Here is a 57,671-nt window from a genome sequence, read left to right on the forward strand (position 1 = left end):
AGGCAGAACTGGATCGCTGCATTCGACAAGACCGGCGGGCGCCCGGGGCGGCCCTCATGTGCCGCGTGCCAGGCCATCTCCTTGTCCAGCCAGATCAACAAAGACCCGCGCTTCCTGAGCGCAGCGTCGTAAGCGGGCCAGTTCGTCGTGCGGTAGCGGGCGGGATCGGGCTTGCTCATGCTGCCCGCCTAACCGCATGGACTCGCAATGTGAATCCCTCTCAATAAGAGTTCTGCAACAACGCCCCTTGGCAGCAGTCTTCATAGCATGGCGGGTCCGGGAACGGATCTTTATGAAATGCTGAAACACCTCCTCCTCACCAATCAATGGCGAAGATCTGCGAGCCGAGGGTTCGACACGCAGATCGACAGGTGAGTTCAGCGGCGGGCCATCAGCAAGCCCAGAAGCACGCCGATGCCCGCTGCAATTCCCAAAGCCTGAGCCGGGTAGCCGCGCACAAGGTCTCTGGTTTCCTGGCAACCCAGCTCGGCATAAAAAGCTGCATCCTGCGCTTGCTGTTCGCCGACCTTGTAGAGCCGGTGCGGGCTCGGACATGCTGTCCAGCTATGACACCGGACTTGCGATGTGAATCCCCTGCAGTCTTTGCGCAACAACGCCTCGTCGCTGCCGTGAACCGTGCCTTCTGTAGAGTGCGGTGGCATCTTGGCTCAGGCGGTTGGGCCTGTGCGTAGCAGAGACGCCAGTTCGGGCAGGTTCGCCCCCCCTGCGCCTGCCTCGACCGCCTGCGCCAGGGTCAGGGCGATGCCGTCGGCCACCGCATGGGCGGCACCGGACGCGGCGGACATCTGGCGGTGATAGTCCAGATCCTTGGCGGCATTGGCGATGGAAAAGGCCATCGCCGCGCGGTCGCCCTCGGCCAGAAAGGGCGTGATGCGGTCCAGCGCGACCCCTGCCCCGCCGCCGGCCTGCAAGACATCGATCAGCGTCCGGGGCGCGATGCCCGCATCCTGGGCCTGGGCCGCGGCCTCGGCTAGCAGGGTCAGAAAGCCGACCGAGACGAAATTGTGCAGCAGCTTCAGCCGGTGACCCGATCCCAGGGGGCCGACATGGCGAACGCTTTCGGCAAAGCAACCCAGAAGATCGCGCAAGTCGGCCAGATCCGCCGCGTCCCCGCCGACCAGCAGGTTCAGCCGCCCCTCATGCGCCTCGCGTGCGGTGCGGGTCATCGGGGCGTCCAGATAGCGCCCGCCCGCCGCCGCGACCAATGCCCCCATGCGGCAGGTGGAATCCGGCAGCGCGGTCGAGCAGTCGACGATCACCGCCCCCGGCCGCAGCCCGGCGATGACCCCGTCCGGGGCGGTCAGGACCGCCTCGACCTGAGGCGAGCCGGTGACGCAGAGGATCACCGTATCCGACGCGGCCGCCACTGCCTGTCCGGTCGCGGCGGGGCGCCCGCCAAGGGACAGGATCTCGGTCGCCGGCCGGTTGCCGGGATGGTCCAGGAAGGTCAGCGCATGACCCCGCAGCAGCAGGTTGCGCGCGATACCGTGGCCCATATGGCCCAGCCCGATCAGTCCGACGAACGCCATGCCGTTTCCCCCTCAGTCCGTGTTGATCCAGATGGCCTTGCTGTCCAGATACTCGTCCAGATGCTCGATCCCGCCCTCGCGCCCGTGGCCCGAGGCCTTGACGCCGCCGAAGGGCACCGCCGGGTCGATGGCGTGGTACATGTTCACCCAGACCGTGCCCGCGCGCAGCCGGTGCGCCAGCTTGTGCGCGGTGCCCAGATGCGAGGTGAAGACCCCCGCCGCCAGCCCATAGGGGGTGGCATTGGCGCGCGTGACGACCTCGTCCAGATCATCGAAGGCCAGCGCGGAAAGGACCGGGCCAAAGATCTCGTCGCGGGCGAGGGTCATGTCGTCGGCCACATCGGCAAAGACGGTGGGCTGAAAGAACTGCCCGCCCTCAAGGCCCGGCCCCTTAGCCCGTGCGCCGCCGGTCAGCAGCCGGGCGCCTTCGGCCTGGCCGCGGTCCAGAAAGCCCTGCACCCGTTCGGCCTGGCGGGCCGAGATCAGCGGCCCGATCTCGGTTTCGGGATCAACGCCGGGGCCAAGGCGCAGGGCGCGCGCGTGGTCCGCAAGGCGGTGCAGCACCTCGTCCTGGATCTGGCGGTCGACGAACAGGCGCGATCCGGCGATGCAGATCTGGCCGGAATTGGCAAAGACCGCCATGGCTGCGATGGGGATCGCGCGGTCCAGATCGGCGTCGCGGCAGATGATGACGGGCGACTTGCCGCCCAGCTCCAGCGACACGCGCCGCAGATTGCCCGCCGCTGCCTGCGCGATGGCCCGCCCCGTCGCGGTCGATCCGGTGAAGGCGATGCGGTCCACGCCCGGATGGGCGGCCAGCGGGGCGCCGGCCTCAGGGCCCGTGCCGGTCACGACGTTCAGCACCCCCGGCGGCAGGCCGCAATCCTGCATGATGCGGGCCAGCATCAGCACCGTCAGAGACGCTTCTTCAGAGGGTTTCAGCACCACGGTGCAGCCGGTTGCCAAGGCCGGCGCGATCTTCCAGACGGACCCGGCGATGGGCGCGTTCCAGGGGATTATCGCGCCGATCACGCCCAGGGGTTCGCGCACGGTGAAGGACCGGATCTCGCCGGGGAACGAGTTCGGAATCGTCAGCCCGTGGATCGCGACCGCCTGCCCGGCATAAAAGCGCAGCATTCCTAGCACGCGGCGGCTGTTCGCCAGACTGCGCTGGATCGGCATGCCCATGTCCAGCGTGTCGGACAGGCACAGATCCTGCCATTCGGCCTCGACCCGTTCGGCGATGCGCAACAGGAGGGCCTGACGTTCAAAGGGGGTGAAGCGCGCCCATGGCCCCTCGAAGGCGCGGCGGGCGGCGGCGACGGCGTCCCTGATGTCGGCCTCGGCCCCGCGCGGGACCGTCGCCAGAAGGCGCCCGGTCGCGGGATCGCGCGCCTCGATCACCGTGCCGGACTGCGCATCGCGCCAGTCCCCGTCGATCAGCATCCGGCGGTGCCCGCCATCGTAAAGCGCGGCGGCGCGTTCGGCCCAGTTTGTCATGCCGCCACCCCAGCCAGCCGGGGCCAGGGCTGCGGGGCGGGGGCGATCACCTCCCATGCCCGCGCGGCGCGCAGAACGCCCAGATCGTCGAAGCGGCGGCCCGCGATCTGCAACCCGATGGGCACGCCCTGCGCGTCATACCCGCAGGGCACAGAAATCGCCGGCTGTTCGCCCAGATTGAAGGGCATGGTAAAGCCGATATGCGCCATCGTCCGCGCCATGTCGTTGTCGCAAGGACAGGCCCAATCGGCCGGAAAGGACGTGCTGGGCGAGACCGGCGACAGGATCAGGTCGAACCGTTCGGACATGGCAGTGGTCCTGCGGCGGATCTCGATGGTCGCGGCATAGTCGCGATAGACCGCCTCGCCCGTGCGGCCAAGGCCCGCCTCGGCCCATTCCAGAATCTTGGGCAGGATGCGGCCGCGCCGCGCCTCGGGCAGATCCGAGGTTTCGACCCCGGCGCGGGTGCGCCAGAAATCATCGACATGCTTCAGCATATCGGGCGTCAGCCACGGCGCGATCGGCTCGACGATGGCGCCCGCCTCCTCGAACAGGGCGGCCGCGCGCGTGACAGTGGCGCGCACCTGCGGATCGACCGGCATGCCGCAACCCGCATCCAGCAGCAGGCCAATGCGCAGACCGTCCAGCGTGCCATCCAGATCCTGCCAGTCCAGCGCCGCGGGGGGCAGGTTCATGTGATCGCGCGCGTCCGGTCCCGACAGCACCGCCATCGCCAGCGCCGCATCCGCGACCGTGCGCGTCATCGGGCCCGCCGCCCGGCCCATGAAGGGCGGATCAATGGGCACCCGGCCAAGACTGGGCTTCAGGCCCACCAGCCCGCACCACGCCGCCGGCAGCCGGATCGAGCCGCCGATATCCGTGCCCAGATGGATCGGCCCGTAGCCCGCCGCCCCCGCAGCCCCCGCCCCCGCGCTGGAGCCACCGGGGTTCATCGCAAGGTTCCACGGGTTGCGCGTCAGCCGATGAAAGCTGGACAGGCCCGAGGACAGCATCCCCAGATCGGGCATGGTCGTGCGGCCGGTGAAGACGGCCCCCCCCTCGCGCAGGCGGGCGGCAGGGGGCGCGTCATGGGCCTGCGGCGCGAGGTCCGAGGCGGCGGTGCCAAGGGGCATGGGCACGCCGCGCGTCGCGATGTTTTCCTTGATGGTCACCGGCACGCCGTCCAGCACGGCGCCATTGACCGCCAGTGGCGTGCCCGCGCGCCAGCGTGCCTCGGACGCGCGGGCAGCTGCCATCGTCTCGTCGGGGTCCAGATGCCAGATGGCGTTGATCTGCCCGTCACAGGCCGCGATCCGGTCCAGGACGTCGCGCGCCACCTCGACCGGGGACAGATCGCCCTTGCGGAAGGCGGCCACCATCTGAACCGCGCTCAGCTCATTCGTTCCGGTCATCGGCGTTCCCCTGTTGCAGGCCGTATCGCTGTGCGATATGGATGTATTGATTACGATAGATCGCGCCCTCGCGCCCCGTCAAGCGGTCCCGCATGAACGACATCACCCGTCCCGTCCTGCCCCCCGTCCCGATCGCGCCGCCCCCGGACGATCCCCTGTTCGTCGATGCCATCGCGCGCGGGTTTCAGGTTCTGTCGGCCTTTCACGGCGCCTCGGGGCCGTTGTCCCTGGGCGAGATCGCGGCCCGCAGCGGGCTGGGCAAAAGCGCGGTGCAGCGGATCGTCCACACGCTGCGCCATCAGGGATACCTGCGCCGTGACCCGCGCGATCGCGGCTATCTGCCGGGGCTGCGGCTGCTGGATCACGCGCTGGACTATCAGCGGCTGGACCCGCAGATCGCCCGCGTTCTGCCGGTGCTGATGGAGCTGCGGCGCGAGACGGGCGAGCGGGTCGATTTCAGCCTGCGCGACGATCTGCGGCTGGTCTATGCGCTGCGCTTCCAGTCCAAGCGGGGGTTCTATTCGGCCTCGCTGATCGGGACCAGCGTGCCGCTTTACTGCACGGCGGGGGGGCTTGCGGTCCTCAGCCGCCTGCCCCGCCCCGAGGCCGAGGCGCTGCTGGCCCGGTCCTCGCTGGTGCCCTATTCGCAGCGCACGCTGACCGATCCACAGGCGATCATGGCCCGCGTGGATCAGGCCCGCACCGACGGCTTTGCCATCGCGCAAGAAGAGATCGTCGCCGGAGAGATCGCCCTTGGCGTTCCGGTGCTGGACGAGGGCGGGCAGCCCATCGGCGCCATCCATGTCGCCGGATCGCTCAGCGAATGGGACGCAGGCAGCTTTGCGCGCAGCTTCGCACCCTTGGCCATGACCGCCGCCGGGGGCCTTGGCGGCGGCTGAGCCCATCAGCGGATCTGCGTCAGCAGGCCCGCGGCCAGCCGGGCGCGTTCGGTCAGGCTGGCCACCTCGATATGTTCGTCCAGCGTGTGCAGGCCGCGCCCCCGGACGCCGATGGAATCCAGCGTCGGCACGCCCATCGCCCCGGTGAAGTTCCCGTCCGAGCCGCCCCCGGCGCTGCCTGCGGGCAGATCGAAGCCGATCTGCGCGGCAAGCCCCCGCGCCACGTCCAGCAGCGCCATCGTGCCCGGCTGCGGCTCCCATACGGGGCGGGTGACACCGCGCGTGATGGTGAAATCAACGCCGTTCTCTTCGCCCTGCAGGGCCGTCAGCGCGGCGACGCCCCGGTCCAGGTCCGATTGGGTCTTGGCCATGGACAAGACCTCGGCCCGGCATTCGGAGGGGACGCAGTTCACCCATTGCCCGGCATGAACCACGCCCACCGAAAAAGTGCAGTCCTCGGTCGTCATCGCCTCGATTTCAAGGATGCGCCGCGCCATGGCGGCGATTGCGGATCGCCCGTCCTTGAGTGCCCACCCGGCATGGCTGGGCCTCCCTTCGGTTAAAAGGTTGAAGCGCGCGATGGCATAGCGTCCGATCACCGCGCCCCCGTCGGGGGATGCGGGTTCAGGCAGCAGAACGGCGTGCTGGCCGCGGGCGGCGTCCTCGATCAGGCTGCGGGTGGCCGGGGTGCCGACCTCCTCGTCGGGGGTAAATAGGAACGTCACCGGCAAAGGCGTGGTCAGACCCGCGCGTGCGATCTGGCGCATCGCCTCCAGGAAGACATAATTGCCGCCCTTCATGTCCATGATGCCCGGCCCCCAAGCCTTGCCGTCCTGAACCCGGAAGGGCAGCTTCTCCAGCGTGCCGATCGGATGAACCGTGTCCAGGTGCCCCGACACCAGGATGCCGGGCTGGCCCTGATCCGCATGCGGAAACGTCGCGCGGATCGAGGTGCCAAAGCCCTTGGTCCCCGGCACCGTTTCCACCGTCGCACCGATGGCCGACAGGTCCCGCGCGGCCAGGTCCATCATCCGGCTGACGGCGGCGGCGTCCCAGGTCGGGCTTTCGCATTCGATCCAGGGGCGCAGGCCCGCCAGCATCGCGTCATCGTCAAAGGGCAGGTCAACCGCGCTCATGCGGCCACCGGCAGGCGGCGTTCGATCAGGCGGGCATAGATGGACGCGCCGACCGGCAGGATCGCCTCGTCCAGCACGAAGCCCGGATTGTGCAGCGGCACAGTGCCCGCATGGCCCACGTTGCCATAGGCGCCGGGAACCTGCTGCAGCATGTCGGCGAAATCCTCGGACCCGGTGAAAGGGTGGGAATCGTCGCGCACGTTTTCGGTCCCCAGCACGTCGGCTGCGGCCTGGGTCCACGCGTCCGACAGGTCGGCGTCGTTCACCAGCACGTCAAAGATTTCGCGGAACGCGCAGGTGATCTGCAGATCGAACGCCTGCGCGGCGCCGTCGCAGATGGCGCGCATGCGGGCCTGCATCAGGTCACGGACCTCGGGCTTGAAAAAGCGGATCGTGCCGGCCAGCGTCGCGGTTTCGGGCACGACGTTATAGGCGCTGCCCGCGTGGATCTGGGTCACCGACAGCACGGCCTGATCCAGCGGCGCGACGTTGCGGCCCAGGATTGTCTGGAACTGCCCGACCAGCCCGGTTGCCGCGACCAGCGCGTCGCGCGACTGTTGCGGCATCGCGGCGTGGCTGCCCTTGCCGGTCACGGTGATGTCGAAAAAGGACGCCCCCGCCATCGCCGGTCCCTTGCACAGCGTGGCCTTGCCCGACTGGCCGGTGGGCTGGTTGTGCATGCCGTAGACCTCGTCCACCGGAAACCGCTGGAACAGGCCGTCGGCGATCATGGCGCGTGCGCCGCCCAGACCCTCCTCGGCGGGCTGGAAGATCAGGACCGCGGTGCCGTCGAAATTGCGCGTCCGGGCCAGGTACTGCGCAGCCCCCAGCAGCATGGTCGTGTGCCCGTCATGGCCACAGGCATGCATCTTGCCGGCTTGGGTCGAGGCATGGGCCAGGCCGGTCAATTCCTGAATCGGCAGCGCGTCCATGTCGGCGCGCAGGCCGATGCGGCGGTTGCCCTGACCGCGGCCATGCACGATGCCCACGACGCCGGTCTTGCCCACGCCCTCGTGGACCTCGTCCACGCCCCATTCGCGCAGCTTTGCCGCGACGACGGCGCTGGTGCGGACCTCCTCCATGCCGATCTCGGGGTGGGCGTGCAGGTCGCGGAAGATGGCCGTCAGGTCCGGGACGGCGGCGTCGATCTCAGGCAGGTTCGGCATGTCTCACCTCTGGCATTGCGCGGAAGTTCTGAAAGTCCCAGGACCGGCCGGGGGCGGCCTCGATCAGGGCGCGGGTATAGGGGTGGGCGGGGGCGGCCAGCACCTGGCCTGCGGGCCCGTGTTCGACGACCGCGCCGCGCTGCATCACGATCACCTCGTCGCAGATCTGGGCGGCGACGCGCAGGTCGTGGGTGATGAAGACGATGGCGATGCCCAGATCGCGCTGCAACTGGTCCAGCAGGTCCAGCACCTGCGCCTGCACCGACACGTCCAGCGCGGACACGGCCTCGTCGGCAACCAGCACGTCGGGGCGCATCATCACCGCCCGGGCGATCGCGATCCGCTGCCGCTGACCGCCCGAGAACTGGTGCGGATAGCGGGCCAGCGCATCGGCGGGCAGGCCCACGACGCCCATCAGGCGCGCGGCCTCGGCCATCGCGTCCGCACGGGTGGTGCCATAGTTCAGCGGCCCCTCGATCAGGCTTTCGCCGATGGTCCAGCGGGGGTTCAGCGACCGCATCGGATCCTGGAACACCACCTGCAGCTTGCGCCGGTGCGGGCGCAGGGCGCTGCGCGACAGGGTCGCGATGTCGGCATCGTCCAGAAGGATGCGCCCCGAGGTCGGGTCGATCAGCCGCATAATGCAGCGCGCGACGGTCGATTTGCCCGACCCGCTTTCGCCCACGATGCCCAGGGTGCGGCCGCGGGACAGCGAAAACGTCACGTCCTTGGCCGCATGGGCCTGCGGCAGCTTCCGCAGGATGCCCCCGCCGCCATAGATCTTGTTCAGCCGTTCTACCCGCAGGACCGCATCGTCCCCGGCGGGGCGGGCGTCGCGCGGCGACAGGCTGGGCACGGCCTGCAGCAGCTTGCGGGTATAGTCGGCCCGGGGCTCGCGCAGCAGCGTCTCGACCGCGCCATGTTCGACGATCTCTCCGTGCTTCATGACATAGACGGTGTCGGCGATTTCCGCGACGACGCCCATGTCATGGGTGATGAACAGCACCGCCGTGCCGTGGTCGCGCTGCAATTCGTCGATCAGCGCCAGGATCTGCTTTTGCGTGGTCACATCCAGCGCGGTCGTGGGTTCGTCCGCGATCAGCAGGACCGGTTCCAGCACCAGCGCCATCGCGATCATGATGCGCTGGCGCTGGCCGCCCGATAGCTGGTGGGGATAGGATTTGAAGATGCGTTCCACGTCGGGCAGATGCACCTGTTCCATGATCGCGACCGCGCGCCTGCGGCGTTCCGCGGTGCCCATGTCGGTGTGCAGCTCCATCACCTCCATGATCTGGTCGCCGACGCGCAGCACCGGGTTCAGCGCGGTCATGGGTTCCTGAAAGATCATGGCCACGCGGGCGGCGCGCAGTTCGCGCATCTGGGCCTGCGTCAGCGGCAGCAGATCGCGGCCCTGCAGCTGGATCGTGCCACCCGCCACCTGTAGGGCCTGGGGCAGCAGCCCCATGATCGCAAGCGAGGTGACCGATTTCCCCGACCCGGATTCGCCCACCAAGCAGACGGTTTCGCCCGCGCGAATGGTCACGTCGATCGACTTCAGCACGCCGGGGTTGCCCGGCGTGTCCGGAAGGGTCACGGTCAGGTCGCAGGCCTGCAGGACCACGTCGGCGGTGTCGAAATTGCGTGTCTTGAACAGCATGGCCTTACCCCGCCCGTTTCTTCAGCCGCGGGTCCAGCATGTCGCGCGCCGCGTCGCCCAGAAGGTTGATCGACAGGATGCACAGCGACAGCGCGATGCCCGGATACAGGATCAGTTCCGGCTTGATGCGGAAGAACAGCCGACCCTCGGCCATGATGTTGCCCCAGGTGGGGGTCTCGGTGCTGACGCCCGCACCCAGAAAGGACAGGATCGCCTCGGTCAGGATGGCGCTGGCGAGGATATAGGTGCCCTGCACGATCAGCGGCGCGGTCGTGTTGGGGACCAGATGCCGCACCAGGATCTTGCGCATCGGCGTCCCAAGCGCGATCGCGGCCTCGACATAGGGTTCCTCGCGCGCGGACAGGACCACGGCGCGGACCAGACGGACGACGCGGGGAATCTCGGGGATGGTGATCGCGGCGATGACCGACCCGACCGACGGTCCGTTCAGCGCCACCAGCGCGATCGCCAGCAGAATCGACGGGATCGCCATCAGCGCGTCCATCATCCGCATGATGATCGCGTCCGCAGTGCGGAAGAATCCCGCGATCATGCCGATGATCAGCCCCAGCAGGACCGACACAACGGCTGTGGCGATGCCGATGATCAGCGACAGCTGTCCCCCGATCAGCACCCGGCTGAAGATGTCGCGGCCGAAATTGTCGGTGCCCAGGGGGTGACCCTCGATCGGGCCCTGCAGACGTGCCATGGGGTTCATGGTCAGCGGATCGTGCGGCGCGATCCAGCCCGCCAGCAGCGTCAGGACGACGATGATCGCCAGCACCAGCGCCGCGATCTTGCTGCCCAGGCCGAACTGCGGCAGGCGCAGCGCGCGCAGGACCGGCTGCATCGCCGAGGTCGGTTGCGGTACCTGTGCCATCAGTAACGGATCCTTGGATCAAAGAAGCTGTAGCTGAGGTCGATCAGCAGGTTCACCAGCACGTAGAGAAAACTGGTCAGCAGGATCATCGCCTGGATCACCGGATAGTCGCGCGCCAAGATCGCATCGACTGTCAGGCGGCCCACGCCGGGAATGTTGAAGACGGTTTCCGTCACCACCACGCCCCCGATCAGCAAGGCAAAGCCCGTGCCGATCACGGTCAGGATCGGCACGGCCGCGTTCTTCAGCGCGTGGCGGAACAGAACGGTGCGTTCGGGCGCCCCCTTGGCGCGGGCGGTGCGGATGTAGTCCTCGCCCAGAACCTCAAGCATGTTGGCGCGGGTCATGCGGGCGATCAGCGCGATATAGATCGTGGACAGCGTCAGCGCGGGCAGGAAGGCGTTCGACAGGAACCCGCCCAGGCCCGCCGACAGCGGCGTATAACCTTGGACGGGAAACCAGCCCAGCTGCAGCGAAAAGACCAGGATGAACAGATAGCCGATCACGAAGACGGGGACCGAGAAGCCCAGCACCGAGAATGTCATCACCGCGTAATCGGCGGCGCTGCGGTGCTTCCATGCGGCCAGCACACCCATCGGCACGGCCAAGGCCACCGACATGATGATCGTCAGCAGCGCGATGGACAGCGTTGGGGCAATGCGATCCGCGACCATCGTGGCCACCGGCGTATTGGAGATCAGTGACACGCCCAGATCACCGCGCAGCAACTGCCCGACCCAGGTCAGGAACTGGATGTGGATCGGGTCGTTCAGGCCCATCGCCTCGCGGATGCGTTCCAGTTGGGCGGGCGTGGCCATGTCGCCCGCGATGATCGCAGCCGGATCGCCCGGTGTCAGGCGCAGCAGCAGAAAGACGAAGACGGCGACCAGCAGCATCACCGGAATGACGGCAAGGCAGCGCCGCAGGATATACCCCAGCATCAGGTTCCTCCGGTCAGGGCGGGAGCGGGGGCGGGCGCGCCGCCCCCCTTGCGGTGTCAGGGACGGATCACTCGGATTTCTGAACGCCCCAGAAGACCGGGACGGGCGAATTGATCATGTCGGTGATCGTGGTGCGGCGCGCCTGCGGCAGGGTGTACTGCCCCAGGGGGATCAGCAGCCCGTTCTCAAGCGCGTGGGCCTGGATTTCCTCGGCGACCGCCACCTGGGCGTCGGCGTCAGGGGCGTCGATGAACTCCTCCTTCAGCGCCTCGATCGTCTCGTCCGTAGGCCAGCCGAACCAGGCATCATCGCCCCGCCCGTTCAGCATCGGGTTCGAAATGGGGTTCGAGATCTCAGGCACCATCCAGTTGGTGATGAAGATGTTCCAGCCACCCTCGGCCGGGGCCGCCTGGCTGGCGCGGCGCGTGACCAGCGTCTGCCAGTCCATCGGCTGCAGTTCGACTTGGAACCCCGCCTCGCGCAGCATCTGCGAGATGACGACGGGCTGGGTGGCCAGCGCGACCATGTCGGTCGGCGCCATCAGCACGACCGGCGTTCCGTCATAGCCCGCCTCTTCGAGCAGGGCGCGCGCCTCGTCCGCGCCGCCGCCCCCTGTCAGGGTCTCGGTGCCGGTCGCGTTTTCCAGCGGCGTGCCGCAGCCCAGAATGGCGCCGCAGACCGAATAGTATTCCGGGTTGCCCACCATCGCGGCCAGCACGGGTTCCTGGGTGATCGCCTTGATCGCGGCCTGACGGACCTGGACGTTGTCAAAGGGCGGGTGCAGGAAGTTCATCCGCGTCATCGTCTGCATGCCGGTCGGTTCACGTGTCTCGACGACGATGTTCGGATCGCCTTCCAGCAGCGGGATCAAGTCGACCTGCATCGCCTCGATGTAGTCGATTTCGCCACCAGACAGCGCGTTCACGGCGGTCTGGACGTCGGGCATGTTGACCCATTCGACCCGGTCAACGTTCACGACCTTGCCCCCCGCCATCCAGTCGGCCGGCTCGTCGCGGGGCACGTAATCGTCGAATTTCTCATAGACGACCTTCAACCCCGGCTGGAACTCGGCCTCGACGAAACGAAACGGTCCCGATCCGACATATTCTGTGATCGCCGTGTCCGACGGCGTCTCGGCCACCCGGGCGGGCATGATGAAGGGCGGCAGGGCCGACTGCTTGGACAGCACATCCAGCATCGGAACGAAGGCTTCGGTCAGGGTCCAGGTGATGGTGCGATCATCTGTCGCCTCAAGGCTTTCGGTGCGGTCCATGATGACCTGCCCACCCGCATCGCGTTCCCCCCACCGGTTCAGCGAGGCCACCGCATCGGTCGCCGTCACCGGCGCGCCGTCGTGAAAGACCAGCCCCTCGCGCAAGGTGAAGACATAGGTCAGCCCGTCATCCGAGATCGTCCAGTCCGCCATTTGCGGCTGTGGCTGGAATTCCGAATCCTGCGCGATCAGCACGTCATAGATCATGTAGGCGTGGTTGCGGCTGATATGGGCGGTGGTGATGATCGGGTCCAGCACGCGCAGGCCCGAATGCATCACCGCGGTGATGGTCGTTTCGGCGAAGGCCGCACCCGTCAGCATGGTCGAGGCAAGAAGCGTTGCAGTCACTCGGTTGAACATGATGTCCTCTCTGTTGAAGATCCGCGCTGGTCGATCTTGGCGTCAGTCTGGCGCGTGGGGTGTAAAGGGCGGGCCACCCGGCTCCAGCCTCAGGCCGGGGGACAGGTGACGAAAGGGCAGGACTGCGGGGCTGACCGGCATCGGGCCGGGTGCCGCGCAGGTCAGGATCTCGGCCGCGACGGGTTCGAAATCGGCGCGGAAGTGGTTCGAGCTTTTGACGACCAGGATCTTCTGATCCTCGGGGACGATCCCCAGGAACCGGAACATCTGCCGGTCGGCCATTTGGGCCTTTTCGCTGGCGACCGCGATCCGCACGCCGCCGATGCGCAGCGCGGCCGATGGGCCAAGCGACAACCGCGCGCCGCCGTAATAGGGGCCGGTCGCGTGGCACTGCCCGTCCGAAAGGGCCTCGACCGTGAAGTTGCCGCGAAAGGGGGCATCGCCCGGAATGCCGGACCTGCCGCCCAGATCCAGCGTGATCCGCGCGCCTGCCCCCGCCGCATGGGCGGCGGCGGCGGCATCCGGATCGACCATCAACCCGATGGCGGCGTTCTGGGCGTCGGCTTCGACTAGGGCGCGCAGCATGCCGGTCGTGTCCGAATTGCCGCCCGCGCCGGGATTGTCCTGCGTGTCCACCAGGATCACAGGGCCCTGCGCCTGCGCCATCGCCGCGCGGACCCCTTCACTTGGCGTGAAGCACTGGCCGCGAAAGCCATCCTCGGCTTCGCCAAGGGCCGCGGCGATGCGGCCCGCCACCGCGTCGGCCTGCGCCTGGCTTTCCGCATAGGTGATGACCGAGGGGCGGCAGTCCGCGAAATCCGCCGCTGGAAAGCCCATGAATAGCGAGGCGCAGACCCCTTCGGCCTCGGCCGCGTCAATCATCGCGTAAAGATCGCGCGCCGGGCGGGTCGAGGTCGCCTGCCAGGCGATGGGGATCAGGAAACCCGCCTGCCGGAACGCCTTGAAGGCCGCGCCGCCCGCCATCAGCCGCCCCAGCTGGATGCCGGCACGGCGCCCCGTCTCGGCCATGTCGACATGGGGATAGGTGCGAAAGCCCACCATGACGTCGGCCTGGCGCACCATCTGTTCGCTGATATTGCCATGCAGGTCCAAGGCCGCAACCACGGGGACGTCCGGCCCCACCGCCGCGCGCACCCGCTCCAGCAACACGCCTTCGCCGTCGGGGGCGCCTTCGGCCACCATCGCGCCATGCAGGTCCAGAAACACCCCGTCCAGCGGGCCAAGATCGCGCAGCCCCGCCACCAGCTCGTCCGAGATGGCCCGATAGCACTTCGCCGTCACCGGAGCCGAGGGCACTGCCCCCGCCCAGATCACCGGCAGCAGCTGCCAGCCGGCATCCTGCGCATGCGCGATCAGCCCGGCCACCGGCAGGTTCACCCCGGCGGCGCTGCGGATGATCTGGTCCCCCCGGCACAGCGGCAGGTAGCCACCGCCCTGATGGAAGGCCGCCATGTCCGCCGGGCTGGGCGCGAACGAATTGCTTTCGTGGACGAACCCGGCGACAGCGACCCGTGGGCTTGGAGAGGTTTGCGGCATTTGTATTGCTGTCCGATACGGCTGCATTGTATGTTGAGATTAGAAGCTTGGATTTCGACCTGTCAACGCCGGAGATGACGTGACGCAGAAAGCGCCGCCCCCCGACGCCGGGAATGCGCCCGATGGGATGTTCAACCAGTCGCTTGCCCGCGGGATAAGCGTTCTGGAATCCTTTCGCGGCGCGGGGGGGCCGCTGACCCTGGCGCAGATCGCGGCACGCACCGGACTGACCCGCAGCGCCGCGCAGCGTCTGGTCCATACCTTGCGCAAGCTGGGCTATTTGACGCTGACCCAGGATGGGCACGGTTTTCTGCTGCATCTGCCGGTGCTGGATCTGACGCATGACTACCTGCGGCTGAACCCGCTTCTGCGCCGCGCCAGTCCGTTTCTGCTGGAACTGCGCCAGCAGGTGCGCGAACGGGTGGATCTGTCGCTGTTCGACGGGGCGCGGATGGTCTATGCCAGCCGCCTGCAAAGCAAGCGCGAGGCGTTCTTTGCCACGTTGGTGGGCAACACTGTTCCCTCGACCAGCACATCGGGCGGATGGGCGGCCCTGGCCCTGCTGCCCGACGCCGAAATCGACGCCATCCTGACCGCAACCACGCTACCCGCCCTAACCCCGCGCACACTGACCGATCCAGATGCGATACGGGCAGAGATCTCCAAGACCCGCCGTGATGGGCACGCCTTGGCGGTGGAACAGGTGCTGATGGGCGAGGTCGCTATCGGCATGGCCATTCCGGACGCGGCGGGCCGCCCGGCCGGCGCGATCCATGTGGCTGGATCGCTTGCCGAATGGGCGCCCGAGGCCTTTCGCCGTCATGTCGTCCCGTCTCTGGCCGAAGCCGTTCGCAATATCGGCTGCGCCTAGCAATCGTGTCAATACGGCGGTCTAAGGCCTTCATGTCTCGCATGTTCGACGATGGGTTGAACGGGTCGGCGCCTTTCATGGTCTTGTACGCCTCAGGTTAGCGCAATAGCCGACAATAAGCGGCTTTGGTGATTATGATCGCCTCTTGTCACGTAGAGTAGAACTAGGTGTTGTCGCTGATGATCTTGAAGCTTCAGTGCGCAGACCGTTTCTTACGCAAAAACAATTTATCGTCTCTGCTACTGAAGGCGCGCCGTGACAGGCGCCTTCGACAAGGGTTTGAGGAGCTAGATGTCTAGTCCCGGTCAGCAACCGAAGCTGGACCGACTTCGTTTTTGCAATTCGTGCGTTGTGCGCAGCATTTTGTTGCAAGATCAACAAGCTCATTTCGATAGGACGTCGTCAGAAAACCGCTCGTTTTCCTGACAGACAGTGCCAGCTGATGCATGCTCTTGTACGGGTACCGCCCGGTGATGATGAACGAGGTTTAAGAGCCTGTCCTGTTCGTGGCAGCCAACCCTCTGGGCAGCCTAGTACTGGCGATAGCGTCTGGCATCTTTGACGAACTGCAGACGGTAATCTGGACTGCGTGCTGACACGAGGCAGTCCAGATCACACCGTCGAGGGCGCTTAAATTACACCATGCTCGCGGACACTACTGGCAGTTCGCCATTGGACAAGACTGCCCGATAGTCGCTATGCGGACCGAATTTGGCGGGACAGGACGATTAGACCATGCGACGGACCCCACATTGGCCTGTCAGCCCTCCTCTGGGTGTCGTCCAGATCTTTACCTGGGGCAGCAGATATTATCTGATGGCAATCTTGGCCGGACCAATTGTTGAAGACACAGGTTGGCCTCTGCCGTGGGTGATTGGCACCATCTCGTTGGCGTTGACTGTTGCAGGTCTGGCCGCACCCCATGTTGGCATTTGGATCGTTGGTCAGGAGCGGTATCCCGCACTGATCGGTCGTCTGGCACGCCCGTCGCTCCTTGCGCAGGCAGCAGCGCCAATCCTCGGCGGCATCCTGGTCGCAGGGTGGGGGTCGTCTGCGACGCTCTGGGTCATCGCTGTTCTGGCCGCGGTGAACGTCGCATTCGCTGTATTCATCTTCATCCAGTCTCGGCACCGGATCTGACAAAGTCACTTTGAAGCCAGAAGATCGTCGCCGGATTGCCATGCAGATGTCACCGCGCTGTCATTCGGGGCCGTTAGGGACGGGGCCACCGACATGACCCTGTTTCGCGAGGACCCGATGACCCGCACTGTACTGACCGCCGCCGCCCTCAGCCTTCTCGCCCTGCAGGCCGCACATGCTGAATTTGCGCTCGACTCGCGCTATAGCGATGCCGATGGCGATATGCTTGCCGACATTCCAACTGATGCGGCCGAGCTTTCCGATCCGGCCACGTTGGTCTTTGCCTATACCCCCGTCGAGGACCCGGCCGTTTATGCCGAGGTCTGGCAGGAATTCCTGGACCACATGGCCGAGGTGACCGGCAAGAATGTCCAGTTCTTCCCCGTCGACAGCAACGCCGCCCAGATCGAGGCGATGCGCGCGGGTCGTCTGCATGTCGCGGGCTTCAATACCGGATCCAACCCGCTGGCCGTGGCCTGCGCCGGGTTCCGCCCTTTAGCGATGATGGCCGCCGATGACGGCAGCTTTGGATACGAGATGGAGATCATCACCCATCCCGAAAGCGGCATCGACGATGTCGAGGGCATCCGTGGCGGGCAGATGGCGTTCACAGCCGAGACCTCCAACTCTGGCTACAAGGCACCCTCAGCCCTGCTGCAGGCGGAATACAATATGGTCGCGGGCACCGATTTCACGCCAGTCTTTTCCGGCAAGCACGACAATTCGATCCTCGGCGTGGCCAATCGCGACTATCCCGCCGCTGCCATCGCAAATTCCGTCAAGACCCGGATGATCGAACGCGAGGTGGTGACCGAGGATCAGTTCAAGGTCCTCTATACCTCGGAAACCTTCCCGACGACCGGCTATGGCGTCGCCCATAACCTGACGTCAGAGCTGCAGGACAAGATCCGTCAGGCGTTCTTCGATTTCGACTGGACCGGCACCGCGCTGGAGGCTGAGTTCAGCAATTCCGGGGAATCGCAATTCATCGAGATCAACTTTGCCGACGCCTGGTCGGTCGTGCGCCAGATCGATGAGACAATGGGCGTTGAATATTCCTGCAGCTAATCCGAACAGCAGCAGATAGGCCAGGGGATGCCGCCACATCCCCTGGCCCCACCATTTGAGGGACGAGGCGCGATGCTGGACCTGCAAGGGCTGATCAAAACCTACAAGACGGGCGACCGGGCAGTAAACAACGTCAGCCTGTCAGTGCCCAAGGGACAGATCGTGGGCCTGATCGGGCCGTCGGGGGCGGGAAAATCCTCGCTGATCCGCTGCATCAACCGACTGGTGGAGCCAACGGCGGGGCGTATCACCCTTGGCGGAACCGAGTTGACGGGACTAGCCCCGCGCGCGCTCCGCCGCCAGCGCCGCCGAATTGGGATGATCTTTCAGGAATACGCCCTGGTCGAACGCCTGACGGTGATGGAGAATGTGCTGTCCGGTCGCTTGGGCTATGTCAGCTTCTGGCAAAGTTTCACCCGGCGCTTTCCACCCGCTGACATTGCGCGGGCCTATGCCCTGCTGGATCGGGTCGGCCTATCGGATCACGCGGACAAGCGCGCGGATGCCCTGTCGGGCGGCCAGCGGCAGCGGGTGGGCATCGCCCGCGCACTGGCCCAGGACCCCGAACTGCTGCTTGTCGACGAACCCACTGCCAGCCTGGATCCAAAGACGAGCCGCCAGATCATGCGGCTGCTGACCGAGATTTGTGCCGAGCGCGATCTGCCCGCCATCGTCAACATCCACGATGTGGCCCTGGCACGCCAGTTCCTGCCGCGGATTGTGGGTCTGCGTGCGGGACAGGTCGTTTTTGACGGCTCGCCCGCCGATCTGACCGATGCCGCACTGACCCGCATCTATGGAGACGAGGATTGGGACGCGATGCGCCGCGCCGAGGCCGACGATCAGGCCGAGGCGCGAGAGGCACTGGCCACCCAAGACGCGATGGCCATGGCATGAGATACGCCACCACCTGGAAGCGGCCGCCGCAGATCATCAAGAACCGCCGACTTGCCGTGGCCCTGCAGGTGGGCTTCGCCATCTGGTTCATCGCGGCGCTGGCCACGCTGGATCTGGACTGGGTGCGGATGACCGAGGGGTGGTCGCGCGCGGTCCGCTTTGCCCAGGGTTTCCTGTCGCCCGATTTCACCAGCCGCTGGCGCGACATCTCTCGTGGACTGGAGGAAAGCCTGACAATGACGCTGACGTCGACGGTGGTGGGGGTGGCAATCTCGATCCCCATCGGCATCGGGGCGGCGCGCAACATCGCCCCACGTGCGGTCCATGCGGTCTGCCGGTCGATCATCGCCGTCAGCCGCGCGGTGCAGGAGATCATCATCGCGATCTTTTTCGTGGCCATGTTCGGCTTCGGGCCGTTCGCCGGGTTCCTGACGCTGACCTTTGCCACGATCGGCTTCATCGCCAAGCTGCTAGCTGACGACATCGAGGACTTGGACGAGGCTCAGGTCGAGGCTGTGCGCGCCACCGGCGCCGGTTGGATGCAGGTCATCAATTATGCCGTCCAGCCACAGGTGATGCCGCGCCTGATCGGCCTGTCCGTCTATCGCCTGGACATCAATTTTCGCGAAAGCTCGGTCATTGGGATCGTGGGGGCGGGCGGCATCGGGGCGACCCTGAACACTGCCATTGATCGTTACGAATATGACAGTGCTGGCGCGATCCTGCTGATCATCATCGTCATTGTGATGATCGCTGAATACGGGTCGTCCTATCTGAGAAAGTTCCTGCAATGACCGATGTCACCGATCACCTGAAGGGCGACCGGATCTGGACGTGGCGCACGCCCAGGCATCGACTGCTATTGTGGGCAGGCTGGCTGGGGTTGGTTGCCTTGTTCGTCTGGTGCTGGGGGGTGATGACCAAGGGCACGATCTGGGCCTTTGTGTGCGATGCACCAGCGCAGGCGGCCGATATCGGCGGGCGCATGATCCCGCCGTCCTTCGGCTATCTGCCCGAACTGATGGGGCCGCTGTGGGACACGCTGAACATGGCCACGCTTGGCACTATGCTGGGCGTCGTAATGGCGGTGCCGGTGGCGTTTCTGGCGGCGCGCAACACCTCGCCCTCACCGCGCCTGCTGCGACCGGTGGCGATGTTCGTGATCGTCGCTTCACGGTCGATCAACGCGCTGATCTGGGCGCTGCTGCTGGTGGCGATCCTGGGACCGGGGCTGCTGGCCGGGATCATCGCAATCGCGCTGCGGTCGATCGGCTTTATCGGCAAGTTGCTGTACGAAGCAATTGAGGAAACTGACCCCCGCCAGATCGAGGCCGTGACGGCCACCGGCGCCGGGCCCGCGCAGGTGCTGACCTACGGGATCGTACCGCAGGTGCTGCCGGCCTTCTGGGGGATTACGGTGTTCCGGTGGGACATCAACATCCGCGAAAGCGCCATCTTGGGGCTGGTCGGGGCGGGCGGGCTGGGGCTAAAGCTGCAGGCTTCACTGAACACGCTGGCCTGGCCGCAGGTCACGATGATCCTGATCGTGATCCTGGGGACGGTCGTCGTGTCAGAATGGATTTCCGGAACAGTGCGGCGCGCGTTGATCTAAGTCGTCTTCGCTAGGCTATTAACGCTGTGTGTCATGCAGTACTGCGGGCCTTGTTGCGCAAAGCTTTGCAAGGTATTCACATAGCAAGTCCAGTGTCGTAGCTAGATAACATGTCCAAGCCCGCGCCCACACGCTAGTGCACCTTGAACTGGTCATCCTACAACGCGTGCCCTGCTCCCCAACCTTGGACCGCCGGATGCTGGAGTTTTCCGGCTTGGTCATGGCGACGGGCTGGTTGCGCCGCCAGGATAATGCAGGGCGATCGGTACGTTATATCCGATCGCGCTGTGGGGTCGGTTCTCGTTGTAGTGTCTACGCCAATCCTCCATTTTTTCCTGCGCGTCCGCAAGGCTCATGAACCAGTGAGCGTTCAGGCATTCGGACCGATGCTTGCTGTTGAACGCCTCGATGAAGCCGTTGTCTGTCGGCTTTCCAGGGCGTGAGAAGTCCAGGGTGACATCGTTGGCATAGGCCCACAGGTCGAGATCGCGACAGATAAATTCGCTGCCATTGTCGACCCGGATCGTTCTGGGATATCCGACTTGGGCACCGACCCGTTCCAGTGTCCGGACCACATCCTCGCCGCGGTAGGTGAAGCGCGGGTCGGCCGCTGGACAGAAACGGGAATGCGTATCCTCGTTCGTCAGGATCCGCAGCTTGTTGCCCAGGGCGAGTTGGTCATGAACAAAATCCATGGCCCAGACATCGTTCGGCCTGACAGCCTCCTGGCGATCATCGCGCAGCTTGGCCTTCACCCGCCGTTTCGGGTTCTTGTTCTTGAGCTGCAGACCCAAGTCATTGTAAATCCCTCGGGTCTTCTTGATGTTCACCGGCCATCCCTCGCGTCGCAGCAAGATGTGGACACGCCGGTAGCCGTAGCGCACCCGCGTTTCGCAGATCTCCCTGATCCGTCTCTCGACGGCAGCCTGGTCCGTGCGCCGGGACTTGTAGTGGAACGTGGAGGTGTCGAACCGCAGTGCCCCACAAGCCCTGCGTATCGACGCGCCCCAATCGATGCACATCCCGTGAACTAATTCGCGCATCCGGCCAGGCCCGCTGATGACTGAGCGGTTGGCATTGCCAGCCTGCAGAGCAAGATCCGACGGCGAGCAGCTGCTGCGGCTTGTCCTCAATGAACTTGACAAGGATTGGGTGACGGCCGGCGGGTTGGTGTCCTGATGCACGTCATCGGTGACGACGACCTTGGTAGACTACTCTCTTTTACAGCAATCTTGTCGTGTGGGTTGATCGACATTTCTACATTGGCCAGACCGCTCCTCGATCCGTCCGCTTTGACACGGTCCTGCACATTGCAGTCGATCTCGCACTTTATCGGCATGAGCACCTTCATAGGCCTCTGCATTGGTTGGGTTTGGAGTTGAGGGCCAAGGTGAGGGGGTGCTTCAACGCCGTCACATAAAATGAAAGGTCCGCCGCGTCAGCGAGGTCAGTGACGGCACGTTCCAGATCTTTAGCCGAGGCGTCACCCAGCAAGCTTGCCGACTTGGCTTGCAACCGCTGTTTCAAAACCTCTGTCTTGATAGGTGCCGTAATATTACGATGCGCCTCGTATCGGTCAGCGTCCCGCGTTTCGATAACGACCCGCGCCTCGGTTTCCGACAGGGAAGAGTCGCCGGTAACCACCACCCGATCGCGTAGTGCTGTCAGCATAGGGTCGGCGCAGGCGGCGTCGCTATACGTCTCAAGCGCTGCCGTGTCGCACCCGGCCAGCGACATCGCGGCGGTCAGACGATAGCTGAACTTGGCCTGCAATCCGTGGACGGGGGAGGGTTGATTGCAGACCGCAAGCCAGGCTGGGTTGGTCTGCACATGGACCGCGACGATCCGGCCCGCCGTCACACCCGCATCCCTCAGATCCTGCAGGGCCTCGAGCATCGCGTGCAGCCCGTGGCAGCAGGCATGGAACTTGTACGAGATGTCGGGAAAGACCCACGTATGCCCCAGATTGTCGAAGGCCCGATCGTTTCCCGCGCCCGCATGGGTCGGGCCGAACCCCTGCACACCATCAATCGCGTCCGGCAGCGACCTGACCCCCGCTTGCGCCAGCAGTGCCGAGGTCACCCCGACCTCGGCCGCGAAGCCCGCATTGAGAGGCTTTCCCATGCTGCCGAACTGACTTTTCAGCCCGGCGGCACGGGTGGACGTCAGGCACAGCGCATGCGCGACCTGATCGCGGGTCAGCCCCAGAACCCGACTGGCAGCGGCGGTGGCGCCGAAGGCGCCCGAGGTTCCTGTCTGGTGAAATCCCGCCAGATAATGCGCCCGGCCCAGCCACGCGCCGACCCGGCAGGCGGTTTCCAGCCCGATCGTTAGCGCATTGAGAAAGTCGCACCCCCGGATATTCTCTCCCAAGGCTAGGGCCGCCGGGATGACTGCGACGCTTGGATGGCCGATATGGCCGAAATGGGTATCGTCATAATCCAGCGCGTGTCCTGCCGCGCCATTGGCCAGCGCGGCGGCGCGCGGCGTGGCGTTGCCGCCTGCCAGCAGCAGGGCCGCGCCGCCTTCGGCCCGGGCAAGCGTTGCTGCGGCCTGCGCGACGGGTTCGTTCCGACCGGCGATGCCGACGCTGGACCAGTCAAGCAGCGACATCCCGACGAAGCGGCGCATCCGGTCGTCCGCCGCGACCGGGCCGGTTGCAAAGGCGGCCAGACGGTCGGCGATGCCCCCCCCGCTCATGCGGATGCCTCATGCGCCGGCGCATCCGGGTCGATGCCGGCGCGGGCCAGAAGGCCCGGCAGCCAGTTGGGCTCTGCCTCGGGTGGGGCCAGCGGATCGCGGGCGGTCAGGCGGTGCGCAAGGACCATGCGCGACAACCGCGCGCGATCCTGCGCCTGCACGGGGTCGAAGGCCCGCAGCCGATCCGCCTCCCACGCCAGAAACGCCGCCGATGTCACATGATAGAGGGCGGAAGCCGCCCGCCGCACTTCGGGGCCGGCCTCATCCGACACCGCGGACACCAGCGCCATCGCTTGGTTAAGGGCTGCGGTGATTTCCGGTGACTGCCCCGACAGGCCGCGCAGATATCCGTCCAGCGCCTGAAACCCGCCATCGCGCCGGGCCGCGCGCATCACGTCGAGGGCGACGATATTGCTGGTCCCCTCCCAGATCGAGCCCAGATGGCTGTCGCGCAGCACGCGGGCATCCGAGAATTCCTCGATATAGCCGCAGCCACCCCTGACTTCCATCGCATCGCCCGCGACCTTTCGCGCGTCGCGGCAGGTGCGGAACTTGATCAGCGGCGTCAGAATGCGCAGCACCGGGGCCATCGCCGCGTCGCCTTGGTCGGCAGCCGCAAGGACGCGCGCGGTGTGAAAAACCATGCTGCGGCCCTGTTCGGATGTCACAAGCATCTTTGCGAGCTGCCGACGCATCAGCGGCATCTCGATCAGCGCCTGCCCAAAGGCGCGGCGATGGCGCGCGATGAACAGCGCCTCGGACGTGGCGCGGCGCATCAGGCCCGCGCTGCGCACACCATTGGCCAGCCGCGACATGTTGATCATGTCGGTCATCTGTCGGAACCCCTGCCCCGGATCGCCCACCAGCCAGGCGAATGCGCCGTCCAGTGCCACCTCGCCCGAGGCCATCGAACGCGTGCCCATCTTGTCCTTCAGCCGCAGGATCCGGATGGCGTTCGGCGTGCCGGCGGGCAGATCGCGCGGCACCAGAAACAGCGACAGCCCCCGCGTGCCCTGACCTTCGCCGTCGGGCCGGGCCAGCACCATCGCCAGCGCCGCGTCGGGGTTGGAGCAGAACCACTTGTCGCCATGCAGCCGCCACTGGCCGTCCTGCAACCGCGCTTGGGTCGTGATGGCGCCCACGTCCGACCCGGCCGCCTGTTCCGTCATGAACATGGCCCCCTGCAGCAGCGCGTCCATATCCTGCGAGGTCAGTCCCGCCAGATAGCGGTCCTGCAGGTCCGTGCTGCCGAACCGGCGCAAGGTGCGGGTCAGCGAATCCGTCATGCTGAGCGGGCAGCACAGGCCGAATTCGGCCTGGACGAACAGATAGACCAGCGCGTATTTCGCAACCGGATGTGCAGCGCCGGCCAGCCCGAACACGCCGGCACGATGCGACATGGCGGCCAGCCCGAACTGTGAAAAGGCGATGTCCTCCATCTTGCGATAGGCCGGGTGCTTGTCGATCCGCTGGCGGGGCGCGCCTGTGCGGTCGCGGATCTGCAGCACCGGGGGGTTGCGGTCGGCGGCCAGGGCCAGTTCCTCCAGCCGGTCGCCGACCAGATCGCCCATCCGGTCCAGTTGCGGCAGCAGGGCCGACCGCTGATCGCCGGGCAGATAGATCTGCATCAGCGCGGCCAGGGCCGGGTCGGCGCGATAGGCGTTCTGTCCCCGGCTGTCGGGGACGTTGCTTGGCGGGGTCTGGGTCATGGATGATCCTGAGGGGATGTGAGCCGGCTGGCGCGGGCCTCGAAACTGGTCTGTCCGTCGGATTTTTCCAGCCACAGGCGGTCGTCCTGTTGACGGATGCGCGCGGCCTGACCTGCAATCAGGGGCGCCAGACCGCGATATTCGACGTGGATTGCCCGACTTGCCAAGGCCTTGGCCGCCGTGTGCATCAGCAGCGTCGCCTGAAGCGGGCCATGCACGACCAGCCCCGCATAACCTTCGGTGCCGGTGACATAGGGGTGGTCGTAATGGATGCGATGCCCGTTGAACGTCATCGCGGAATAGCGAAACAGCATGACCGGGTCGGCCACAAAGGCGCCTTGCATCGCGCTGCATGGGCCGGGCGCGGGCGGAGGCGGGCCGGCCGGGCGATAGACGATGTCGTGGCGTTCGCTGATGCACAGCTGTCCGGCGACCGAGTGGCGATGCTCGACCGATACGAAGACCAGCGGCCCGCTGCGTCCCTGCCGAGGCGTGACCGCACAGATGCGAGAGTCGCGCTGGACGCAATCCCCGGCGGACAGGGGCGCATGAAAGCTGACCGCGCCGCCGGCCCACATGCGGTTGGGATAAGGCACCGGCGGCAGAAAGCCCCCGCGCACGGGGTGGCCGTCGGGGCCCAGTTCGTCAGACGCAACGGCGGGCGGCGACAAACACCAATGCAGGCCAAGCGGCGCATGGCCGTCATCGGCTGACAGCAGGTTGCCGAAGGTCGCGCGAAAGCGCCGCAGCAGTCCGGGCGTCACCATGTCCTGGGCGGTCTCCTGCCGGCCGATCCATCCGGCAAGGTGGTCGATGTCGATGTCATCGGTCATGGCGCCACCCCGGCGCGCTGAAGAATGCGCCGCGCGCGGGCGATGACGGGCGTGTCCACCATCTCGCCATCGACGGAGATTGCGGCCACGCTACCCGAGGCCGCCACGATGCGTTCGGCCCATGCGACCTGATCGGGGTCGGGCTGAAACCCGGCCCGCGCCGGTGCGATCTGGCGCGGATGGATCAGAAGCTTGCCACCAAAGCCCATCCGGGCCGCATGCTGCGCGTCCTCGGTCACGGGTGCGGGATCGTCATGAGTCACGGTGACGCCGTCGATCGGTGCCGGCCGCCCCGCCAGCCGCGCCGCCTGCGCAATGCGCGATCGCACCGGCAGCAGCGTCATCGCGCTGTTCGCGCAGGCCAGATCCTCGCAGAAATCGATCGAGCCGAAGGCCAGACGGTCGGCAACCAGCGCGATCTCCTCCACCCAGGCAAGGCCTGCGACTGTCTCGATCAGCGCGATCACGGCCACCCCGTCGCCAAGCGCCGCCCGCAGCGCCGCCACCTGATCGGGGCTGTCGGCCTTGGGCAGCATCACGCCGTCGAACCCCGTGGCGCGGGCAAAGGCCACGTCGTCGTGATACCACGGCGTGCCGACCCCGTTCACCCGCAGCAGCAGCCGCACCTGCGAGCGGTCGGGCAGCGCGGTCTGCGGGATGCGGCGCACGGCGGACTTCATGTCAGGGGCGACTGCATCCTCGACATCGATGATCACGCTGTCCGTGCCCGCCGCGCAGGCCTTGGCAAAGCGGTCGGGCCGGTCGGCGGGAACGAACAGCGGAAAGCTGAGACCATGATCCATGGTCAGAAGCTGCGCGGCAGGCCCAGCACATGCTCGGCCAGATAGGACAGGATCAGGTTGGTCGAGATCGGCGCCACCTGATACAGCCGCGTCTCGCGGAACTTGCGCTCGATGTCGTACTCCTGCGCGAAGCCGAAGCCGCCAAAGGTCTGCATCGCGGCATTCGCCGCCTCCCACGAGGCATCGGCGGCCAGCAGCTTGGCCATGTTCGCCTGATCGCCCGCGGGCAGTTGCGCATCGAAGCGGCGGCAGGCCTCGAACCGCATCAGGTTCGCGGCCTCCAGATGGGCATAGGCGCGCGCCAGCGGAAACTGGATGCCCTGGTTCTGGCCGATGGGCCGGCCAAAGACCTCGCGTTCGGACGCATAGGCCGCGGCCTTGTCCAGAAACCAGTAGCCGTCCCCGATGCATTCGGCCGCGATCAGGGTCCGCTCCGCGTTCAGCCCGTCTAGGATATAGCGAAAGCCGCGCCCCTCCTCTCCGATCAGCGCATCGGCGGGGATGTCCAGATCGTCGAAGAACAGCTCGTTCGTCTCGTGGCCGACCATGTTCGCGATGGGCTTGACCTGCATGCCGCGGCCGATGGCCTGATCCAGTTCGACCAGGAACACCGACAGGCCGTCCGCCTTGCGCGTCACCTCGGCCAGGGGGGTCGTGCGCGCCAGAAGGATCATCAGGTCGGAATGCTGCACCCGGCTGATCCAGACCTTCTGGCCGTTGATGACGTATCGGTCGCCCTTTCGGGTCGCCGTCGTCCGCAGCTTGGTCGTGTCCGTACCGGTCGTGGGTTCGGTCACGGCCATCGATTGCAGCCGCAATTCGCCGCTGGCGATGCGTGGCAAAAACCGGGCCTTCTGATCGTCCGATCCGTGGCGCAGAAGCGTGCTCATGTTGTACATCTGGCCGTGGCAATGACCGGCATTGCCGCCCGCGCGGTTGATCTCCTCCATCACGACCGAGGCTTCGGCCAGCCCCAGCCCCGAGCCGCCATATTCCTCGGGGATCATCGCGGCCAGCCAGCCGGCGCGGGTCAGCGCGTCGATGAAGTCTTCGGGGTAGGTTTCGGCGGCGCCATGCTTGCGGTGATATTCGGCCGGGAATTCGGCACACAGGCCCCGCAGGGCCGCGCGCAGATCGTCATGGGTGTCGGGGGCGCTGGTGCGCATGGCATGGTCCCTTTCAGGTCGTGATGGATGCGCCGGTCACCGAGCGGAGGTGGTCGAGGTCGATGCCCGGGGCCAGGTCGCGCAGCCGAAAGCCCTGGGGCGTGATGTCCAGAACCGCCAGATCGGTATAGACGCGGGTCACGACACCCAGTCCCGTCAGCGGATAGGTGCAGCGTTCCAGCAGCTTGGGTGATCCGTCGCGGTCGGTATGGCGCATCATCACGAGGATCGTCGGCACCCCCGCGACCAGATCCATCGCGCCCCCCACGGCGGGCGGGAACTTTTCGTCCAGCGTCGCCCAGTTCGCCAGATCGCCATTGCAGGCCACCTGATAGGCACCCAGCACCGCGATATCGATATGCCCGCCGCGCATCATCGCGAAACTGTCGGCATGTTCGAAATAGGACGCACCCGGCGCGGGGGTGACGAACCGCTTGCTGGCATCGATCAGCTCGGGGTCCTCCTGCCCCTCGGGCGGGGTAGGGCCGACGCCCAGAATGCCGTTCTCGCTGTGATAGATCACCTCGCGGCCCTCGGGGACATGGGCACTGACATGGGTCGGCTTGCCAATGCCCAGATTGACGTAAGAGCCGTCGGGAATGTCCAGCGCCACGCGGGCGGCTAGTTCGGAATCGCTCCAGCCGGTCATGGGCGCACCTCGTATTGGGTGACGGCCTGGACGAAGATGCCCGGCGTCACCACGGTTTCGGGATCAAGGGGGGTGTCTTGCACGGCCCGCACCTCGGCCACGGCATGACGCGCGGCCATCGCCATGACCGGATTGAAATTCCGCGCCGTCGCGTGATAGGACAGGTTCCCCCAAGGGTCGGCCCGCTCGGCGCGCAGCAGCGCGAAATCGGCAGGCAGGGGTGCCTCGAGGACATAGCCGCGCCCGTCGATCATGCGCGTCTCCTTGCCTTCGGCCAGCAGGGTGCCATAACCTGTGGGAGTCAGAAACCCGCCCAGACCCGCGCCCGCCGCGCGGATGCGTTCGGCCAGCGTGCCTTGGGGCACCACCTCCAGCGCGATCTCGCCCGCCTCATAGCGCCGCTCGAACCAGATCGAGCCGGGCGAACGGGGATACGAACAGATGACCTTAGCCACCCGCCCCTCGCGCAGCAGGGTGGCGATGCCGGTTTCCCCCGCACCCGCATTGTTCGAGATGATCGTCAGCTCGCGCGCACCGTGATCCAGCAACGCGGCGATCAGGCCGAAGGGAATACCAGATGAGCCGAACCCCCCGATCATGACCGACGCGCCGTCGGTGATGGGTGCCACGGCTGCGGCAAGGTCGGGCAGGCGTTTATCCATGAAGACCTCCTTCGGCGGTCGCCTTGCGGCGGTTCAGGGCCAGATTGAGCGCGATGACCACCAGCAGAACCGCAGCGCCGATCAGGCTGGTGCGCCATTCGGGCACGATGATGCCGATCCCGCCGGCGGCAAAGGCCACGCGGCTGAGGATGCCGATGCGGCCCACGCCATAGACCCAGGCCTCGAAGGCGGCGGTGATCGCCCAGATGGCGATCAGCGTCAGGCCGACCCGCTCGATGATCTGCACCGCGCTGCCCTCCATGATCAGGGCAGGGTCATAGACGAAGATGAACGGCAGCACGAACAGCGGCAGACCAAGGCGCATGGACCGGAATCCCGTCTCCATCGCATTGGCGCCGGCAAGGTTCGCCGCGGTGATCGCGGCCAGCGCAACGGGGGGCGTGATATAGGACAGCATGCCCCAGTAGAGGATGAACAGATGGCTGGCCAGCGGGTTCAGCCCCGCCTGGATCAGCGCCGGCGCCAGCAGGATCGACAGGAAGATGTAGCAGGCCGTGACCGTCATCCCCATGCCCAGAACAAAGCTGGTCACCGCCCCCGCCAGCAGCATCAGCGGGATGCTGCCCCCGGCATACAGCAACAATTCGCGCGAGAAGGCGCCCGCCACGCCGGTATAGGACAGCCCGCCCACGACCAGTCCGATGCCCGCCAGAATGGCGACCAGGCTGCCGACATTCGTGGCCACGTCCAGCACCAGCTGCCGCGCGCGGGCCAGCGTCAGCCGGGTCTCGGCCCGGAACGCCGTCGCCACCAGCATGACCACCGACGCGTAATAGGGCGAGCGCGATTCCATCCGCAGCCCCATCAGCACATAGATCAGCACCGCCAGGCTAAGCAGGTAGGGCCAGCCCGATTTCAGCACCGGCCAGATCGGCGGAATGTCGGCCCTCGGCAGGCCCTTCAGCCCCTGTCGCGCCGCATACATGTCGACCTGAAACAGCAGGGCGGCATAGAACAGCAGCGCCGGAATGATAGCCGCGATGATGATGGTCGAATATTGCACCCCCAGGAACGAGGCCATGACGAAGGCCACCGTGCCCATCACGGGGGGCATCAGCGTGGCCCCGGTCGAGGCGCAAGCCTCGATCGCCGCGGCATAGCTGGCCGGATAGCCCACCCGCCGCATCGTCGGGATCGAGAACGGCCCCGAGGTCAGGATGTTGGAAATCACGCTGCCCGACAGCGACCCCAGGATGCCCGACCCCATGACCGCGACCTTGGCGGGACCGCCCCGGCTGCGCCCCAGCAGGGCGGTCGCCAATTGCATGAAGAACTCGCTGCCCTTGGTGGCCACCAGAACCGCGCCGAAGATGACGAAGCCGATGACCAGTTCGGCCACCACCTGCATCGGGATCCCGATGATGGATTCGACCCCCAGCACATGGGCGCGCACCGTGCCCAGGAACGAATATTGCGTGCCCCACAGGAAACCGGGCATCGAATCCGCGTAGAGGGGAAAGGTCCCGAACAGCAGCGCGGTGCCCAGAAGGATCGTGCCGCCGGCGCGCCGCACGCCCTCCAGCACGACGACGATCATGATCAGCGCCATCGCATGGGCCATTGGCGGGGCCTCGAATTCCCAGCCCCGCTGGATGATGTCCAGCCCGTGCCAGCCCAGCCACCCCGCGCTGATCAGGGCCATCGCCGCCAGCGCCAGGTTCAGGACCGCGAACCGATTCTCGAGGTTCGGCGCGACGGGCAGGGTCAGGAAGGACACCGCCAGGAAGATCCCGATGAGATAATACAGATAGGCATTCCCCAAAGGCTGAAAGCCGAACAGCCCCAGCAGGAACTGCTGGTTGATCGCCAGGACCACACCCACCATTCCCAATCCCATCGCCAGCCATTGCAGGATCGACAGCTTCGAGGCGGGTATGACCGGAGGGGCCAGCCGGGGCGGCGCCGCGCCGGCAGCGTTAGGGCCGAGGTCTGTCTTGGGCGTGGAAACCATGATCCGTCCTGATCTGACAAGAACGCCCCTCCGGCGCGGGATGCGCCGGAGGGGCTGGGGGCTTCAGTTCAGGCCGGCCACGACCTCGGCACGGCGTGCCATCCAGGCCTCGGCATATTCCGCCTCGGGCAGATCGGAATGGGCGGGCTGGAACTCGGCCCATGCGGCGACAAGCGCATCCATGCGGGCGATGGCGCGGTCATTCCAGGCGCCGTCCTCCTCGGTCCAGATGCCCTTTTCGGTCAGATAGCGGATCGCGCCGTCATGGAAGGGCACGTCGATGGCGGGCTTGCCCGAGACATCCAGCGACCAGCGTGCCATCGTGGCGGTGCCGTCCTTGTAGAGGTCATAGGTCTCGTCCAAGGCCTTGATGAAGGCATAGACCTCGTCATCGGTCTTGTCAGGCGTGGTGGTGATGACCGGATAGCGATAGGCGGCCATCTTGGCGATCTCGCCCTCGGGCAGGCCCGCGGCGATATCCTCGTCCGAAGGCCCCATGATCGGCAGCACCTCCAGCAGCTGATCCCAGCCCGCCTGGTTGTCGGCCTCCAGCGGGACGTAATAGATGCCGCGCGGGCTTTCGGCCAACTCATACAGCTGGCTGGTCGTGGGCGTGGTGCAGGTTGCATCCGATTCATTGCGCGTCATCGATGCCATGGCCGCCGCATAGGTCGGGAATGTGATGACCTGCACATCCTCCAGCGTCAGGCCGCCGAAGGCCAGGATCGCCTCGCATTTCACGTTGACCGAGGGGTTGCCGGCCACGAAGGCGATGCGCTTGCCGGCAGCATCGGCGACCGTGTCGATCCCCGCATCGCCCGCCGCGATCAGCGTGATGCCCGCCGGCCGCCCCGCGACGGCGCGCAGTTGATGCGGCCCCCATTCCTGCACGGCAAAGTCATAGGCCCCCTCGCCCATGAAGAACGCCTCGGTCGCCAGGAACGCATAATCCGCGCGGCCCTGCAGCAGGGGCTGCAGCCGTCCGATGCCGCTGCCCGAGGGTTGGATGCGCACCCGCGTGCCGAACTGACGCCCGAACGCATCCGCGATGGCCGAGGCCTCGGCATAGCCTGCTGAGCCGACATCATAGGCGGTCCAGATCATCGTGCCGGGCAGTTCCTGCGCGGCGGCAGGCAAGGTCCCTAAGGTGGCGGCCGCCGCGAATGCGGCGCCCAGATAGGTTCGTGTGGCCATGGTGTCCTCCCTGGCGGTGCTGCTGCGCCCCTGCCGGCCGATCTCCTCAAATCGGGTGTTCCGGCGCGGGCGCCTGTCCTTGCCGGTCAGCGTGGAAGAGTGCTAGCCATGTTGCAAATGCATTCTAGCTATATCAGCGATACCTTGGGGGCATGAATGGACCTGCGCCAGCTTCGGAACTTCATCCGGATCGTCGAACTGGGCAGCATCACTGCCGCGGCCGATGACCTGAACATCGCGCAGCCTGCGCTGAGCCGGCAGGTCAAGGCGCTCGAGGACGATCTGGAACTGCCGCTTCTGCGTCGGCACGGTCGCGGTGTCGTCCCCACCGAGGAAGGGCTGCGCCTTGCCCGCCGTGCCCGCAGCATCATCGAGGATGTCGAGGGGCTGCAATCCGACATCACCGGGCACAGGCGCGCGCTTGCGGGGACCGTGACGCTCGGCCTGCCGCCCACCGTCGCCGAGATCCTTGCCACGCACATGATCGAACGGACGATGCAGACCCATCCCCAGGTCAAGCTGCGGATCGTCTCGGGGTTCAGCGGCCATGTGCAGGACTGGCTGATCCGGGGCAAGGTCGATCTGGGCGTGGCCTATCAGGGTCAGACCTCGGCCCATCTGTCATCGCGGCCCATCATCATCGAACAGCTTTTCCTGATCCAGCCCGCCGCCGCGTCGGGCGGGCGCGACGGCGTGCCGATCGACGCCAGCGATGCGCTGTCGCTGCCGCTGATCCTGCCCAATCCCGAACACGGCCTGCGCGGCCGGATCGAGAGCATCGCGCAGGACCGCATGATCAACCTGAACGTCGTGCTCGAGATCGACATCCTTCCGACCATGCTGGCCTTCGTGGAGCGGGGTCTTGGCTACACGATCCTGCCTCTGGTCAGCGTCATCGACCATGTGCGCGCGGGGCGCCTGATCGCCCGTCCCATCGTCCGGCGCACGATCGATCGCAAGCTGGTGCTGATGACCGCGCTGAACCGACCTGGCTCTCGGCTGATCACGGCAATGGCCGATTTCCTGACGGATGAGGTGCATCAGCTGGTCACCTCGGGCAATTGGCCCGGGACGACCCTGTAGGCGTCATGCCCTGCTGGCATGTCTGAAATTGGAAATAGGTCTTGGCAGCATGACCGGTCCCCGATCTATGTTTTCCGTCAACGGGTTCCCGTCCGGGGCCTTTGTACAAGGGAGACAAGATGGACGACCGCCCGTTGTCCGGCCTGTTGGTCGTATCGATAGAACAGGCCGTGGCCGCACCCTACTGCACCGCGCGCCTGGCCGATGCCGGCGCCCGCGTCATCAAGGTCGAGCGCCCCGAGGGCGACTTCGCGCGCGGCTATGACCGCGCCGCTGCCGGCGAAAGCAGCTATTTCGTCTGGCTGAACCGGGGCAAGCAGTCGCTGGTGCTTGACCTGACCCTGCTCGCGGATCGCGAGATGCTGCAGCGCATCTGCGACGATGCCGATGTAGTGGTGCAGAACCTCAAACCCGGTGCGCTGGATCGCAAGGAGATCGGCCCCCAGGCCCTCAGGGCGCGCAATCCCCGCCTGATCACCTGCTCGATCAGCGGCTATGGCGAGACCGGACCTTTGGCCGACCGCAAGGCCTATGACCTGCTGATCCAGGCCGAAAGCGGTCTGTGCAGCATCACCGGAGGGCCGGACGAACCGGCCCGCGTGGGCATCTCGGTCGTCGACATCGCGACCGGCGCCGCGGCCCATGCCGCCATCCTCGAGGCGCTGATCGCGCGGGGGCGCCACGGCACGGGCTGTGACATCCGCATCTCGATGTTCGACGTGATCGCGGACTGGATGGCGGTGCCGTTCCTGCACGCCGCCGGCGGGGCAAGCCCCAAGCGGATGGGGCTGTCCCATCCCTCGATCTCGCCCTACGGGGTCTTTGCGCTGCGCGACGGACAGAAGGTGCTGATCTCGATCCAGAACGACCGCGAATGGGCAGGCTTTGCCCGCGACATCCTGGGGCGTCCCGAACTGGCCCTGGATGGCCGCTTTGCGACGAACAACGACCGCGTCCGCAACCGGGCGGCGCTGGACCTACTGATCGCAGACATCATGCGCGACCACCACAGGGACCGGATGGCCGAGATGCTGCAGCAGGCGGGCATCGCCTTCGCCGCCTTGAACGACATGGACGGCCTGATCGCGCATCCGCATCTGGCCACCGCGCGGATCGACACGCCCGATGGACGGACGGTACCCCTGCCCGCCCCCGCCGCGCGGTTCGACGGCCGACGCCATGTCCTGCGCGCCGGGATGCCGATGCTGGATCAACACGGACCCGCGATCCGCGCGGAATGGGCGCTTAGATCAGACCCGACAGCATCAACCCCGCCAGAAGCGCGCACCAGATAAGCAGCACCGCCGCCGAATAGGCCCCGTTCCACAGGGGCCCGATCTGCCAGACCGATCGGCCCGTGATCGACGCACTGATGATGATCGTGGTGATGAAGGGGGACAATCCGATCACGGCGGTCCAGCCGCCGGTGATGGCCAGGGCGATCGCCGTTTGCGACAGGCCCGGCACGGCCAGTTGAAAGGCGATCGCCCCCAGAACGGACGCCGCCACGATGGGATTGATGCCCACGAAGGCCAGCAGCATGATCGATGCCGCCAAAGACAGGGCCAGCGGCACCGCCCCCATCCCCAGACCCGCGATGGCCATGCGCAGCGGCTCCATCGGCACCAGCGCCAGCAGCAGGATCGGCAGGAACCCCGCCGAGGCGAAGACGCCGATCTCGGGTCCGATCAGGGACAGGCGGCCCCAGGTGGCGCCGCCCGCCTCGCGCAGCGCAGGCAGCACGCCCAGACCCGACCGGCGTCCCGACGCGGCCGCCCATCCGATCGAATAGGCCGGCACGACCAGGATCAGGGCCTGCTGAAAGCTGAGCGTGGTGAATTCGTGAACGCCCGCCACCCCCGCCCCCAGGGCAAGGATATGCCCCAGCAGAACCACCGCGCCGATCCATGAACCGGGTGGTGGCGTGGGCGTGGCCAGCCCAAGGCGGCGATAGCGCCGACCCTGCACCCGGTCCAGGACCCATCCAAGCGCCAGAAAGACGAAAGACATCGCAAACCCGATTGGGCCGAACTGGACATAGGAAATGCCGGGCAGCGTGATCAGGATGGCATTGGTCGCAAAGCCGAACGGCGACCACAGCGAGATCAGCCCGAAGCCGCGGATGATCGCAAGGCTCATCCGGCGCAGACGTGCCTCCTGGATGTCGGGGGGCAGGTCGTGCGTCGCGGGGCTCTGCATCGACCGCATCGCCAGATCCAGCAGCAGCGCCAGCCCCCCGAAATTGATCAGCACGCCGAACAGATGCCCTCCCGAGGCCAGCGCGACATAGCGCCGCCAGGCCGGCTGACTGGTCAGGAACAGACCGGCACGGGCGACCTCGGGCGCGACCGAGGCGGCGGATCGCAGCGTGCCCAGCATGGCGATCAGGGCGGCAAGGAACAATGCCCGCTCGGCCGCCAGCAGAAAGACGGACCCCGGAACGCCGCGCTGCAGGGCCAGGATCAGCACCCCGACCGACATGATGATCGGCACCCAGGTGCCGAGGCTAAACTGCCGCCAGGCAAGCGCAAGATATGCCACCAGCGCGACGCTGGCCGTCAGCGTCAGCGCCGCATGATCCACGACGATCATCGCCAGCGCGGCAGCCATGACGAATGCGGCCAATCCCCGCCGACCTAGAGCGGCGCGATCGGTTGCGGGTGTCACGCGAAGGGCGGGGGGCGGGCGCGTTCTCAGACCCCCCGGAAACGGGGCGCGCGCTTGTCGCGAAAGGCGGCGCGGCCCTCGGCGGCGTCCTGGCTGTTGAGCAGCCCGGGCTGGATGGTCTGTTCGTAATCTAGGGCGGCGGCGACATCGCGGGCGAACCAATCGATGATGAACTGGCGCGGCAGGGGAGCGGCGTCGGCCTGCTGCCGGGCGGTCGCGACGGCGATCTCCAGCGCCTGACCGGGATCGCAGAGATGATCGGCGATGCCCATGGCCTGCGCCTCGGGGCCCTCGATCACGCGGTTGTCCAGAAGCAGCTGCCGGGCGCGCACCGCGCCCACCCGTGCAGGCAGGGTCGCCAGCATCCCCATGTCGGGGATGAGTCCGATCCTGGTGAAGCTGGCGGTGAACCGCGCCTGCCGCGACGCGATGATCGTGGGACAGGCCAGGGCCAAAGCGAAGCCGCCGCCTGCTGCCCAGCCCTCGACCGCGGCGACCAGAGGCTTGGACAGGCGCACCATCCGCAGCACCAGATCGCGGATCGTCGCGAACCGATCGCGATGCGCCGCCATGCTGCGTTCGCCCTGATCGCGGATGTCCCCCCCGGCCGAGAAATGCCCCCCCGCCCCGGTCAGCACGACGCCACGCACGGAATCGTCGGCCTCGGCCATGGCCAGCTGCGCCAGCAGGTCCAGTCGGGCCGCGTGGCCCACCGGATTGCGGCGCGCCGGCTCATTCAGGGTGATGATCAGCAGACCCTCATCGGTCCGGGCGGTGGTTATGGTCATGAGCCCTCGCGATGCTGAAAGAGACCGTTTCCGATGACGATGACATCGCGTTCGACCGCGCGGGTGCGAAACGAGCCGTCGGCCCAGATCTCGGTCCGCAGCGTCTCTCCGGGAAAGACATGCGCGGTGAATCGTGCATCCATGGCGCCGAACCGGCTGTCGTCATAATCGCACAGGACCGCCAGAAGCGCATGCGCCGCACAACCGTAACTGCACAGCCCGTGCAGGATCGGACGAGGAAACCCGGCGCGCGCGGCCACGGCAGGGTCCAGATGCAGCGGATTGGGATCGCCGTTCCAGCGATAGAGCAGCGCCTGTTCCGGTCTGGTCGGCGTGTCGAAGACGTGATCGGGCGCCCGGTCGGGCAGTTGATGCGGGGCGCGAACCGGCTCGGACGCGCCCCCGAACCCGCCATCGCCCCGCAGGAAGGTCGTGCCGCGACATGTGGCCAGCACCGCGTCGTTTTCGTTCGCGATGGTCTTTTCGCTGTAGAGCAGCGCGCCCCGGCCCGGCCCCTTGTCGATCAGCCCGGTCACGCGGGTCCGTGCGGTGATGCGCCCCCGGGGCGGCAGGGGCCGGTGCAGCGTCATGCCCTGTTCACCATGCACGACCTTCAGCGCATCCACGCCCGTGGCAGGGTCGGCCAGCCAGAAGCCGGGATGACCCAGGACCGTGGCGATGGAGGGCATGGCCCGCGCCTCGCCCGCAGCGCCCAGATAGGCCAGGCGGCGCAGGTCCATCGGATCCTGCCCCATCCCGATCGACAGCGCGTAAAGCGCGATATCGGCGGGACCGTAATCCTGCGTGACGGGCGGAATGGCATAGGTCAGAAGATGGTCAGGATCGATCGGCATCGGGTTCTCCATCCTGGGTCAGCTCGATGACGGCATCCAGCGCGAATGCCCCGTCGGGCAGCGCCAAGACCGGGTTCAGATCGACCGAGGCCAGCCGTGGCCCCGCAGCCGCCGCAAAGACCGACAGCCGCGACAGCATCCGGGACAGCGCGTCCAGATCGACGGGCGGCTGCCCGCGTGCGCCCTGCAGGATCGCGGCCCCCCGGATCGACAGGATCATCTGGCGCGCGGTCTGCGCGTCGAACGGACAGGTGCGCACGGCCACGTCGTTCAGCAGCTCGACGAAGATGCCGCCGAGGCCGAAGACGGCCACCGGACCGAAGTTGGGATCGCGATGCACGCCCATCAGGCATTCCACGCCCTGGGGCATCTGCCGGGCCACCAGCACGCCGTTGATCCTGGCGTCGGGAACATGAGTCGCCGCGGCCTGCTGGATCTCGGCATGAGCCTGCCGCACCGCATCCGGATCGTGCAGGTTCAGCCGGACAGCGCTGATATCGGACTTGTGCAGGATGTCCGGCGACAGGATCTTCAGCACCACCGGGTAGCCCAGGTGCTCGGCCGCGCGCACCGCCCCGTCCGCATCGGCGACCGCCCGCTCGGGGGTCGAGGCGATGCCGAATTCGGAAAGCAGCGCCTTGGATGCGGCCTCGTCAGGGGTCGTGGCGGGCAGCGCGATTGCCGGCCCGGGGTCGGGCCGCGACGTCGGGGCCGGAGGCTCGGCCATCCGCAGCACGGCGTCGAGCGCCCGTGTCGCACGGCAGGGGTCGTCGAAGACGAGGATGCCGGCCTGATCATAGCGCCGCAGCACCTCGGGGGGGCCAAGCGCGCAGAAGGCGATCAGCCGGTCGGGATAGGCCCGACGCAGCGGCAGGATTGCCTGCAGGATCCGGTCCGACATGGCCGGGCTGCCCGCCACATAGGTCAGAAAACACAGGATCGCACCATAGCCGCCATCCTCTAGTGCGGTGCGGGTAAAGGTCTCCAGCAGGGACGGATCGTTCAGCGCCTGCGCGGTGCAGTCCAGGGGGTTGGCGGGCGCGCAATAGGGCAGCACCTGTTTCAGCCGGGCCTGCGCCGCATCGGGCAAGGCGGGCATGGGCAGGCCGATCCGCTCGGCCTCGTCGCTGATGACGATGCCCGCGCCGCCGCTGACAGTGATGACCCCAAGCGAGCGGCGCGAGGGCCGCACTCCGCCCGAGGCGGCATAGGCGATGTCCATCATCGATTGAGGATCGCGCAGCATGATCGCACCGTGTTCGCCCAGAACCGCGTCGGCCACGACCGCATCCCCGGTCAGCGATGCGGTATGCGAGGCCGCCGCCCGCGCGCCCACCTCCGAGCGCCCGGATTTCAGGACCAGGACCGGCTTGCCCGCCGCACGCGCCGCGTCCAGCGCGTCCAGCAGCGCGGGGGCGTCGTTCACGGCCTCCATATAGGCGCAGATCACGCGGGTGCCGTCATCCTCGGCCATCCAGCGGATCGCATCGGACACGGTGATGTCGGCCTCGTTGCCGGTGGTGATCAGGACCGAACATCCCAGACCCCGGTCCCGCGCCAGCGCACCCAGATGCGCCCCGAAGGCCCCGGACTGGCTGGCGATGCCGATGCTGCCCGCGATCGGCAGGCCCGTGTCCAGAGACGAGGAAAACGTACCGTAATAGCCGATCCCCACATTATAGATGCCCAGGGTGTTCGGCCCCAGCAGCCGGACACCGACACGCCGCGCCAAGGCCAGCATGTCGCGCTGCGCCTGATCGCCCTCATCGCCTGTCTCGGCGAACCCTGCCGAGAACAGCGTCGCCGCCTTGCAGCCCCTGCGTCCCAAGGCTTCAATCGTCTCGGGCACCAGCGCTGCCGGGACCGCGATCAGCGCGGCATCGGGCGCCTCAGGCAGGGCGTCGATATCCGGGTAGCAGGTCAGCCCCTGCACAATGTCGCGCTTGGGATTGACGGGCAGGATGCGGCCCTTGAACCCCGCCCGCAGCATCGCGGCGATGGGCCGCCCGCCGATCCGCGTCACATCATCGGATGCCCCGATCACCGCGACGGCGCGCGGCGCGATAAGCCCGGCCATGGTCGAGGGCAGCGTCACAACGCCACCTCGGAGCCCAAGATGGCGGTGCATTGGCTGGACAGGGTGCCGCCATTGCCGTGGCAGAGCGCCAGGTGACAATCCACGACCTGACGTTCGCCCGCCGCGCCGCGGATCTGTGTCACCGCCTCGGCGATCAGGAACAGGCCATACATTCCGGGATGCACGCAGGACAATCCGCCGCCATTGGTGTTGACGGCGAGTCCGCCGCCAGGTGCGATATGACCGCCCTGGACGAAACGCCCGCCCTCGCCCTTGGGACAGAAGCCCAGATCCTCAAGGAACAGGATCGTATTGATGGTGAAGGCATCATAGAGCATCACCAGATCCAGATCGTCCAGCCCGACGCCCGCCATCGCCAGAGCGCGCGGGCCGCTGTCGACCGCCGCTGTCGTCGCCAGATCGGGCATCTGCGCTATCGAGCGGTGATAATTCGCAGCCCCCGCACCCATGAAATAGACGGGCCTCTCATGCAGGTCGCGCGCCCGATCGGCACGGGTCAGCACGATGGCGGCGGCCCCGTCCGTCACCAGACAGCAATCGGCCTTGCTGAGCGGGTCCGAGACCATCCGCGACGACAGGACTTCGTCGCGGGTCAGAGGACCGCGCGCGAAGGCGTCGGGATTGAGGTTCGCCCAGCCCCGCGCGGCCAGCGCCACATCGGCCAGATCCTCGCGCGTCGTGCCGTATTGCGCCATGTGCCGGCTGGCGGCCAGGCCATAGGCGGTGATCGGGTGGCGGGGGCGATAGGGCGTCTCGTGCCATTGCGGCTCGGACATCGAGACCAGCTTGCCGCCCGCCGTCCGCTGGTTCGAGCCGTAGCAGATCAGCGCGGTGTCGCAGAGCCCCGCTTCCAGCGCCATCGTCGCCTGCAGCAGATGCAGCTCGAAGCTGGAGCCGCCGACATTGGTGCCGTCGAAGAACCGCGGCCGCAGGCCCAGATATTCGGTGACGCTCATGGTCGGAAAGGCATGGCTGCTGGTCGCGGCAAAGACACCGTCGATGTCGGACATCCGCAGGCCGGCATCCGCCACGGCCGCCACCGCCGCCTGGCCCAGCAATTCCATCGCGGAAAAGCCAGGTGCGGCCCCCATTCCCGCCAGCCCCAGGCCGACGATGGCGGAGGCGCCCCGATAATCGCGGCTCATGATGCGTCCTCCAGAAGGTCGAAGACGACACGGGGGCCGTCAGGGGCATCCTCGATCCGTGCCTTGACCCGCGCGCCGATCGGGGCGGTCTCGACCGCCGGCAGGGTGGACATCATCCGCACCCCTTCGTCCAGGTCGACCAGGGCGACATTGTGCGAACCGTCCCCCCCCCGGTTCACCGTGATCGCGTAGAGGGTGCCGGTGCCCTTGGCCTCGACCCAGTCCAGATCGGTCGCCCCCGAGGGTGCCAGCACGCGCGGATAGAACACATGCTCGCCCGTCATGGCGGATCGCTGGATCATGAAACGGCCCTGGGCCAGATGGGATTCGAATGTGGCCTGCGGGCCGTTCGGGGTGGTCATGTGGTCTCCTCTCGCGTCTCTTTCCAGCGCATCAGCAGATGGGTCTGGGTGGTCACGCCCACGACCTTGCCGTCGCCGCGCGTCAGCGTGGTCTGCAGCACCATCGTCGTGCCGCCGACATGCAGCGGCACGCAGCGGGCGGTCACGATGTCGCCCAGCCTGACGGCGCGCGTGAAATTTGTCTTGGCCTCGATGGTGGTGTTCGTCATCTCGGGCGGGCTGTTGATGAAGGCGGCGCTGCCGGCGGCATTGTCAGCCAGCGTCATCAGCGCGCCGCCATGCAGCACGCCGTTGCGGTTGGCCATCCGGGCGGTCACCTCCATCCGGCAGACCACCTCGGCGGGGGTCGCGATGTCGATCCGGATGCCCAGAAGTTCTGCGAAGGCCGATTGCGGCGGCATCTGGTCGGGACTGCGCATCCTCAGGCCGCCCTGGCGGCCAAGGTGCGGCGGGCAATGATCAGCTGCTGGATCTGGCTGGTGCCTTCGTAGATGCGCAGCAGACGGATATCGCGATAAAGCCGCTCGATGTCGTAATCGGCCATGTAGCCCGCCCCGCCATGGATCTGCAGCGCCCGGTCCGCGATGCGGCCGGCGGCCTCGGTGCAGAAATACTTGGTGCAGGAGGCCTGCAGGATGGCCTGCCCCTCGCGGTCATAGGTGTCGGCCGTGGCCCGGCACAGGGCGCGTGCCGCATGCAGATCGGCCTGGCAATCCGCCAGAAGCCCCTGCACCAGCTGATGCTGCCCGATGGGCTTGCCGAACTGGCGCCGCTCTTGCGCGTAGTCCGTCGCGATGTCCAGCATCCGCTGGCCCTGCCCCACCGCCATCGCGCCCACATGGATGCGCCCCCGGTCCAGGGCCTTCATGGCGGTGCGGAACCCCTGATGCAGCCGATCCGGCCCACCGATGATCGCGTTTTCCGGCACGCGCACGTCGTCGAACATCACGTCCGAGGTCTTGGTGCCGCGCTGCCCCATCTTGCGGTCGGGGGCCGAGACGGTGATGCCGGGCGTGTCGGCCGGCACGATGAAGGCCGTGACGCCGTCGGCGCCCTCGCGATCCGGATCGGTGCGCGCGAAGACGGTGAACACCCCGGCCCGCACGGCATTGGTGATGTAGCGCTTGGTCCCGGTGATGACGAAATCCCCGCCCTCGCGCCGGGCCGCGCAGCGGATGCCGCCCGCATCAGATCCGTGATCCGGCTCGGTCAGCGCGAATGACGCGATGATCTCTCCGCTGGCGATTCCGGGCAGCCACCGGGTCCGCTGATCGGGCGTGCCATCCATCACGATCCCCTGCGAGCCGATGCCGACATTCGTCCCGATCAGCGACCGGAAGGACAGCGAGGCATAGCACAGAGCCTCGATCAGCTGCGCCTCCTGGGCGGCGCTGACGCCGATGCCGCCGAATTCCTGGGGGGTGGACAGACCGAACAGGCCCATCTCGCGCATTTCGGCGATGATCTCGGCGGGGACCTCGTTCTCCTCCTCTACCCGTCGCTCGGCAGGGATCAGGCGTTCGCGCGCGAATCGGGCGACCGCGTCCATAAGCTGCTGAAACACGTCGTCATCTACACCGGATGCCATGACATTCTCCTCCTTGCGCCTCAACTCCTATTCTGTATAATGAATGATATTCTGCAAGGGAAATAATATGGCGGACGATCAGGGGTTCAAACCGGTGCCGGCGGTCCAGAACGCGATGCTGATCCTGCGGCTGCTGGCCTTGGCCGGCGGTCCGATGGGGGCCACGCAGATCGCTCGCGAGACCGGCCTGAACGTGTCGTCGGCCTTCAACATCCTGCGCACGCTGACCCATGAAAGGGTGCTGAGCTTCGATCCCGCCACCAAGACCTATCGCATCGGCATGGGCCTGCTGGAGGTCGCCGCCCCGCTGCTGGGCGCCAACCCCGCCGATCTGATCCGACCGCTGCTGAACGCCATCGCCCAGGACCACCAGGTGATGATCGCGCTGTGGCAGATCACCACGACCGGGCGGATCGTCTTGATCGACCGCTTCACCGCGCCCCATATCGTGCAGGCGGCGATCGCCCGGAACAGCCGGCTGCCGGTCTTTGCCGGTGCGATCGGGCGCTGCTATGCCTCATCTCTCGGGCTGGACCGGGACCGGACGCAGGTCGGCTATGACAGCGTGCGCTGGCAGACCGCGCCCGGCTTCGACGCCTATTGGCGCGATGTGCAGCAGGCCCGCCGGACCAGCATCGCCCGGGACCGGGGGCAGTTGTTCCGCGGCCTCGAGATCGTCGCGTCGCTGGCGCGTGATGCCGAGGGGACCCCGCGGCTTGGCCTCAGCAGCATCACCATCTCGGGGCAGCATGACGAACCGGCGCTGGAATGCGTGGGCAAGGCGCTGGCCCAAGCCGCAGGGCAGATCGAACGCAGCATGTTCGGCAGGCCCGCCGACAAACCCACCTGAAAGGATGCACCATGCCTGACAACAGACCTCTTGACGGCAAGGCCATGCTGGTCACCGGCGCGGGCGGCGGCATCGGCCGCGCCATCGCGATCGAGGCCGCCAAGGCCGGCGCGATGGTCATCGTCAACGACCTGGGGGCCACGCTGGACGGGCGCCGCACCTCGAGCGCGGCGGCCGAGGCGACCGTGTCGGAGATCGAGGCCGCCGGAGGACGCGCCGTCGCCAATGGCGACGACGTGTCCCGCCCGGAGGGGGCCGAGGCCATGGTGCGTGCCGCGACCGATGCCTTCGGACGGCTGGACGCGGTAGTAAACAATGCCGGCATCCTGCGCGATTGCTTCTTCCACAAGATGAGCTGGGAGGATTTCGACGCGGTCGTGAAGGTTCATCTGTATGGTGCCTTCAACGTCAGCCGCGCCGCCGCCGACGTGATGCGCCAGCAGAACGCGGGCAGCCTGATCCACATGACCTCGACCTCGGGGCTGGTCGGCAATCTGGCGCAGGCAAACTACTCGGCCGCCAAACTGGGCGTCACCGCACTGTCGAAATCCATCGCCCTGGATCTGGCGCGATGGAACATCCGGTCGAACTGCATCGCCCCCTTTGCCTGGAGCCGGATGACATCCTCGATCAAGGTCGACAGCCCCGAACAGGAGGCCCGCGTGAACCGCATGAAGGAGATGTCGCCCGAAAAGATCGCCCCCCTGGCCCTCTATCTGGCCTCGGAGGCGGGTCGGGACACGACGGGTCAGATCTTTGCCGTGCGCAACAACGAGATCTTCCTGATGTCGCAATCACGCCCCTTCCGCTCGGTCCACCGGACCCCGGGCTGGGATTTCGACAGCATCGCGCAGCATGCGATCCCGGCGCTGCGCGGCAGCTATCACGCCGCCGATGTCTCAGCCGATGTGTTCGGATGGGATCCGATCTAGCCGTGCTCACAACCCGTCTTGCGGCCGGTCCCATCAAGCCAACCCATTCCCGGACCGATCACGAGGCGCGGGATTTCGGGATGACAGGATCGGGTGTCTAGACGACCTCGCGACGAAGCCTGCCGCCTCGCGCCGCACCTGAGGCTGGGCGGGCCCGAGCTGCTTGGTCTGGTTTCGATACGCCGCTCGGATCTTGTCGGGGCCATAGAACCAGAACCATGCTTGCCGCCGCCAGACCCAGCACGGCCCCCGCCGCAATGTCGATGGGATATGCTTGCCTCGTGGCACCTGGATGCCCGAGCCCATCAGGGCGATGGCCCATGCCGGCCGGGATGCCTGCGGCAGATCATGTGCCATGACTGCCGCAACGGCCACCGCCCCCGCGGTATGCCCCGAGGGAAAGGACATATCATGTCGGCGTTGTTGCAGAACTCCAGCCTGCCGCGGGATTCACGTGGGTGGGCTGGTAGGGTAAGCGTCTCGGCATGAGCAAGCCTGAGGCTGTCCGCTACCGCACGACGAACTGGAAGTCCTACAATGAGGCTTTGAGGCGGCGCGGATCGCTGCTGATCTGGTTGGACAGGGACATGGTGTGGCTGGCGAACAAGGCGGGTCGTCGTGGCCGCCCGCCGGTGTTCTCGGATGCGGCGATCCAGTTCTGCCTGATGGTGAAGGTGCTCTTCGGGCTGCCGCTTCGGCAGATCGAGCCATGAGAACGGTTGCCCATCGCGGCGCCATCGGTTCAAGCCCGATGGGCGACGGTCCGAGTGACCATGGCGAGACGGAATCGTGGCCAGCATCCTGGCGTTGGCAGGGCTCGACTGGCCGGTGCCGGACTTCTCCACCCTGAGCCGCAGACAAGACCCTCGCTGTCCAGATATCCAGCCGGCGCGCACCAGGTCCTCTGAACCTGCTGGTGGACAGCCCCGGGATCAAGTTCCTGGGCGATGGAGAATGGCTGGCCCGCAAGCATGGCACCCGCCGCAGGCGCGAATACCGCAAGGTCCATCTGGTCATGGACACGGCCACCGGCGACATCCGGGCGGTGGAATTCACCTCAAGCCGCGAAGGAGACAGCCCTGTGCTACCTGACCTGCCGGATCAGATCCCGCCGGATGAACAGATCGGCACCGTGACCAGCGACGGTGCCTTCGGCACCCGGCGATGCCACACCGCAATCGTGGACCGTGGCCGCACGGCCATCATCGCGATCCGCAGGAATGGTCGCCTCTGGAAGGAGGACTGCCCTGCCGCTCGCGCTCGCAACGACATCCTCCGGGCGACCAAACGTTTCGGCCGGGCGAACTGGAAGCACTGGTCCGGCTATCACGTCCGAAGTCGGATCGAGGCAAGGATGCGCTGCCTCAAATCCTTCGATGAGCGCATCGCCTAGCGAGACCCGGACAGGCAAACGGCAAAGATCCACATCCGCGTCGCGCTCATGAACCGCTTCAACGCACTCGGCACCGCCGAAATCGAGCGCGTGGAATGAGCTCAATGGGGTAAGCGGGAGCCCTGCTTCAACGCCCAGCTCTGCAACAATGCCGTGTGGATGTCCCCTTTCACCCCCATCATCTGAACGGAATGTTACCGATTCCACCCATAGCCAGACGGCACAACCGGATTTCTTGCCGATCCTGCTCATTTTTCCTTGTTTTGCCCTGACCCCGGCCCGTTCATGGTCCGCGGATCGTGGAGGCGGTCCGACGCGTGGCGCATAGGCTAACAGCCCTCGTGCCGGCTGACTTTTCTAGGGAGGAAACCTGACATGCCCATACCCATCGTGACCGGGGCGCCCTAGCGGCGTGCCACGATCGCGCGTCGCGGCAAGAACCGTACGGCGCACCATCATCCTGCTCTGGTTCAATCTCCGCCTATCCGTCGCACGTTCGCGCGCCGGTCGGATAGCGGCTGCCAGACGCTTTCGTTCATGACCAGACGCTTTGACGTCACGCAGCGACCGACCGCCGCGCCGTCAAGCCTGGAGGAGACGACCATGCTGAAAATCACCACCTTCGCCCTGCTGGGGCTGCCCGTGACAGCACTTGCTGACCCGGTGGACATCCTGTTCATCGGCAACAGCTATACATTCGGCCGCATCGACCCGGTCATGAGCTATAACACCGACAACGTGACCGACCTGACCTCGCCCGCGCGGGGCGGCAGCTTTACCGATACGACCGGCAGCCTGACCTTCGAGCCGCATCCCTGGGGCGGCGTTCCCGGGATCTTCAAGCAGCTGACCGATCAGGCGGGGCTGGACTATAACGTATTCCTGTCCACGCGAAACGCGGCATCACTGCGGGGCCATCTGCTGAACAGCAATCCGGCCAACTGGGATCTGCGCGGCAACATGGAACTGCGCGCTTGGGACAAGGTCGTGCTGCAAGAGCAAAGCGCGAACCCCCTGGCCCCAAGCGTCAATGAATACGGCCACGACCTTGGATCCGACCGCGAAGGGTTCCGCTATTACGCCAATGCCATCCGGGATCTGGTCCAGTCGCCAGCAGGCACCGGCGAATTGCGCGACCGCGATGCCTATGACGGCGAGACCGTCGAGGAACGGCAGGCCGCCTGCGAGGCGACCGGGCGGACCCGCGTGACCTGCAGCCGCAGCCGGGGGGACTATCTCAACGCGAATGCCAACCCGGATGCGCAGGTCTATCTGTATCAGACCTGGGCCAGACCGAACCTGATCGATGGCGCGCTGGACACCGCGCGCAACGACGCGGACGGCTCGATCACCTGGACCGACACCGTCTCGCGCGAGACGCATTTCGACACGCTCGAGGCGATGACGGCGGAACTGGTCGAGGGTTACCAGCAGGCCTTTGACGCGGCCCGCCAGCAGGGCGCCCTGAGGTTCGAGGGGATCGTGCCGGTCGGACAGGCCTTTCTGTCGGCCGTGCAAGGCGGCGTCGCGGCGCGCGATTTCTGGGGGCGGCAGGCCGAGGCCGAGGGCAGCATCAACCTGTGGTTCGACGATGGCACGCATGCCAGCAAGTATGGCTCGTATCTCAGCGCGCTGACCCTGTTCGGGCAGACGACCGGGCTGGACCCGCTGATCTTCGCCCAGGGCGAGATTGCCGCCGCCGAACTGGGCATCGGGTCCGAGGATGCCTTTGCCCTGCAGCGCGTGGCAAGCTTTCTGCTGAACATGATCGCCGCCGAGGAAACCGGCCGCGACATCTTTGAATCCATCATCGGCGCCAGTGCCCTAGCCGCACAGACCGCGGATCTGCTGACGGCGCAGCAGGACAGCCTAGCGGCGGACCGTGTGCGCGCCGCCTTGGCCAGGCTGCGTGCCCCGGCGGATATCGGTCGCCTGACGCCGCATGTCGCGGTCAGCGGGGCCGCGCGGTCGTCGGGCCGGACGGCCCTTGGCCTTCAGGACAGTCGCGCGCTGACTGCCCATGTCGGCGGCTCGGTGCAGATCGACGAACGGCTCAGCTTTGGGGCGGGGCTTAGCCTGCAGCGCGGCGACAGCAAGGGCGATGTCGGTGATCTTGAGGCCGACACCCTTTCGGCGGGCCTGGATGCGGCCTGGTCGGATGGCAGCAACTGGCTGGTCGCCACCGCGGGCCATTCCCGCAGCCGGATCGAGGGGCATCGCGACTTTTCGATGGTCTCGGATCTGGGCTACGAATTCCTGCAAGAGCGGTTCGACATCCGCACGGATGCGCGCATCCTGTCCGCCTCGATCACGGGCGGACGGCAGCAGGCTGTCACCGACCGTCTCAGCTTTGGCCCGGTGGCGGCGCTGGATTATCGCCGCACCACGATCGACGCCCATTCCGAGGACGGCCCCGTCCGCCGCGCCGCAGGCTATGACCGGCTGCGCTATGAAAGCATCGAAGTGCAGTTGGGCGTGCAGGTCCGCCAGACCGTGGAACTGGCCGCACGCCCGCTGACTTTGTCTGCCGATGCGCGCTATGTCCGTGAACTGGCCGACGGGCGACCGACGGCGATCTCGATCATCGATGCCGGGGGTGGCGTCACCCCGGTGACGCAAGGCCCGCAGGACCGATCCTTTGGACGCGTGTCGGTCGCGGCCGAGATGGCCATCACGCCTGCCGCCAGCACGTGGCTTGCCGTCGATGGCCGCATCGGCCACCGGGACGGCTCGCGGGCGACGGTGAATGCCGGCATCGCGATGCGCTTCTGAACACCTGATGAACCCTCTGGGAGAGATGACATGAACACCACCCCCCTTTCCATCCTGCTTTCGACCGCGCTTATGGCTGCCACGCCCGCCCTGGCCCAGGATGGCCCGCCCCGCGACGAGTTCTTCTGGCTGGGCCAGATGAACAAGGCCACGCTGGTCATCAACAGCCAGGAGGGCCTGCTGGACCCCGCACTGGCCCCGGCGATGGCCACCGCACTGGCCGAGGTGATCGCCGCGGGCAATGCCCAGGGTGGCGCCCGGCCCCGCACCGTCCTCACCTTCGAGCCGCTGCTGATCGAGGCGGGCGGCATCGATGCGACGCTGCTGCATGCGGGCCGGTCCAGCCAGGACATGCACGCAACCTTCCGCGCGGCCATGCTGCGCGATCAGTTGCGGGACCTGGCCGACGGCCTGCATACGACCGGCACCACGCTGGTCGATCTGGCCGAGCGTCATGCCGAGACCGTGGTGCCGAACTATACCAACGGGGTCGCGGCCCAGCCCAACAGCCTTGGCCATTACCTGCTGGGTCATGCGGCCGGGTTCGAACGCGACGCGCAGCGCGTCCGCGAGGCCTATGCCCGGATCGACCGCAGCGCGATGGGCACGACGGTGCTGAACGGGACAAGCTGGCCGCTGAACCGCCAGCGCATGGCCGATTATCTGGGCTTTGCCGGCCTGGTCGAGAATGCCTATGACGCCTCGCAGATCTCGTCGATGGAACATCCGGTCGAGGTGGCGGGCATCGTCACCTCGGTCGCGCTGCATGCGGGCAATTTTGTCGAGGATATCATGACGCAATACGCCCAGACCCGGCCATGGATCCTGTTGGAGGAGGGGGGCGAGAACACCTATGCCTCGTCCGCGATGCCGCAGAAGCGCAATCCGGGCCTGCTGAACAACACCCGCAGCGACGCCTCGCAGGCGATCGCGCTGGCGATGGGGCCGGTGATCCAGACCCACAATATCACGCCCGGCATGCCCGACCCGAAAAGCGCCGCGCAGAACGGCGCCATGATCGAGGCGGGCATCGGCGTGCTGGCACGGCTGGATCAGGTTCTGGGTGCGCTGGTGGTGGATGAGGCGCGGGCGCTGGAGGAGTTGAACAGTGACTGGACGGCCTCGCAGGAAATCGCAGACATCCTGATGCGCGACCACGGCCTGCCGTTCCGCGAGGGTCATCACATCGCCTCCAAGATCGTCACCGTGGCCCGTCAGTCCGGTCAGGGACCGCTGGACTTTCCCTATGCCGAGGCCGCGCGCATCTATGCCGAGACGGTGACCGACACCGACGCCCCTGCCCAGCTGCCGCTGTCCGAGGCCGAGTTCCGCGCCGCCCTGGACCCCACGGCGATCATCCGTGCCAGAGCGACATCGGGCGGGCCGCAGCCCGACGAGATGGCGCGCATGATCGCCACCGCGCGCCAGCGGCTTGACGATCACGCCGCCTGGATCGCCGACAGCAGCGCCCGGATCGACGATGCTCTGGCCGGGCTGGACGAGGATTTCGTCGCACTTCAATAGCACGGTCCGCCTGACGGCCTGTCAGTCCCGCCCGCCCTGACAGGTCGTCGCGCTTTCGATACGGCACAGTGCGTATGTGCCTTATTGAAGCCCTCTATCTCTAATGTCGGCGGCGGCTGGAATGCGGGGCGTAGCACTAGTAAGTGGGCTCATCCGGTGATCCGGGGGCGGTCCTGCAGCGTATTGTCGGCCTGTGCAGGTTCTGCGGGATCAGCGTGTCTTGCCCACCTGCGTGACCATGTTCGCGGCAGAGACCTGCGTGCCGATTCTCGAGCGTGGGGGCCGCAACTCAGGGTTCATCCGTGACGACCCAAGGCATAGTCGCCTCATCTATTAGCAACTGTGAGCTACTCCCCGAAAATCAGACAGTGACGGAAGCTACGATCTGACGTCTGCTGGTCTTCAAGAGCGAGGAGATCAGGACATGAAGAAACGCAGGAACCATGACGCGGGATTCAAGGCCCGTGTTGCGCTGGAAGCCTTGAAGGGCGAGCGCACGTTGTCTGAGTTGGCCGCCGAATATGGCGTGCATCCGACGATGATCCATCAGTGGAAGAAGTCTCTGCTCGATGGTGCTGCTGACATCTTCAAGCGGGGCGGCAAGGCGGCTCCCTCTGTTGATGAGGACACGGTGCGGTCCCTGCATGCCAAGATCGGGGACTGAGCCATCGAGGCGTCATCGGTCCGAGCCCGATGGCGAAGGCTGTGGCCAATGATGCTCCGTGAGACTTACGCGGCCCCACAGGGGCCACGGTTCTCACTTCGATGTCACGAAAGCTCAAGCCCTGGACCGGCAAGTGAGGCGTGGCATGATTGAGAAGAACCACCCGAGCCTGTCGGTCGGGGCGCAATGCCACCTGCTGTCGATCTCGCGATCGTCGTTCTACTCCGAACTGATGGGCGAGACGGCCATGAACCTCGACCTCATGGTGGTGATTGACAAGCAGTTCCTCGAGACACCGTTTTACGGCGTGCAGCAGATGACGTGGCACCTGCAGAACGAGGGCCATATTGTGAACGACAAGCGCATCCGGCGACTGATGCGGCTGATGCGCGTTCGTCGGGAAAACGGTCCACCGGACCGTTTTGTGACCCTCCTCACTGCCGATCTACCAGAAGCCCGATACCAGCAGGCAGGCCACGGGCCACAAGACCTACCCCTATCTGGCTCGGGTGGGCTGCGGGTGGAGCGGCCCAACCAAGTCTGGTGCGCCGACATCCCGATGCGCCGCGGTGCTCGGCATGGCCTCGGACCGGTGGCGGCTCATGCCTCGCTCTATCTGGTGGCTGTCATGGACTGGTTCACCCGGAAGGTTCTGGCCTGGCGCATCTCGAATACCCTGGAAGCTGACTTCTGCGTCGAGGCCCTGAAAGAGGCGATCCACAAGTTCGGCCCGCCCGAGATCATGAACTCCGATCAGGGATCGCAGTTCACGTCCTTCGCCTGGACCGACCGCCTGAAACGGGTCGGCACCCGGATCTCGATGGATGGCAAGGGCCGGTGCATCTACAACCCTCGGGCACTCACTCGGACCGATGGCGTTCATGCCCTCGATCATCGAACGCCTCTGGCGGTCCCTGAGGTACGAATGCGTCGACCTGCACGCTTGGGAGACCGGCCCTCAGGCCAAGGCTGGCATCGGGGCCTGGATCACCTTCTACAACCACCAGCGGCCTCACGCCGCCCGTGGCGGTCAACCACCCGCCGTGGTCTACTTCAACACCATCGAAACCGATCAGCAGGTGCAGGCAGTAGCTTAAATCAGCCGGAAATTTGTCCAAGAGTAGGGGAGTAGCTCACGCATCCGTAAAGTTCCGTCTTACCATGCCTGATCTCTTGTTCCTTGGTAACGACCCTATCTGCGTGACCACGAAACAGACAGCAGCTCAGATGGACAATTCCCTCGCCCGAAGACCCTGTTTTGGGGTTCGGGAGGAACTCAAGGGCTGCATAGACAGATCGCGGGCCCAGAGGCTGGATTGGCCTGATCTGATTCACGGGAACGAGCTACGCGCCAGGGTCCCGGCCGAACCCGCCTTCGGCAAGGTCCGCGGCCATTCCATCGACGATATCCTGCCCGACGTCAGGCTGGGCCACAGCCAGCCGCGAAAGCGCGGACAGTCGCTCCACCGCGATCCTGTCTGGATTGACCGGTTGCCCGGACGGTGCGGCCTGCGAGAGGGTCCGGCCCTTATGCACGCGGGCGATCCGACCCGGTCGGTCAGGGCCACCGTTGATCCGCAGAAGGCAGGGTGCCGCCGGACCCGCGCGCAGGGCGGATGCTCGGGAATCGTGGGTTGATTTGACGTGGAACCGCTGTTTCAGTCATATCCGGGGCAAAGGGGCCAAAAGTGACGAAAATACTGCATACTGCCGACATCCATCTGGACTCTCCTCTGCGGTCCCTTGCCCTGAGAAACGCCCCGCTGCGTGACGCCGTCGCGGCCGCCACGCGGGCGTCCTTCAGCCACCTGGTCGATCTGGCGATCGCCGAGGATGTCGCGGCCCTGCTGATCGCGGGCGACCTGTTCGACGGCGGCGAGCGGAGCGCGCGCACCGGAGCCTTTCTGATGGGAGAGCTGGATCGGCTTGGCGATGCGGGGATCAGGGTGTTCTATACCAAGGGCAACCACGACGCCGAAAACCCCATCACCGGCACGCTGGACCTGCCGTCCCATGTGCATGTCTTCGACGCCCGGGGCAGCCGTGAACAGCTGGCCGAGGATGTCTGGGTCCACGGTGTCAGCTTTGCGGACCGTCACGCCCCCGACAGCCTGCTGCCACGTTTCAAGGCGCCGGTCCCCGATGCGGTGAACATCGCGATGCTGCACAGCTCTCTGGCGGGGGCGGCGGGCCATGACGTCTATGCGCCCTGCAGTGTGGCGGATCTGGCAAGGATGGGGTTCGATTATTGGGCGCTTGGGCATGTGCACAAGCGTCAGGTCCATTCCGAATCGCCCTGGGTCGTCATGCCCGGCATCCCCCAGGGCCGTGACATCGGAGAGTCGGGGTCGAAATCGGTCACGCTGCTGACCATCGATCAGGGCCGGATCGCGGTCAGCGAACGGCGGACCTCGGTCGTTGAGTTCGTCCACAGCACCCTGGACATCACCGATGCGGACAGCGACGACGCCCTGCGCGTGATGCTGCGCCAGCATATGTCCGCGCTGCGCCGGGAAATCACCGCCGCGACCGGGGTGATCCGGCTGACCCTGACGGGCCGGACGCCGCGCCACTGGCAGATTGTCAGGGATCACGATGTCTGGTCCGAACGGGTCGACGACCTGGCCCGTGCAGAGGGCGATCTGTGGATCGACAAGCTGGTGCTGGATATCGCACCGCCCGATGCCGGCGACGGGGCCGCCGACGAACTGGCGGCCATGATGACGCAGATCCGCGCGGAGCCCGGTTTCGCGGCCATCGCCAGGGAGGAGGTCGATGCCGTGCTGCAGGACCTGCCGCCCGGCTTGCGTGACCGGCTGATGCCGGACGCCACCGCGCGGAACGACCTGACCGACCGGCTGGCGCAGGCGGGCGCGAACCGCGTTCTGGCGCGCATGAAGGGGGCGGCCGGCTGATGCGGATCCGGCGCCTGTCCCTGGAGCGTTTCGGCCATTTCACCGACCGCACATTCGATTTCGGACCCGCGGGCGATCGGCCTGATTTCCACATCGTCTACGGGCCCAATGAGGCGGGGAAGACCACCACGATGGAGGCCGCGCTGCGGCTGTTCTACGGCTTTCCGCTGCGCGAGGATTATGCCTTCAAGCACGCCCGCAGCAATCTGCAGGTCTCGGCCACGCTGGAGATCGGCGGTGCGACGCGGCACTTCACCCGCCTGCCCAAGCGCAGCGGCTCTCTGGTCGATGAGACGGGCACGGCGCTGCCGGAAACCGCGCTGTCCGCGCATCTGGCCGGGCTGTCGCAGGACGATTATCGCAGACTTCTGTGCCTGGATGACGACACGATCGTCAGCGGCGGAGAAGAGATCGCCAACGCTCAGGGCGATATCGGCCGGCTGCTGTTCTCGGCCGCGGCGGGGGTCGCCGATCTCAGCGGCGTTCTGGATGGGGTCCGGGACCAGGCCGACGCGCTGTGGAAGCGGCGGGGCCGGACGACGCGGATGGCCGAACTGAGGCGTGAACTGGGCGACCTGGACGGGCAGATCAAGGAACGTGATGTCACGGCCAGCGCGTGGAAGGCCCTGAAGAAGGACCTGACCAGGGCGCAGGACACAGAGAAGGCCGCGCGCCATGCCCGGGACATGCTGAACGCCGGACGCGCGAAAATCGAGGGACAGAAACGCGCCCTTCCGCTGATGGCCGAGATCGCCGGTCTTGAGGCCGCCATCGCGCCCTGCGCCGACCTTCCCGCGCAGCTGGACTTTGACCCCGAGCGGCTGACCACGCTGAGCGTTGATCGCGGTGTTGCGCTGCACAATGTCGATCGTCTGACCAGGCACTTGACCGCATTGACGGAACGGCGGGGTGGCCTGGCCGTGGACCCGGCCCTGGACGCGCTTGCGACGGCGCTGGACGATCTGGAGGATCTGGCCGCCCGGGATCGCGGGGCGCATCTGGACCTGGACCGACGCCTGGACGAGCGGTGCGCCGCCGAGGCGGGCATGACACGGGCCCTGCACGATCTTGGGGTCGCCTCATCCGGGGCCGACCCGCGGTCCCTTGTCCTGTCGGTGGGGATCATCGCGACACTCGATCAGGCCCGGGAGGCGCTGCGCGAGGCCATCGCCCACGCGGCGGCGGAAGCACGGGAGGCCGTCGCGCTGCAGCACAGGGTGGACGCGGCCCAAGCGGCGCTGGCCTCCCTGCCCCCGCAGAAGGACGCGCCCGGGATCGCCGATGTCCTGCTGCGGTTCAATGCGGACGACCTGGCCCCCGCCCATGCCGCAGCGCTGCAGGCCACCGGCGCCGCCCGCGCCAGGGCTGCGCGGGCGCTGGCGGACCTGGCGTATGGGGCCGCGGTGTTTGACCGCATTCCGGACTGTCCCACATCCCGGATAGCGGCATCGGAATGGGTCGACCGTCACCGCGCGTTGCGCGCAGACCTGGGCGCGGCCACCACCCGGCGCGACGACCATCTTGCGGATCGCGCGGCCTGCGACGCGCAGGCAGAGGCCCTGACCCGCAGCAGGACCGTCGTGTCCGACAGCGATGCCAAGGCCCTGCGGGCCGCGCGCGACGAGCAATGGGCAAAGCATCTGGCGGCTTTGGACGGGCGGACGGCGGCGGCGTTCCACGACGCCCTGCTGCGACACGACGCGGCGACGGATGCCCGGCTTGGGCAGGCCAGCGAACTGGGCCAGCTGCGTCAGATCGAACAGGCGGCCGCGGAGGCCGAGGCCCGTGCCGCGCAGCGGAGCCAAAGCATCAACGCCCTGCAGGCCGCGATCACGCAGATCGAGGAGGCCGTCAGGGACGCGGCCAGGCAGGTCGGCCTTTCGGATGGCCTGTCGCCGCAGGAATGGCTGGCATGGGTGGAACGGCACGTGCAGGCCCGGGACGCCGCCCTCTCGCTGCGCGAGGCGGAGGATGCCAACCGTCCGGTGCTGGACCGCGGCGCGGCACTGCGGGCCGAGCTGGCGGCGCTTTTGCCCGTCGATCCCGTCGACCTTGGCAGCGCGCTGAATGCGGCGCGGGCCGTGGCGGACAGGGATCGCGCGCAGCGCGAGACGCGGGCCAAGGCCGAGGATACGCTGCGCCAGGCACAGCGTGATCTGGCCGGACGACAGGCGCGGCTGGCCACCGCCCAGGGCGCCGAGCGTGCCGCCCGCGACGCATGGCAGCAGCTGGTCGCCGCGCATCTGGGCGGGCTGGTCTCGGCGGATTGCCTGATGACCACTCTGGACCCGCTGCGCGTCCTGCGCGAGCACGAGGTGGCCCGCGCTGCCGCCGAACAACGCATCAGCGCCATGCAGGCGGATCAGGCGCGGTTCGCCGACGCGGTCGAGGCTCTGGCCCGGACCCAAGGCATCACGCTTCAGCCGACGGCCGCGCAGACCTATGCGGCGTTGAAGACCCTGGCGGATCAGGCGCGGGTCACCCGCGACGCCGCCCAGGGTCTGGACCGGGATATCGACGCGGCCCGGGCTGAGAGGGCCCGCAACCAGGACAGGCTGCGCGGCATCGATCAGGAGGTTGCGGCGATCGCCACGGTCTTCCCCGATCCCGCGACGCTGACCGATATCGACCTGCTGCGCCAGATCGCGGCCCGGACACAGCGGGCCATCGCCGACCGCTCTCTGCTGGCCAGCCGCCAGCGCAGCGTCCTGCTGGAGCTGGGGGCGACCGACATCGCCGCCGCCCGCGACCAGCTGGCGGGCCTGTCGATGGCGGATGTTGAGGCGGCGCTGCGCAGCAACGGGTCCGACCTTGAGCATGCCGAGACGACGCTGACGCAGGCGATCGAGGCCCGCACCACGGCCGAGCGCGCCCTGTCGCAGGTCAAAGGCGACGCCGAGATCGCCGCCCTGGTCGAGCGCAAGGCAACGCTGGAACTGCAGCTGGAGGAAGCCGCCCTTCAGCATCTGGAACTGTCACTGGGCCATCGCCTCGCCTCGGATGCGATCCGGCGCTATCGGGACACCCACCGCAGCGGCATGATGACCGCGACCGAGCAGTGCTTTGCCAGCCTGACGCAGGGCGCCTATCCGTCCCTGTCCACGCAGATCGAGAAGGATAGCGAGATCCTGCTGGCGGTCGACCGGAACGGTGCCAGCAAGCGTGCCGCGGAAATGTCCAAGGGCACGCGCTTTCAGCTGTATCTGGCGCTGCGGGCGGCCGCGCACGAACAGCTGGTGTCGCAAGGCACAAGGCTGCCGTTCTTCTGCGACGACATCTTCGAGACCTTTGACGAGGACCGCACCAGCGCCGCCTGCCGCGTCATGGAGGCGATCGGGGGACGGGGGCAGGCGATCTATCTGACCCATCACCGCCATGTCGTGGACATCGCCATGTCGGTCTGCGACGTGCAACCGGTCCTCCACGAACTGTAGCACGTCACGGCAGCGGTGCAGAGTGGGCGGGGACTGCGGTTCGGGTGGACTCAGGCGCTTTCCCGGATGACCAGACGGCCGATGAACTTGCGGTCCAGGTTCGTGGCGTCGGGGCCCTCCAGCACATCCACCAGGTAATTCGACATGTCGGTCAGCGGCTGGCGATAGGTGGTCAGCCTGTAATTGGGGCTGGATGCGGCGGGCACATCGTCAAAGCCCACCACCGCGATATCGTCGGGGATGCGCAATTGCAGGCGATGCCGGATCGTGTCGATGACCCCAAGCGCCAGCGCGTCATTCTCGCAGACGATGACATCGGGCAAGGCGCTGACGGGGCGGTCGCGCAGGGTGTCATATGCGACCTCGGCCGCCATGATCGAATCGTAGCGATCCACCGACACCGTCTCGGGCAGGACGCCGAATTTGCCGTGCCAGACCTCCTGAAAGGTCTCCTTTCTCAGCAGATGCGCCGAGACCGTCCGCGGGCCCGCGACATAGAGGGGGCGCTGATATCCCTTGCCCAGCACGTATTGGGCGATCTCTCGGGTGGCGGCCTCATCGTCGACAGCGATCGAGATCGTGTCGGGGTTCGACGAGCTGCGCGCAAAGATGATCAGCTTTCGAAACCGCCGCGCACCCTGCGCCGCAGCCAGAACCTCGTCGTCGAACTGCACCCCGATCAGGATCGTCGCATCGACCCGCCGCTGGCTGGCGTTCAGCAAGGCGGGGGCCGTGTCCTCGCGGTCCAGCGTGTTGACCAGAAGCGTGTCCCACCCCCGGCTGCGCAGCGCGCGGGTCAGGCGCTCCATCATGACCAGCTTGTGCGGGTTGGTGAAATCGTCGACCAGCAGCGCCACGAGGTTCGAACGCGTGGAGGCCAGCGCCGCCGCGCTGAGATCGGGGACATAGCCAAGCGTCTGCGCGGCCGACATGACCTTGGCCCGCGTCTTGGGCGAGATCGAGGCGTCCTTCTTGAAGGCCCGGTTGACCGTCCA

Annotated in this window: 45 protein-coding genes and 3 pseudogenes (1 of these 48 running past the window's edge); 17 read left to right on the forward strand and 31 right to left on the reverse strand. The window is 66.7% G+C overall.

Annotation, left to right across the window (positions count from 1 at the left end; translation table 11 throughout):
* The 5 genes from FA740_RS06160 to FA740_RS06180 all read right to left on the reverse strand — a co-directional run.
* Positions 1–179: transposase (locus tag FA740_RS06160; protein ID WP_211243655.1), on the reverse strand; the 179-nt coding region annotated here is incomplete at its 3' end.
* 198 nt (positions 180–377) lie between these two features.
* Positions 378–662, reverse strand: a complete 285-nt coding sequence (locus tag FA740_RS06165) for an ElaB/YgaM/YqjD family protein (protein ID WP_136855910.1) — start codon at positions 660–662, stop codon at positions 378–380.
* A gap of 6 nt (positions 663–668) precedes the next feature.
* Complete coding sequence (locus tag FA740_RS06170; protein WP_136855911.1) at positions 669–1,550, reverse strand: NAD(P)-dependent oxidoreductase; 882 nt, start codon at positions 1,548–1,550, stop codon at positions 669–671.
* 12 nt (positions 1,551–1,562) lie between these two features.
* Complete coding sequence (locus tag FA740_RS06175; protein WP_136855912.1) at positions 1,563–3,050, reverse strand: aldehyde dehydrogenase family protein; 1,488 nt, start codon at positions 3,048–3,050, stop codon at positions 1,563–1,565.
* A complete protein-coding gene (locus tag FA740_RS06180) occupies positions 3,047–4,462 on the reverse strand; it encodes an amidase (protein ID WP_136855913.1) in 1,416 nt (471 codons plus the stop codon). Before FA740_RS06180 ends, FA740_RS06175 begins: the two co-directional genes overlap by 4 nt.
* A 92-nt stretch (positions 4,463–4,554) precedes the next feature.
* Between FA740_RS06180 and FA740_RS06185 the strand changes: the two genes are divergently transcribed.
* Complete coding sequence (locus tag FA740_RS06185; protein WP_136855914.1) at positions 4,555–5,361, forward strand: IclR family transcriptional regulator; 807 nt, start codon at positions 4,555–4,557, stop codon at positions 5,359–5,361.
* Between the two features lie 5 nt (positions 5,362–5,366).
* On the opposite strand, the gene FA740_RS06190 is transcribed toward FA740_RS06185, so the two are convergent.
* The 7 genes from FA740_RS06190 to FA740_RS06220 form a co-directional block, all read right to left on the reverse strand.
* Positions 5,367–6,497 (reverse strand): M20/M25/M40 family metallo-hydrolase, encoded by a 1,131-nt coding sequence (locus tag FA740_RS06190; protein ID WP_136855915.1) that lies wholly within the window; start codon positions 6,495–6,497, stop codon positions 5,367–5,369.
* A complete protein-coding gene (locus FA740_RS06195) occupies positions 6,494–7,663 on the reverse strand; it encodes a M20 aminoacylase family protein (RefSeq protein ID WP_136855916.1) in 1,170 nt (389 codons plus the stop codon). The genes FA740_RS06190 and FA740_RS06195 overlap by 4 nt, the downstream gene beginning before the upstream one ends.
* Positions 7,647–9,320 carry an ABC transporter ATP-binding protein gene (locus FA740_RS06200; RefSeq protein WP_136855917.1) on the reverse strand — a complete coding sequence of 558 codons (1,674 nt, stop codon included), beginning with the start codon at positions 9,318–9,320 and terminating at the stop codon, positions 7,647–7,649. Before FA740_RS06200 ends, FA740_RS06195 begins: the two co-directional genes overlap by 17 nt.
* Before the next feature lie 4 nt (positions 9,321–9,324).
* Positions 9,325–10,200 (reverse strand): ABC transporter permease, encoded by an 876-nt coding sequence (locus FA740_RS06205; protein ID WP_136855918.1) that lies wholly within the window; start codon positions 10,198–10,200, stop codon positions 9,325–9,327.
* Positions 10,200–11,141, reverse strand: a complete 942-nt coding sequence (locus FA740_RS06210) for an ABC transporter permease (protein ID WP_136855919.1) — start codon at positions 11,139–11,141, stop codon at positions 10,200–10,202. The genes FA740_RS06205 and FA740_RS06210 overlap by 1 nt, the downstream gene beginning before the upstream one ends.
* A 67-nt stretch (positions 11,142–11,208) precedes the next feature.
* Complete coding sequence (locus tag FA740_RS06215) at positions 11,209–12,762, reverse strand: ABC transporter substrate-binding protein (protein ID WP_246053490.1); 1,554 nt, start codon at positions 12,760–12,762, stop codon at positions 11,209–11,211.
* 54 nt (positions 12,763–12,816) lie between these two features.
* Positions 12,817–14,358, reverse strand: a complete 1,542-nt coding sequence (locus tag FA740_RS06220; RefSeq protein ID WP_338119656.1) for a M81 family metallopeptidase — start codon at positions 14,356–14,358, stop codon at positions 12,817–12,819.
* A 52-nt stretch (positions 14,359–14,410) separates the two neighbouring features.
* Between FA740_RS06220 and FA740_RS06225 the strand changes: the two genes are divergently transcribed.
* The 6 genes from FA740_RS06225 to phnE (FA740_RS06250) all read left to right on the forward strand — a co-directional run bounded on the left by FA740_RS06225 (position 14,411) and on the right by phnE (FA740_RS06250) (position 19,919).
* Positions 14,411–15,202, forward strand: coding sequence for an IclR family transcriptional regulator (locus FA740_RS06225; RefSeq protein WP_246053492.1), 792 nt, complete (start codon positions 14,411–14,413; stop codon positions 15,200–15,202).
* Between the two features lie 816 nt (positions 15,203–16,018).
* Positions 16,019–16,342 carry a hypothetical protein gene (locus FA740_RS06230; RefSeq protein ID WP_136855922.1) on the forward strand — a complete coding sequence of 108 codons (324 nt, stop codon included), beginning with the start codon at positions 16,019–16,021 and terminating at the stop codon, positions 16,340–16,342.
* Positions 16,343–16,435: 93 nt separating this feature from the next.
* Positions 16,436–17,410 carry a phosphate/phosphite/phosphonate ABC transporter substrate-binding protein gene (gene phnD, locus FA740_RS06235; protein ID WP_246053493.1) on the forward strand — a complete coding sequence of 325 codons (975 nt, stop codon included), beginning with the start codon at positions 16,436–16,438 and terminating at the stop codon, positions 17,408–17,410.
* Between the two features lie 72 nt (positions 17,411–17,482).
* A complete protein-coding gene (phnC, locus tag FA740_RS06240) occupies positions 17,483–18,307 on the forward strand; it encodes a phosphonate ABC transporter ATP-binding protein (RefSeq protein ID WP_136855923.1) in 825 nt (274 codons plus the stop codon).
* A complete protein-coding gene (phnE, locus tag FA740_RS06245) occupies positions 18,304–19,101 on the forward strand; it encodes a phosphonate ABC transporter, permease protein PhnE (protein WP_136855924.1) in 798 nt (265 codons plus the stop codon). Before phnC ends, phnE (FA740_RS06245) begins: the two co-directional genes overlap by 4 nt.
* The gene (gene phnE, locus FA740_RS06250) at positions 19,098–19,919 is read left to right on the forward strand and encodes a phosphonate ABC transporter, permease protein PhnE (RefSeq protein ID WP_136855925.1); all 822 of its coding nucleotides are present in this window, start codon (positions 19,098–19,100) and stop codon (positions 19,917–19,919) included. The genes phnE (FA740_RS06245) and phnE (FA740_RS06250) overlap by 4 nt, the downstream gene beginning before the upstream one ends.
* A gap of 218 nt (positions 19,920–20,137) precedes the next feature.
* On the opposite strand, the pseudogene FA740_RS06255 reads toward phnE (FA740_RS06250), so the two are convergent.
* The 10 genes and pseudogenes from FA740_RS06255 to FA740_RS06300 form a co-directional block, all read right to left on the reverse strand.
* Positions 20,138–20,971: pseudogene (locus tag FA740_RS06255) on the reverse strand (IS3 family transposase); the annotation flags it as partial.
* Positions 20,972–21,266: 295 nt separating this feature from the next.
* Positions 21,267–22,619 carry an MmgE/PrpD family protein gene (locus FA740_RS06260; protein ID WP_136855926.1) on the reverse strand — a complete coding sequence of 451 codons (1,353 nt, stop codon included), beginning with the start codon at positions 22,617–22,619 and terminating at the stop codon, positions 21,267–21,269.
* Positions 22,616–24,328, reverse strand: coding sequence for an acyl-CoA dehydrogenase family protein (locus FA740_RS06265; RefSeq protein WP_136855927.1), 1,713 nt, complete (start codon positions 24,326–24,328; stop codon positions 22,616–22,618). Before FA740_RS06265 ends, FA740_RS06260 begins: the two co-directional genes overlap by 4 nt.
* Complete coding sequence (locus tag FA740_RS06270) at positions 24,325–25,161, reverse strand: HTD2 family dehydratase (RefSeq protein ID WP_136855928.1); 837 nt, start codon at positions 25,159–25,161, stop codon at positions 24,325–24,327. Before FA740_RS06270 ends, FA740_RS06265 begins: the two co-directional genes overlap by 4 nt.
* Positions 25,158–25,964 carry an HpcH/HpaI aldolase/citrate lyase family protein gene (locus tag FA740_RS06275; RefSeq protein ID WP_136855929.1) on the reverse strand — a complete coding sequence of 269 codons (807 nt, stop codon included), beginning with the start codon at positions 25,962–25,964 and terminating at the stop codon, positions 25,158–25,160. The genes FA740_RS06270 and FA740_RS06275 overlap by 4 nt, the downstream gene beginning before the upstream one ends.
* A 2-nt stretch (positions 25,965–25,966) precedes the next feature.
* Positions 25,967–27,130 (reverse strand): acyl-CoA dehydrogenase family protein, encoded by a 1,164-nt coding sequence (locus tag FA740_RS06280; RefSeq protein WP_136855930.1) that lies wholly within the window; start codon positions 27,128–27,130, stop codon positions 25,967–25,969.
* Between the two features lie 13 nt (positions 27,131–27,143).
* The gene (locus tag FA740_RS06285) at positions 27,144–27,779 is read right to left on the reverse strand and encodes a 3-oxoacid CoA-transferase subunit B (protein WP_136855931.1); all 636 of its coding nucleotides are present in this window, start codon (positions 27,777–27,779) and stop codon (positions 27,144–27,146) included.
* On the reverse strand, positions 27,776–28,441 hold the full coding sequence (locus tag FA740_RS06290; RefSeq protein ID WP_136855932.1) for a 3-oxoacid CoA-transferase subunit A: 666 nt from the start codon (positions 28,439–28,441) through the stop codon (positions 27,776–27,778). Before FA740_RS06290 ends, FA740_RS06285 begins: the two co-directional genes overlap by 4 nt.
* Positions 28,434–30,413: a TRAP transporter permease gene (locus tag FA740_RS06295; RefSeq protein ID WP_211243651.1), complete on the reverse strand. Its 1,980-nt coding sequence runs from the start codon at positions 30,411–30,413 to the stop codon at positions 28,434–28,436. Before FA740_RS06295 ends, FA740_RS06290 begins: the two co-directional genes overlap by 8 nt.
* 63 nt (positions 30,414–30,476) lie before the next feature.
* Positions 30,477–31,607 carry a TAXI family TRAP transporter solute-binding subunit gene (locus FA740_RS06300; protein ID WP_136855933.1) on the reverse strand — a complete coding sequence of 377 codons (1,131 nt, stop codon included), beginning with the start codon at positions 31,605–31,607 and terminating at the stop codon, positions 30,477–30,479.
* A 156-nt stretch (positions 31,608–31,763) separates the two neighbouring features.
* On the opposite strand from FA740_RS06300, the gene FA740_RS06305 reads away from it, so the two are divergent.
* Together FA740_RS06305 and FA740_RS06310 are read left to right on the forward strand one after the other, a co-directional pair.
* On the forward strand, positions 31,764–32,690 hold the full coding sequence (locus FA740_RS06305; RefSeq protein ID WP_136855934.1) for a LysR substrate-binding domain-containing protein: 927 nt from the start codon (positions 31,764–31,766) through the stop codon (positions 32,688–32,690).
* Positions 32,691–32,809: 119 nt separating this feature from the next.
* Positions 32,810–33,985, forward strand: coding sequence for a CaiB/BaiF CoA transferase family protein (locus FA740_RS06310; RefSeq protein WP_136855935.1), 1,176 nt, complete (start codon positions 32,810–32,812; stop codon positions 33,983–33,985).
* Here FA740_RS06310 and FA740_RS06315 read toward each other — a convergent pair.
* The 8 genes from FA740_RS06315 to FA740_RS06350 all read right to left on the reverse strand — a co-directional run bounded on the left by FA740_RS06315 (position 33,936) and on the right by FA740_RS06350 (position 42,192).
* Positions 33,936–35,315, reverse strand: a complete 1,380-nt coding sequence (locus tag FA740_RS06315; protein WP_136855936.1) for a hypothetical protein — start codon at positions 35,313–35,315, stop codon at positions 33,936–33,938. The genes FA740_RS06310 and FA740_RS06315 overlap by 50 nt on opposite strands.
* A gap of 68 nt (positions 35,316–35,383) precedes the next feature.
* Entirely contained in the window at positions 35,384–36,145 is a 762-nt protein-coding gene (locus FA740_RS06320; protein ID WP_136855937.1) for an enoyl-CoA hydratase/isomerase family protein, read from the reverse strand.
* Complete coding sequence (locus tag FA740_RS06325) at positions 36,142–36,999, reverse strand: MaoC/PaaZ C-terminal domain-containing protein (protein WP_136855938.1); 858 nt, start codon at positions 36,997–36,999, stop codon at positions 36,142–36,144. Before FA740_RS06325 ends, FA740_RS06320 begins: the two co-directional genes overlap by 4 nt.
* Positions 36,983–39,094, reverse strand: coding sequence for an acetate--CoA ligase family protein (locus FA740_RS06330; protein ID WP_136855939.1), 2,112 nt, complete (start codon positions 39,092–39,094; stop codon positions 36,983–36,985). Before FA740_RS06330 ends, FA740_RS06325 begins: the two co-directional genes overlap by 17 nt.
* Positions 39,091–40,242 (reverse strand): thiolase, encoded by a 1,152-nt coding sequence (locus FA740_RS06335; protein ID WP_136855940.1) that lies wholly within the window; start codon positions 40,240–40,242, stop codon positions 39,091–39,093. Before FA740_RS06335 ends, FA740_RS06330 begins: the two co-directional genes overlap by 4 nt.
* Complete coding sequence (locus FA740_RS06340; protein WP_136855941.1) at positions 40,239–40,604, reverse strand: Zn-ribbon domain-containing OB-fold protein; 366 nt, start codon at positions 40,602–40,604, stop codon at positions 40,239–40,241. The genes FA740_RS06335 and FA740_RS06340 overlap by 4 nt, the downstream gene beginning before the upstream one ends.
* Positions 40,601–41,023, reverse strand: a complete 423-nt coding sequence (locus FA740_RS06345) for a PaaI family thioesterase (RefSeq protein ID WP_136855942.1) — start codon at positions 41,021–41,023, stop codon at positions 40,601–40,603. Before FA740_RS06345 ends, FA740_RS06340 begins: the two co-directional genes overlap by 4 nt.
* Positions 41,024–41,025: 2 nt before the next feature.
* Entirely contained in the window at positions 41,026–42,192 is a 1,167-nt protein-coding gene (locus FA740_RS06350) for an acyl-CoA dehydrogenase family protein (RefSeq protein WP_136855943.1), read from the reverse strand.
* A gap of 67 nt (positions 42,193–42,259) precedes the next feature.
* On the opposite strand from FA740_RS06350, the gene FA740_RS06355 reads away from it, so the two are divergent.
* The 8 genes and pseudogenes from FA740_RS06355 to FA740_RS06390 all read left to right on the forward strand — a co-directional run bounded on the left by FA740_RS06355 (position 42,260) and on the right by FA740_RS06390 (position 56,676).
* Positions 42,260–43,042: an IclR family transcriptional regulator gene (locus tag FA740_RS06355; protein WP_169306233.1), complete on the forward strand. Its 783-nt coding sequence runs from the start codon at positions 42,260–42,262 to the stop codon at positions 43,040–43,042.
* An 11-nt stretch (positions 43,043–43,053) separates the two neighbouring features.
* Positions 43,054–43,974 carry an SDR family NAD(P)-dependent oxidoreductase gene (locus FA740_RS06360; protein ID WP_136855945.1) on the forward strand — a complete coding sequence of 307 codons (921 nt, stop codon included), beginning with the start codon at positions 43,054–43,056 and terminating at the stop codon, positions 43,972–43,974.
* A gap of 485 nt (positions 43,975–44,459) precedes the next feature.
* Positions 44,460–45,466, forward strand: a pseudogene (locus tag FA740_RS06365) (IS5 family transposase).
* Positions 45,467–45,904: 438 nt separating this feature from the next.
* The gene (locus FA740_RS06370; RefSeq protein ID WP_136855946.1) at positions 45,905–48,139 is read left to right on the forward strand and encodes an autotransporter outer membrane beta-barrel domain-containing protein; all 2,235 of its coding nucleotides are present in this window, start codon (positions 45,905–45,907) and stop codon (positions 48,137–48,139) included.
* 30 nt (positions 48,140–48,169) lie between these two features.
* Positions 48,170–49,663, forward strand: coding sequence for an argininosuccinate lyase (locus tag FA740_RS06375; RefSeq protein WP_136855947.1), 1,494 nt, complete (start codon positions 48,170–48,172; stop codon positions 49,661–49,663).
* 424 nt (positions 49,664–50,087) lie between these two features.
* A pseudogene (locus FA740_RS06380) lies at positions 50,088–51,424 on the forward strand (IS3 family transposase).
* Between the two features lie 591 nt (positions 51,425–52,015).
* The gene (locus FA740_RS06385) at positions 52,016–53,242 is read left to right on the forward strand and encodes a metallophosphoesterase family protein (RefSeq protein ID WP_136855948.1); all 1,227 of its coding nucleotides are present in this window, start codon (positions 52,016–52,018) and stop codon (positions 53,240–53,242) included.
* Positions 53,242–56,676, forward strand: coding sequence for a YhaN family protein (locus FA740_RS06390; RefSeq protein WP_136855949.1), 3,435 nt, complete (start codon positions 53,242–53,244; stop codon positions 56,674–56,676). Before FA740_RS06385 ends, FA740_RS06390 begins: the two co-directional genes overlap by 1 nt.
* A 50-nt stretch (positions 56,677–56,726) precedes the next feature.
* On the opposite strand, the gene FA740_RS06395 is transcribed toward FA740_RS06390, so the two are convergent.
* Positions 56,727–57,671, reverse strand: the 3' portion of a protein-coding gene (locus FA740_RS06395) for a LacI family DNA-binding transcriptional regulator (protein WP_136855950.1). Its footprint extends 69 nt past the window's final position; 945 of the gene's 1,014 nt are visible here — the last part of the coding sequence; its start codon lies beyond the right edge, outside the window — the gene reads right to left on this strand; its stop codon occupies positions 56,727–56,729.

This window comes from Paracoccus hibiscisoli, assembly GCF_005048265.1.
Lineage (GTDB): Bacteria > Pseudomonadota > Alphaproteobacteria > Rhodobacterales > Rhodobacteraceae > Paracoccus > Paracoccus hibiscisoli.

Coding starts and splice junctions, on each gene's coding strand:
- phnD (WP_246053493.1), top strand. CDS start 16,436: ATGACCCTGTTTCGCGAGGACCCGATGACCCGCACTGTACTGACCGCC.
- FA740_RS06170 (WP_136855911.1), bottom strand. CDS start 1,550: ATGGCGTTCGTCGGACTGATCGGGCTGGGCCATATGGGCCACGGTATC.
- FA740_RS06280 (WP_136855930.1), bottom strand. CDS start 27,130: ATGCGCACCAGCGCCCCCGACACCCATGACGATCTGCGCGCGGCCCTG.
- FA740_RS06180 (WP_136855913.1), bottom strand. CDS start 4,462: ATGACCGGAACGAATGAGCTGAGCGCGGTTCAGATGGTGGCCGCCTTC.
- FA740_RS06300 (WP_136855933.1), bottom strand. CDS start 31,607: ATGGCCACACGAACCTATCTGGGCGCCGCATTCGCGGCGGCCGCCACC.
- FA740_RS06270 (WP_136855928.1), bottom strand. CDS start 25,161: ATGACCGATGACATCGACATCGACCACCTTGCCGGATGGATCGGCCGG.
- FA740_RS06355 (WP_169306233.1), top strand. CDS start 42,260: ATGGCGGACGATCAGGGGTTCAAACCGGTGCCGGCGGTCCAGAACGCG.
- FA740_RS06165 (WP_136855910.1), bottom strand. CDS start 662: ATGCCACCGCACTCTACAGAAGGCACGGTTCACGGCAGCGACGAGGCG.
- FA740_RS06290 (WP_136855932.1), bottom strand. CDS start 28,441: ATGGATAAACGCCTGCCCGACCTTGCCGCAGCCGTGGCACCCATCACC.
- FA740_RS06285 (WP_136855931.1), bottom strand. CDS start 27,779: ATGACCGGCTGGAGCGATTCCGAACTAGCCGCCCGCGTGGCGCTGGAC.
- FA740_RS06265 (WP_136855927.1), bottom strand. CDS start 24,328: ATGACCCAGACCCCGCCAAGCAACGTCCCCGACAGCCGGGGACAGAAC.
- FA740_RS06375 (WP_136855947.1), top strand. CDS start 48,170: ATGAACACCACCCCCCTTTCCATCCTGCTTTCGACCGCGCTTATGGCT.
- phnE (WP_136855925.1), top strand. CDS start 19,098: ATGACCGATGTCACCGATCACCTGAAGGGCGACCGGATCTGGACGTGG.
- FA740_RS06190 (WP_136855915.1), bottom strand. CDS start 6,497: ATGAGCGCGGTTGACCTGCCCTTTGACGATGACGCGATGCTGGCGGGC.
- FA740_RS06345 (WP_136855942.1), bottom strand. CDS start 41,023: ATGCGCAGTCCCGACCAGATGCCGCCGCAATCGGCCTTCGCAGAACTT.
- FA740_RS06275 (WP_136855929.1), bottom strand. CDS start 25,964: ATGGATCATGGTCTCAGCTTTCCGCTGTTCGTTCCCGCCGACCGGCCC.
- FA740_RS06210 (WP_136855919.1), bottom strand. CDS start 11,141: ATGCTGGGGTATATCCTGCGGCGCTGCCTTGCCGTCATTCCGGTGATG.
- FA740_RS06195 (WP_136855916.1), bottom strand. CDS start 7,663: ATGCCGAACCTGCCTGAGATCGACGCCGCCGTCCCGGACCTGACGGCC.
- phnC (WP_136855923.1), top strand. CDS start 17,483: ATGCTGGACCTGCAAGGGCTGATCAAAACCTACAAGACGGGCGACCGG.
- FA740_RS06260 (WP_136855926.1), bottom strand. CDS start 22,619: ATGAGCGGGGGGGGCATCGCCGACCGTCTGGCCGCCTTTGCAACCGGC.
- FA740_RS06185 (WP_136855914.1), top strand. CDS start 4,555: ATGAACGACATCACCCGTCCCGTCCTGCCCCCCGTCCCGATCGCGCCG.
- FA740_RS06230 (WP_136855922.1), top strand. CDS start 16,019: ATGGCAATCTTGGCCGGACCAATTGTTGAAGACACAGGTTGGCCTCTG.
- FA740_RS06220 (WP_338119656.1), bottom strand. CDS start 14,358: ATGCAGCCGTATCGGACAGCAATACAAATGCCGCAAACCTCTCCAAGC.
- FA740_RS06390 (WP_136855949.1), top strand. CDS start 53,242: ATGCGGATCCGGCGCCTGTCCCTGGAGCGTTTCGGCCATTTCACCGAC.
- FA740_RS06370 (WP_136855946.1), top strand. CDS start 45,905: ATGACCAGACGCTTTGACGTCACGCAGCGACCGACCGCCGCGCCGTCA.
- FA740_RS06320 (WP_136855937.1), bottom strand. CDS start 36,145: ATGACCATAACCACCGCCCGGACCGATGAGGGTCTGCTGATCATCACC.
- FA740_RS06295 (WP_211243651.1), bottom strand. CDS start 30,413: ATGGTTTCCACGCCCAAGACAGACCTCGGCCCTAACGCTGCCGGCGCG.
- FA740_RS06310 (WP_136855935.1), top strand. CDS start 32,810: ATGGACGACCGCCCGTTGTCCGGCCTGTTGGTCGTATCGATAGAACAG.
- FA740_RS06205 (WP_136855918.1), bottom strand. CDS start 10,200: ATGGCACAGGTACCGCAACCGACCTCGGCGATGCAGCCGGTCCTGCGC.
- FA740_RS06340 (WP_136855941.1), bottom strand. CDS start 40,604: ATGACCACCCCGAACGGCCCGCAGGCCACATTCGAATCCCATCTGGCC.
- FA740_RS06360 (WP_136855945.1), top strand. CDS start 43,054: ATGCCTGACAACAGACCTCTTGACGGCAAGGCCATGCTGGTCACCGGC.
- phnE (WP_136855924.1), top strand. CDS start 18,304: ATGAGATACGCCACCACCTGGAAGCGGCCGCCGCAGATCATCAAGAAC.
- FA740_RS06200 (WP_136855917.1), bottom strand. CDS start 9,320: ATGCTGTTCAAGACACGCAATTTCGACACCGCCGACGTGGTCCTGCAG.
- FA740_RS06335 (WP_136855940.1), bottom strand. CDS start 40,242: ATGAGCCGCGATTATCGGGGCGCCTCCGCCATCGTCGGCCTGGGGCTG.
- FA740_RS06305 (WP_136855934.1), top strand. CDS start 31,764: ATGGACCTGCGCCAGCTTCGGAACTTCATCCGGATCGTCGAACTGGGC.
- FA740_RS06175 (WP_136855912.1), bottom strand. CDS start 3,050: ATGACAAACTGGGCCGAACGCGCCGCCGCGCTTTACGATGGCGGGCAC.
- FA740_RS06350 (WP_136855943.1), bottom strand. CDS start 42,192: ATGGCATCCGGTGTAGATGACGACGTGTTTCAGCAGCTTATGGACGCG.
- FA740_RS06325 (WP_136855938.1), bottom strand. CDS start 36,999: ATGCCGATCGATCCTGACCATCTTCTGACCTATGCCATTCCGCCCGTC.